The organism is Variovorax sp. VNK109 (assembly GCF_049445855.1).
In the GTDB taxonomy this organism is placed as follows: Bacteria; Pseudomonadota; Gammaproteobacteria; order Burkholderiales; family Burkholderiaceae_C; genus JAGOCV01.
This window is the reverse complement of the sequence record NZ_JBMSDV010000005.1, coordinates 167,981-222,172: the sequence shown is the minus strand read 5'-3', so window position 1 is coordinate 222,172 and position 54,192 is coordinate 167,981. Positions and strand designations below refer to the sequence as shown.

Genomic DNA, 54,192 nt, shown 5'->3' with positions numbered 1-54,192 from the left:
GATCAGCAGGCAACTTTATTCTCATCATTCTGGACGCAAGCCTTGACACAGGAGATTGAAAAACGACATTAACATCAATGTTTTAGGCTGACAAGCTAAGGCAGCTTTTAAAGATTGAAGGCGTGCGGAGCGTCCCCATTTGGCGCCCTGCCTTGTTGCCAAACGACAACGGCCTGTAACCTTAAGTTACAGGCCGTTGTTTCCAGCTGTTTGCCGTTTTCAGGCGTCCAGAACGATGCGCAACATCCGGCGCAGCGGCTCGGCAGCACCCCACAACAACTGGTCGCCGATCGTGTAGGCGCCCACATAGTCCGGGCCCATGGCGAGCTTGCGGATGCGACCGACCGGAATGCCCAGCGTGCCGGTCACGGCCACCGGCGTCAGGTCACGGATGGTGGCCTCGCGCGTATTGGGAACCACCTTCACCCAGCTGTTGTCGGCTGCAATCATGGCTTCGATGTCGGCGATGGGCACATCCTTCCTGAGCTTGAAGGTCAGCGCCTGGCTGTGGCAGCGCATGGCACCCACGCGGACACAGAAGCCGTCCACCGGCGTCTCGGCCGTGCCGAAAGCTGCGCCCTGGCCGAGGATCTTGTTGGTTTCGGCGCCGGCCTTCCATTCCTCACGGCTCACGCCGTTGCCGAGATCCTTGTCGATCCACGGGATCAGCGATCCGCCCAGCGGCACGCCGAAGTTGGCGGTTTCTTCGCTGGTGAGCGCCTGCTGACGTGCCAGCACCTTGCGGTCGATCTCGAGGATGGCGCTCTTCGGGTCGTCCAGCAGGTTCTTCACCTCGGCATTGAGCGTGCCGAACTGGGTCAGCAGTTCACGCATGTGCTGCGCGCCACCACCAGAGGCAGCCTGGTAGGTCATGGATGTCATCCACTCGACCAGCCCGGCCTTGTACAGCGCGCCCACGCCCATCAGCATGCAGCTGACGGTGCAGTTGCCACCGATCCAGTTGCGACCACCCTTGGCCAGCGCATTCTTGATCACCGGGAGGTTGACCGGATCCAGGACGATGATCGCGTCATCCTTCATGCGCAGGGTGGATGCGGCGTCGATCCAGTGGCCGTTCCAGCCCGCGGCGCGCAGCTTGGGGAAGACCTCGGTCGTGTAGTCGCCGCCTTGGGCGGTGATGATGATGTCGCACTTGGCCAGTTGCGCGATGTCGAAGGCGTCCTTGAGCTGGGTTTCGTTCTTCGCCATGGACGGTGCCTTGCCGCCCGCATTGGAGGTGGAGAAGAAAACGGGTTCGATCAGGTCGAAGTCGCCTTCTTCCTGCATGCGGTCCATCAGGACCGAGCCGACCATGCCTCGCCAGCCGACCAGGCCTACCAACTTGCTCATTTCAATGCCCTTCGTTCAATAAAAACAGTTCCCGCCATGCCATGGTGGACTGTTCGCCCGGCTCGTCTGGCCGGGGAGGGCGCACGACGAACCGGGGCGAGTCAGCCCTTGATGGTCGTGGTTTTGGTGATGATGGATGCGCACGCAGCCACGACTGCCAGGGTGGCAGGCGTGGTGTTCAGGAAGAACGGGCGGGCGGCAAACATGGCGCAAATTGTAGCGGAAGCCGGAAGATCAGCCCAGCGCCTTGACCACTGCGTCGCCCATCTCGCGCGTGCCCACCTTGGTGGTGCCTTCGCTGTAGATGTCGGGCGTGCGCAGGCCTTGCGCCAGAACACTCTTCACGGCGTTCTCGATGCGCACGGCCGCTTCCTCCTGGTTCAACGAGAAGCGCAGCATCATTGCAGCGCTCAGGATGGTGGCCAGCGGATTGGCCACGCCCTTGCCGGCGATGTCGGGCGCGCTGCCGTGGCTCGGCTCATACAGGCCCTGGCTGCTGGCGTTCAGGCTGGCCGAGGGCAGCATGCCGATGGAGCCGGTCAACATGGACGCTTCGTCGGACAGGATGTCACCGAACATGTTGCCAGTCACGATCACATCAAAGGCCTTGGGCTTCTTCACGAGTTGCATGGCCGCGTTGTCCACGTACATGTGCTCGAGCTCGACGTCCTGGTAGTCCTTGTGCACCTCGGTCACGACGTCCTTCCAGAACTGGAAGGTTTCGAGCACGTTGGCCTTGTCGACGCTCGTGACCTTCTTGTTGCGCTTGCGGGCGGCTTCGAAGGCGACGCGAGCGATGCGCTCGATCTCGGGTTTGCTGTAGCGCATGGTGTCGAAGGCTTCTTCGGCGCCGGGGAAGTGCCCGTCGATGGCCGTGCGGCGGCCGCGCGGCTGGCCGAAGTAGATGTCGCCCGTCAACTCGCGGATGATCAGGATGTCCAGGCCGGCGACCAGCTCGGGTTTCAGGCTCGACGCGTGCGTGAGTTGTTCGTAGCAGATGGCGGGTCGGAAGTTGGCGAACAGGCCCAGGTTCTTGCGCAGGCCGAGGATGGCCTGCTCAGGTCGGAACTGGCGTTCGAGCTTGTCGTACTTCCAGTCGCCCACGGCGCCGAACAGCACCGCGTCGGCCTCCCTGGCCAGCTTCAGCGTGGCTTCGGGCAGCGGATGGCCGTGCGCGTCGTACGCGGTGCCACCCACCAGGGCGGACTCCATCTCGAACTTGAGGTCCAGTGCGTCGAGCACGCGGATGGCCTCTGCCACGATTTCGGTCCCGATGCCGTCACCCGGCAAAACTGCGATCTTCATTGAATTCCTGACGATGTCTCTGTGGTGGGCGCCGTCATTGCGACAGCATGGTGTGGGCCAGCCACGGCTTCTGCGCAAGGCGTTGCGCTTCGAAGAGCTTGATCTTGTCGCTCTGGCGCAGCGTGAGGCCGATGTCGTCGAAGCCGTTGAGCAGGCAGTACTTGCGGAACGGCTGCACGTCGAAGGCGATCTCCGCGCCATCGGGTTTGACGATGACCTGGCGTTCCAGATCGACGGTCAGGCTATAGCCGGGGAACGCATTCACTTCGTCGAACAACTGGCCCACCTGCGTCTCGCCCAGCACGATCGGCAGCAGGCCGTTCTTGAAGCTGTTGTTGAAGAAGATGTCGGCGTAGCTCGGCGCGATGATGGCGCGGAAGCCGTACTGGTCGAGCGCCCACGGCGCATGCTCGCGCGACGAACCGCAGCCGAAGTTCTTGCGCGCCAGCAGCACGGACGCGCCGTCATAGCGCGGCTGGTTCAGCACGAAGTCCGGATTGGGCTTGCGGCTGGCCGGATCCTGGCCGGGAAAACCGGGGTCGAGGTAGCGCCACTCGTCGAACAGGTTGGGGCCGAAGCCCGTCTTGCGGATCGACTTGAGGAATTGCTTGGGAATGATCGCGTCGGTGTCGACGTTCTCGCGGTCCATCGGGGCAACAAGCCCCTTGTGCACGGTGAATTTCTGCATTTACTTCTTCTTGGCCGCGTCTTCGATGGCCGTGCCTGCGCGCTGCACGTCCTGCCCGACGCCCTTGACGGTGTTGCAACCTGCAGCCAGCAGGGCGAAAGTGAGGGCGAGGAAAGTGGCGATGGTTTTCATGATGCGTTTTCCTTTCAGGCAAATTTGCGGACGTCGACGAAATGACCATGGACGGCTGCCGCTGCCGCCATGGCCGGGCTGACCAGATGAGTGCGGCCGCCAGCGCCCTGGCGGCCTTCGAAATTGCGGTTGCTGGTGGAGGCGCAGCGCTCGCCCGGCTCCAGCCGGTCGGCGTTCATTGCCAGGCACATGGAGCATCCCGGCTCACGCCACTCGAAGCCGGCGGCCTTGAAGATCTTGTCCAGGCCTTCGCGCTCGGCCTGTTCCTTCACGAGGCCGGAGCCCGGCACCACCATGGCGAGCTTGATGTTCTTCGCGACCTTCTGGCCCAGCTTCTTCACCACGGCCGCAGCTTCACGCATGTCCTCGATGCGACTGTTGGTGCAGGAGCCGATGAACACCTTGTCGACATAGATGTCGTCCAGCGACTTGCCCGGTTCGAGCCCCATGTAGGTGAGCGCGCGCTCGATGGCGCCGCGCTTGGTGGCGTCCTTCTCGCGGTCCGGGTCCGGCACCGACGCGTCGATGCCCAGCACCATCTCGGGCGAGGTGCCCCAGGTCACTTGCGGAATGATCTTCGCGGCGTCGAGCTCGACCACGGTGTCGAACTTCGCGTCGGCGTCGGATTGCAGCGTCTTCCAGTAGGCGACGGCGTGGTCCCATTCGGGCCCGGTGGGCGACAGGGGACGGCCGCGCACGTAGTCGATGGTCTTGTCGTCCACGGCCACGAGGCCCGCGCGCGCGCCCGCTTCGATGGCCATGTTGCAGACCGTCATGCGGCCTTCCATGCTCAGGCTGCGGATGGCCGAGCCGCCGAACTCGATGGTGTAGCCCGTGCCGCCCGCCGTGCCGATGCGGCCAATGATGGCCAGCACGATGTCCTTCGCAGTGACGCCGGAGGCCAGCGTGCCCTCGACCTTCACCAGCATGTTCTTCGCCTTCTTGGCCAGCAGTGTCTGCGTGGCCATGACGTGCTCGACCTCGCTGGTGCCGATGCCATGCGCCAACGCGGCGAATGCGCCGTGCGTGGAGGTGTGGGAGTCACCGCAGACCACAGTCATGCCCGGCAGCGTGGCGCCGTTCTCGGGGCCGATGACGTGCACGATGCCCTGGCGCTTCGACAGGAACGGGAAGAATGCAGCCGCACCGAACTCGCCGATGTTCTTGTCCAGCGTGGTGACCTGTTCCTTGGAGATCGGGTCGGTGATGCCGTCGTAGCCCAGTTCCCAGCCGTTGGTCGGCGTGTTGTGGTCGGCCGTGGCCACGATGGAACTCACGCGCCAGACCTTGCGGCCGGCTTCTCGCAGGCCTTCGAAGGCCTGCGGGCTGGTGACCTCATGCACGAGGTGACGGTCGATGTAGAGGATGGCCGTGCCGTCTTCCTCGGTGTGGACGACGTGTTCGTCCCAGATCTTGTCGTAGAGGGTGCGTCCCATGTGTCTGTCTTCCTTCGGGGGTCGTTGATTTTATGCCGCGGTTGGCGTTGCGGTAAGGTGGTCCACCAGCAGCCGCGCGGTGACGGGCAGGGTGGAAAAATCGCGTGCCACCAGGCCCAGTTGCCGGCGCGCCCAGGCGTCCTCGAGCGTGACGCTGGCGAGGCGGCCGACGCCGCGCATCAGTTCGAACGCGCGGCGCGGCATGACGCCGACGCCCAGGCCGTTGTGGATCATCCGGCACATGGCGTCGAGGCCAGTGACGTGGATTCGCAGGCGCACGCTTCGGCCCGACTGCGCCGCAGCCTGGTGGATGGTCATGTAGATCGAGCTGTTGGCATGCAGGCCCACGTGATCGTCGTCCAGCGATTCGATGAACTCGATGGCTTTTTCCCCGGCCAGCCGGTGCCCGGCAGGCACGACGAGCACCAGTTCGTCTTCGCGGTACGTACGCATCTGCAGCCCCGAGATTCCGACGGCCACGTTGCAGATGCCGAGGTCCGCCGCGCCTTCGCGCACGGCGCGGACCACCTCGGTGCTCAGGTGTTCCTCAAGGTCGATCTTCACGTGTTCATGCCTCCGGACGAACACGCCCAGGTCTTCCGGCAGGAACTGCACGATGGCCGAGATGCTGGCGTGCACGCGCACATGGCCACGCACGCCGTCGGCATATTCACTCAGTTCGCCCTGCATCTTCTCCAGGCTGAACAGCATGCTGCGCGCGTGATGCAGCAGGCTTTCGCCGGCAGGCGTGAGGTCGACACCGCGGCTGTGGCGGTACAGCAGCGTGCTGCCCAGCGCACTTTCCAGATCGGCCAGCCGCTTGCTTACCGCCGAGGCCGCGATGAATTCCCGCTCCGCCGCCCGGCCGATGCTCCCCAGCTCGCAGACAGCGACGAAGAGCTGCAGCGAGGTGAGGTCTACACGCCGGGCGAAATTTCGTCCCGACAGGCTGGCGGTTTCTGTGGTCATCGCGGTTGAAGATGGCTTTGCGCGATTTTGCTACTGAAATCCACTGGCCGTCATCGTGAAACGCGATGCCCCTGCTTCCATGAAAAAGGCCCGCACGAGGCGGGCCTTGCAGATGGACAGGAGTCCTGGCGCTCAGCGCTTGGCGAGGGGTTGCACGTCGCGCTTGGGGGCACCGGTGAACAACTGGCGGGGACGGCCGATCTTGTACTCCGGGTCGCTGATCATTTCGTTCAGTTGGGCAATCCAGCCGACCGTGCGGGCCAGGGCGAAAATGCCGGTGAACAGGTTGACCGGGATGCCGATGGCGCGCTGGACGATGCCGGAATAGAAGTCGACGTTCGGGTAGAGCTTGCGCTGCACGAAGTAGTCGTCTTCCAGGGCGATCTTTTCCAGCTCCTTGGCCAGCTTGAACAGCGGGTCGTTTTCCAGGCCCAGTTCGGTCAGCACTTCGTTGCAGGTTTCCTGCATCAGCTTGGCGCGCGGGTCGTAATTCTTGTAGACGCGGTGACCGAAGCCCATCAGCTTGACGCCGGAGCTCTTGTCCTTGACCTTCTCCATGAACTCGCCCACCTTGGAGACGCCGCCCTGGCGCTGGATGTCTTCCAGCATGTTCAGGCAGGCCTCGTTGGCGCCGCCGTGGGCCGGGCCCCACAGGCAGGCCACGCCTGCGGCGATGGCAGCGAACGGGTTGGTGCCCGACGAACCGCACAGGCGGACCGTGGAGGTGGAGGCGTTCTGCTCGTGGTCTGCGTGCAGGATGAAGATGCGGTCGAGCGCGCGCTCGAGCACCGGGTTGACCTTGTAGTCCTCCGGCGGCACGCCGAACATCATGCGCAGGAAGTTGCCGGCGTACGAGAGTTCGTTGCGGGGGTACATGTAGGGTTGGCCGATGCCGTACTTGTAGGCCATCGCGACCAGCGTCGGCATCTTGGCGATCAGGCGGATCGCCGCGATCTCGCGGTGCTCCGGATTGTTGATGTCGGTGCTGTCGTGATAGAAGGCCGACAGGCCCCCCACCAGGCCGGTCAGCACGGCCATCGGGTGCGCGTCACGGCGGAAGCCGCGCAGGAAGAACTGCATCTGCTCGTTCACCATGGTGTGGTGCGTCACGAGCTTGGTGAAATCTTCCTTCTGCGTGGCGTTGGGCAGCTCTCCGTACAGCAGCAGGTGGCAGGTTTCCATGAAGTCGCAGTTCACCGCAAGCTGTTCGATCGGATAGCCGCGGTACAGCAGTTCACCCTTGTCGCCGTCGATGTAGGTGATGGCGGACTGGCACGAAGCCGTGGACAGGAAACCGGGGTCGTAAGTGAACATGCCGGTCTGCGCGTAAAGCTTGCGGATGTCAACGACATCCGGCCCGATGTTGCCGTGGTACACGGGCAACTCGACACTGGGACTGCCATTGGAGAACGACAGGGTGGCTTTGTTGTCGGCAAGTTTCATTTTTTCAGTTTCCTTCGTTGAATGGTGACCATTGTCGGCAGGCGCGCAGTGCCTCAGTTGCGCAGCATGCCCAGCACTTCCCTGACTTCTTCTGTGTTGATTTCGCCGTCCGGCTCCTTGCGCCTGAGCAGCAGGTCCAGCAGGTCGTTGTCCGACAGGTTCATGAGCACTGTCATCCCCTCGGCCTGCCTGGCCGTCAAGCCAGATTCATGCCGGGCGAAGAAGCGCTCGATGAACAGGTCATTCTCCAGCAGTCCGCGACGGCTGCGCCACTTGAGCATGCCGAGGTCGCGGGAATCGAGCGGTTGCTGGGACATGATGCCGGAAGAATATGTCAGACGGCCCTGCGGACCATCAGTTCCTTGATCTTGCCGATGGCCTTCGTGGGGTTCAGCCCCTTGGGGCAGACATCCACGCAGTTCATGATCGTGTGGCAGCGGAACAGGCGGTACGGGTCTTCGAGGTTGTCCAGCCGCTCGGCGGTGGACTCGTCGCGACTGTCGGCAATGAAGCGGTAGGCCTGCAGCAGGCCGGCCGGGCCGACGAACTTGTCGGGGTTCCACCAGAAGCTGGGGCAACTGGTCGAGCAGCTCGCGCACAGGATGCACTCGTACAGGCCGTTGAGTTCCTCGCGCTCCTCGGGCGATTGCAGGCGCTCGCGTTCGGGCGGAGGCGTGTCGCTGATGAGGTAGGGCTTGATCGAGTTGTACTGCTTGAAGAACTGCGTCATGTCCACGATCAGGTCGCGGATGACCGGCAGGCCGGGCAGCGGCTTCAGGACGATCGGGTCCTTCAACGTATTCATGTTGGTCAGGCAGGCCAGGCCGTTCTTGCCGTTGATGTTCATGGCGTCGGAGCCGCAGACGCCTTCGCGGCACGAGCGGCGGAAGGCGATGGAGGGGTCCTGTGCCTTGAGCTTGACAAGTGCGTCCAGCAGCATGCGCTCGTGGCCGTCGAGTTCGATCTCGACGGTCTGCATGTAGGGCTTGGCGTCCTTGTCCGGGTCGTAGCGGTAGATATGGAATGTGCGCTTCATCGTGTTGGCCTTGTTCAGAACGTACGGACCTTCGGGGGGATCGATTCCACCGTCAGCGGCTTGAGGTTGACGGGTTTGTAGGTGAGGCTGTTGCCCGCGCTGTGCCACAGCGTGTGCTTCATCCACTCCTTGTCGTTGCGGCCGAGCGGGAAGTCGGGGTGGTCGGCCGGGTGCTCGTAGTCGTACACCGTGTGCGCGCCACGGCATTCGCGACGGGCGGCAGCGGATGTCATGGTGGCCTGCGCCACTTCGATCAGGTTGTCCACTTCCAGCGCTTCCATGCGGGCGGTGTTCCAGACCTTGGACTTGTCGCCCAAGGTGACGCCGGAGACGCGCGCGCGGATGTCGTTGATCTTGGTCACGCCCTCGTCCATGCTGTCCTGCGTGCGGAACACGCCGGCGTGTTGCTGCATCGTGCTGCGGATGTCGTTGGCGATGTCCTGTGCGTAAATGCCTTCGGTCGATTCCTGCAACTGGTTCAGGCGGGAGAGCGTGCGGTCGGCTGCGTCAGCGGGTAGCGGCTTGAGTGCTGCACCGTTCTTCACGTATTCGACGATGTGCTTGCCGGCCGACTTGCCGAACACCAGCAGGTCGAGCAGCGAGTTGGTGCCCAGGCGGTTGGCGCCGTGCACCGAGACGCACGAGCATTCGCCCACGGCATAGAGGCCGTTGACGACCTGGTTGTGCACGTCACCGTTCTGCACGACAACCTGGCCGTTGATGTTGGTCGGGATGCCGCCCATCTGGTAGTGGATGGTCGGCACCACGGGGATCGGTTCCTTGGTGATGTCGACGTTGGCGAAGTTGTGGCCGATTTCTTCCACCGAGGGCAGGCGCTTGCGGATGGTGTCGGCGCCCAGATGGTCGAGCTTCATCAGGATGTAGTCCTTGTTGGGACCGCAGCCGCGACCTTCCTTGATTTCCTGGTCCATCGAACGCGAGACGAAGTCGCGCGGCGCGAGGTCCTTCAGCGTGGGCGCGTAGCGCTCCATGAAGCGTTCGCCGTTGCTGTTCAAAAGGATCGCGCCTTCGCCGCGGCAGCCTTCGGTCAGCAGCACGCCCGCGCCGGCCACCCCGGTCGGGTGGAACTGCCAGAACTCCATGTCCTGCAACGGGATGCCGGCGCGCGCCGCCATGCCCAGGCCGTCGCCGGTGTTGATGAAGGCATTGGTCGATGCTGCGAAGATGCGGCCCGCGCCGCCGGTCGCCAGCAGCACGGCCTTGGCATGCAGCACGTGCAGCTCGCCGGTTTCGAGTTCGAGTGCGGTCACGCCGACGACATCACCGCTTTGGTCGCGGATCAGGTCGAGCGCCATCCATTCGACGAAGAAGTTCGTCTTGGACTTCACGTTCTGCTGGTACAGCGTATGCAGCATGGCGTGGCCGGTGCGGTCAGCTGCGGCGCAGGCGCGCTGCACAGGCTTCTCGCCATAGTTGGCGGTATGGCCACCGAAGGGGCGCTGGTAGATCGTTCCGTCGGGGTTGCGGTCGAACGGCATGCCGAAGTGTTCGAGCTCGATCACGACGTTCGGCGCTTCACGGCACATGAATTCGATGGCGTCCTGGTCGCCCAGCCAGTCGGAGCCCTTGATGGTGTCGTAGAAGTGGTAGTGCCAGTTGTCCTCGCTCATGTTGCCCAGCGACGCCGACACGCCGCCCTGTGCGGCGACCGTGTGCGAGCGGGTGGGGAAGACCTTGGACAGGCACGCGACGTTCAGTCCGGCGCGCGCGAGTTCGAGCGAGGCGCGCATGCCGGAGCCGCCGGCGCCGACGATGACGACGTCGAACTTGCGCGTGGAGATGTCATTCTTGGTGTAGCTCATTGATGAATCCTGATGCGTGGGGTTTTCTCTTCGGGGCTCACAGGCGCCAGAGCACCTGGATGGCCCAGCCGGCGCAGCCGGTCAGCCAGACGATCGTGAAAACCTGCAGCGCCAGGCGCAGCCCGACAGGCTTGATGTAGTCCATCCAGATGTCGCGCATGCCGACCCACACGTGATAGAGCAGGGCAACGATGACGGTGAATGTCAGCACCTTCATCCATTGCGCGGAGAAGATGCCGGCCCACTGGTCATAGCCGATGGCGCCGCGCGTGAAGAGCACCTGCAGCAGCACGACGACGGTGAAGACGGCCATCAGCAAGCCGGTGACGCGCTGCGCAAGCCAGTCGCGCAGGCCGTAGTGGGCGCCGACGACGACGCGCTTGGAACCGTAATTGACGGACATGATGCGTTCCTTTCTTCTCAGTACAGGCCGAACAGCTTGGCTGCCAGCACGAGTGTCAGGAAGACGCTGACAGCCAGCGTCGCGATGGCGGAGGTCTTGCCGAATTCCTTGCTCACCGCGTCGTGGCTCAGGTCCATCCACAGGTGGCGCAGGCCGGCGATGAAGTGGTGCAGGTAGGCCCAGATGAGCGCGAGCGCCACGAGCTTGAAAAACCAGCCCGGCACGAAACCGGCGCCGACGTTGAACACCGCCTTGAAGCGGGCGTACGAGAACTCGGAAGTGACCGAGGTATCGAACATCCAGATGATGAACGGCATCAGCAGGAACATCAGTGCACCGCTGATGCGATGCAGGATGGAGACGATGCCAGCCACGGGGAGGCGGTAGGTCGTCAGATCCGTGATGGCGTTGATGTTTCGGAATTCAGGCCGCTTGGGCTTGGAGTTGGAGGCAAGCTCGGACATGGAGAAGCTTTCGTGGATGGGGACGACTTGGCGGGCTTTGTATTTATGCAGGAGCAAACAACCCAAAATTCTATTGCAACGCAGCAAGCTGACACGGATGTTGCACCAACTTGCCCCAGCGTGCCGGTCAACTGAGTGCGTTCCGGTAGTGGTGTGTGTCCGTGAGATAGAGGCCGCGGCGCAGTTCCATCGGGGCGTCGTTGTAGGTGTAGGCGATGCGTTCCACGCTGAGCAGCGGTGTCTGTGCCGGCACTTTCAGGAGCGCGGCCTGTTCTGCATCCGGCAGCACCGCGCGCAGTTTTTCCTCGGCACGGACCATGCGCACGCCGAACTCGACTTCGAACATCGCGTAGGTGGCGCCAGCATAGTTGGCCATCTGTTCGGCGCTCAGGCCCTTGAAGGCCTGGCCCGGCAGCCAGAGGTCTTCCAGGATGGTGGGCGTGCCACCGAAGGAAAGGATGCGCCGCACCTGCAGCACGGCGTCGCCGGTGCGCAGGGCGAGCGCGCGTGCCACTTCCGCGCTGGCGCGGGTGCGGCGGCACTCGACGATGTCGCGCTGCGCCGGGCCTTCGCTGTCCACGTCCCCGTGGTCGGGGATGAGTCGCAGGAATCGGTACTGGACGTGCCGCTCGGCGTGGGTGGCAACGAACGTCCCCTTTCCCTGGCGTCGCACCAGCAGGTTGTCGGCTGCGAGTTCGTCGATGGCTTTGCGCACTGTGCCCTGGCTCACGCGAAAGCGTGCGGCCAGGTCCATCTCGCTGGGGATGGCTTCACCCGGTTTCCATTCGGCGGCTTCCAGGCCCTGGAGGATCAGCGCCTTGATCTGCTGGTACAGCGGGCTGAAGGCTGGCGTCCCCACGCCTGAAGGCGTTTCCGGGTCTGACAGGGGCGTGCTGGAGGGCATGGTGGGCGTTGGGCCGGGAGGCTGTCGAAGGTCCTCATGATATCTTATATAAGACATAAGACAAATTGACGATGCGCTTCGTTCGGCAGTAAACTCGCGGGCTGATCCGGCATGGTCGGTCGACCTGTCCGGGCCCCGATTTTCCCTTCATGAATCCTCAATCCGGAGTCTCCCTATGAGCAAGAAGCCCGTCCGCGTTGCCGTCACCGGCGCCGCAGGTCAAATTGGTTACGCCCTGCTGTTCCGCATCGCCTCTGGCGAAATGCTCGGCAAGGACCAGCCCGTCATCCTGCAACTGCTCGAAATCCCCGACGAGAAGGCCCAGAAGGCGCTCAAGGGCGTGATCATGGAACTCGAAGACTGCGCGTTCCCGCTGCTGGCTGGCGTCGTGCCCACCGGTGACCCGCTGGTCGCGTTCAAGGATGCCGACTACGCACTGCTGGTCGGCGCCCGTCCCCGCGGCCCCGGCATGGAGCGCGCCGACCTGCTGGCCGCCAACGCCCAGATCTTTACCGCGCAAGGCAAGGCGCTCGACCAGGTCGCCAGCCGTGACGTCAAGGTGCTCGTGGTCGGCAACCCCGCCAACACCAACGCCTACATCGCCATGAAAAGCGCGCCCAGCCTGCCGCGCGAGAATTTCACCGCCATGCTGCGCCTGGACCACAACCGCGCTGCGTCGCAGATCGCTGCCAAGACCGGTGGCAAGGTCGGCGACATCGAGAAGCTGACCGTGTGGGGCAACCACTCGCCCACCATGTACGCCGATTACCGTTTCGCCACTATCGGCGGCAAGTCGGTCAAGGACGCGATCAACGACCAGGTCTGGAACGCAGACACCTTCCTGCCCACCGTGGGCAAGCGCGGTGCGGCCATCATCGAAGCGCGTGGCCTGTCCTCCGCTGCATCGGCGGCCAACGCTGCCATCGACCACATGCGCGACTGGGCCTTGGGCTCGCAAGGCAAGTGGGTCACCATGGGTGTTCCGTCCAATGGCGAATACGGCATCCCGAAGGACGTGATGTTCGGCTTCCCGGTCACCACCGAAGGCGGCAAGTACAAGATCGTCGAAGGCCTCGAGATCGACGCGTTCAGCCAGGAACGCATCAACAAGACGCTCAAGGAACTGACCGACGAACAGGCGGGCGTCGCCCATCTGCTGTAAGCGGCCTCACTGCCGATGGCCGACTGGAATCCTGCGCTCTACCGACGTTACGAGGACGAGCGCACCCGCCCCGCGATCGAACTGCTCGCCCGCGTGCCTCTTGCACAGGCGCGCGAGGCCGTCGATCTGGGGTGCGGCCCCGGCAACTCCACCGAACTGATCGCAGCGCGATTCCCTGACGCGCATGTCACCGGCGTCGACAATTCCGAAGCCATGCTCGACAGCGCGCGCGTGCGACTGCCGGGCGTGCCGTTCGAGCTGGCCGACATTGCGACGTGGCAACCGCCTGTTGCGCCTGACCTCATCTACGCCAATGCGGCGTTGCAGTGGGTGCCCGATCATCCCGCCCTGTTCCCGCGCCTCTTCGCACAGCTCGCCCCCGGCGGCGTGCTGGCGGTGCAGATGCCCGACAACCTGGACGAGCCCTCGCACCGCCTGATGCGCGAAGTCGCGGCAGACGGTCCGTGGCGTGACGCCATCGGTGATGCATCGAAGCTGCGTGCCCCGCGTCGGCCCATCGGTGAGTACTACGACATGCTGGCCGGCTCGGCTGCGCTGGTCGATGTGTGGCACACCGTGTACCAGCACGTCATGGGCTCGGCCGAGGCCATCGTCGAATGGGTGCGGGCCACCGGATTGCGCCCGTTCATCGACCCGCTTTCCGGGTCGCAGCGCGAAGGTTTCCTGGCCGAGTACACACGCCGCATCGATGCTGCCTATCCGGCGCGTGCCGATGGCAAGCGCCTGCTCGGATTCCCGCGTCTCTTCCTCATTGCCCGGAGGCCCGCATGAGCGCGGCCCATCCGCGCGAGGTGCTGCTGGGCGCACAGGCCGGCGCTGCGGTGCTGCCGGTGTGCGATCACTACAGTGGCGTCGAGGCGCGCATGCGCAAGAGCCTCGCGCTCCAGGCCGAGATGGCCGAAGAATTCGGCGCCTGCGTGTTCGATGTGACGCTCGACTGTGAAGATGGCGCGCCCGCCGGTGCCGAAGCGGAGCATGCGCAGCTCGTGACCGAACTTGCGCTGGGCGTTGCACCCCACCTTCGTGTCGGCGCACGCGTGCACCCCGTGGACCATGAGTCTTTCGACGCCGACATCCAGATGATTGCCGGCCGCGCGGGCCAACGCCTCGCCTACATCATGGTGCCCAAGGTCGAGTCCGTCGCCGACATCGAACGCGCAGCGAAAGCGCTGGACGCCGCAGGCGCGGCGTCACTCCCGCTGCACGTGCTCATCGAATCGCCGCTTGCCGTGCACCACGCGTTCGACATCGCCGCGCATGCGCGGGTGCAATCGCTGAGTTTCGGCCTCATGGATTTCGTGTCCGCGCACGGCGGCGCCATTCCCGGCGACGGCATGGGCGTGGCGGGGCAATTCAGCCATCCGCTCGTCGTGCGCGCCAAGCTCGACATCGCGTCTGCCGCGCATGCGTACGGCAAGGTGCCTTCCCATTGCGTGGTAACGGAGTTCTCGGACCCGTCCGCCATCAGTGCCGCAGCCAGACGCGCGGCCCGCGAGTTCGGCTACACGCGCATGTGGAGCATCCATCCCGCGCAGATCCGTCCCATCCTCGCAGCCTTCGCGCCGACCGAGGACGAGGTCGAAACATCTGCGAACATCATTGCAGGGGCTGCTCGGGCAGACTGGGCGCCGACCAGTTTTGGCGGTCAACTGCACGACCGTGCAAGCTACCGTTATTACTGGCAGGTGCTGGAGCGCGCGCAGCGCACAGGGCGCGCGCTTCCCGGCGAAGTGCGGCACTGGTTCGAGCCGGTGGCCGCGTGACCTCTCACGGAAACATCTTCATGAAATATGCATTCGCAAGCCTGCCCGCGCTGACGCTGGCCCTGGCTCTCCCGCTGTCTCTCGCATTGCCACTGACCGCCCACGCGCAGACCGCAAAGCCGGAGGCCAAGACCGCGCCAGCCGCCAAGCCGAAACCCAAGCTTGCACGCTCCGCCGCCAAGGCGGTGGAAGAAGTCACGCCTATCGACGATCATCCCGATGTGACGCTGGAAGACGCCGAGCTCGAGATCGCCAAAAAGGTCTACATCGGGCACATTCCTTGCGAACTCGGTGCATCCGTGCAGATCACACCGTCCAGGCGGGAAGGCTTCTTCATCGTGCAGACCAGGAACAACCGGTTCAACATGCACCCGGTGGCCAGCCGTACCGGCGCCATACGGCTGGAGGATCCCAAGCGTGGGGCCCTGTGGCTGCAGCTGGGGAACAAGTCCATGCTCATGAGCCAGAAACTCGGCTTGCGCCTTGCGGATGAATGCACCAGCCCGGAGCAGGTGACCTTTGCCGACCAGATGAAAAAGAACCCCCCGCGCAGCCTGCTCGAGCCCGAGACGCCTGCCGGCCCGCCGTCGACCAGAAACTGATTTGCCGCCCCATTTGACTATCCGGAGGAACCACGATGTTGCAAGCCTATGTTGACCACGTTGCCGAGCGCGCTGCGCTGGGTATCCCGCCCCTGCCGCTGTCGGCCAGACAGACGGCCGAGCTGATCGAGCTGCTCAAGAACCCGTCGCAAGGCGAAGCCGAGTTCCTGCTCAACCTCATCACGCACCGCGTGCCCGCGGGCGTGGACGATGCGGCCAAGGTCAAGGCCAGCTACCTCGCCGCCGTGGCCCACGGCGCCGAAAAGTGCGCCATCATCGATCGCGCCAAGGCGACGGAACTGCTGGGCACCATGCTCGGCGGCTACAACATCGGCCCGCTGGTCGACCTGCTGGACGACAAGGAAGTCGGCACCGTCGCGGCCGACGGCCTCAAGAAGACGCTGCTGATGTTCGACCAGTTCCACGACGTCAAGGAAAAGGCCGACAAGGGCAATGCGAACGCCAAGGCCGTGATCGAAAGCTGGGCCAACGCCGAGTGGTTCACCAGCCGTCCCGAAGTGCCGGCCAGTATCACTTTCACCGTGTTCAAGGTGCCCGGTGAAACCAACACCGACGACCTGTCGCCCGCACCCGATGCGACCACGCGCCCCGACATCCCGATGCACGCGCTGGCCATGCTGAAGAACAAGCGCGAAGGCGCCGCGTTCGTGCCGGAAGAAGACGGCAAGCGCGGCCCCATCAAGTTCCTGCAGGACCTCGTCGCACGCGGCCTGCCGGTCGCCTACGTCGGCGACGTCGTGGGTACGGGCTCCTCGCGCAAGTCGGCCACCAACAGCGTGCTGTGGTGGACGGGTGAAGACATCCCCTACATCCCGAACAAGAAGTTCGGCGGCATCTGCCTGGGCACGAAGATCGCCCCGATCTTCTACAACACCATGGAAGACGCCGGCTCCCTGCCGATCGAACTGAACGTGGACCAGATGAACATGGGCGACACCATCGAGCTGCGTCCCTACGACGGCAAGGCACTCAAGGACGGCAAGGTCATCGCAGAGTTCGAGATCAAGAGCGACGTGCTGTTCGACGAAGTACGCGCCGGTGGCCGCATTCCGCTGATCATCGGCCGTGGCCTGACGGCCAAGGCGCGCGAGGCGCTGGGCCTGCCGGCTTCCACGCTGTTCCGCCTGCCCAAGGCACCGGTCGATTCCGGCAAGGGCTTCTCGCTGGCGCAGAAGATGGTCGGCCGCGCCTGCGGCCTGCCCGAAGGCCAGGGCGTCCGCCCGGGCACGTACTGCGAACCCAAGATGACCTCGGTCGGCTCGCAGGACACGACGGGTCCGATGACGCGTGACGAGCTGAAGGACCTCGCCTGCCTCGGCTTCTCTGCCGACCTGGTGATGCAGTCGTTCTGTCACACGGCCGCCTATCCGAAGAAGGTGGACGTGAAGATGCACCATGAACTGCCCGAGTTCATCAGCACGCGCGGCGGCATCTCGCTGCGCCCGGGCGACGGCGTGATCCACAGCTGGCTCAACCGCCTGCTGACGCCCGACACCGTGGGCACGGGCGGCGACTCGCACACGCGCTTTCCCATCGGCATCAGCTTCCCCGCAGGCTCCGGCCTCGTGGCGTTTGCGGCGGCCACAGGCGTCATGCCGCTGGACATGCCCGAATCGGTGCTGGTGCGCTTCAAGGGCAAGATGCAGCCCGGCGTCACGCTGCGCGACCTGGTCAATGCGATTCCGCTTTACGCCATCAGGCAGGGCTTGCTGACGGTCGAGAAGAAGGGCAAGAAGAACATCTTCTCCGGCCGCATCCTGGAAATCGAAGGCCTGCCGGACCTGAAGGTGGAGCAAGCTTTCGAACTGTCCGACGCATCGGCCGAGCGCTCGGCTGCGGGTTGCACGGTGCACCTGAACAAGGAACCGATCATCGAGTACATCAACAGCAACATCACGCTGATGAAGTGGATGATCGCCAACGGCTATTCCGACGCGCGCACGCTGCAGCGCCGCATCGCCGCGCAGGAAGCCTGGCTGAAGGACCCGCAACTGCTCAAGGGCGACGCGGACGCCGAATACGCCGCCGTCATCGAGATCGACCTGGCCGACGTGCACGAACCCATCGTGGCCTGCCCGAACGACCCGGACGACGTGAAGACGCTGTCCGAAGTGGCCGGCGCGAAGATCGACGAAGTGTTCATCGGCTCGTGCATGACGAACATCGGCCACTTCCGAGCAGCGTCCAAGCTGCTCGAAGGCAAGCGCGACATCCCGGTGAAGCTGTGGATTGCCCCGCCGACCAAGATGGACGCGCAGCAGCTGACCGAAGAGGGGCACTACGGCGTGTTCGGCAATGCCGGTGCGCGTACCGAAATGCCCGGCTGTTCGCTGTGCATGGGCAACCAGGCGCAGGTGCGTGAAGGCGCAACCGTCATGTCCACCAGCACCCGCAACTTCCCGAACCGCTTGGGCAAGAACACCAACGTGTACCTCGGCTCCGCCGAACTCGCGTCGATCTGCTCCAAGCTCGGCAAGATCCCGACGAAGGAAGAGTACATGGCCGACATCGGCGTGATCAACCAGAACGGCGACAAGATCTACCAGTACCTGAACTTCGACAAGATCGAGGAATTCAAGGAAGTGGCGGACACGGTCACCGCCTGATCCGGGTCACGTATGAAGAACGGCTCCCTCGGGAGCCGTTTTTTTTGAGACGTACCGGGGAACGCTATTGCATGACGGCTATTGCACGACACTGTTCGGGATTACCGTGGCGCGCCCGTCCGGCGTCGTGATGCCGTTGGTCACGGTGGCGGGGTTGGGTGTGATGACCGGTGCCACATTGGTTGACGGGGTCACCACCGTCGCGCGGCCGTCGCCGGTAACGAGCGTCGGGGCAGTCGCGGGTGCCACGCGCGCCGCGTCCAGTTCTGCGCCTGCCGAGCGGACGCAGGCGGCACGTTGGGGCGCAGGCAGATTGCCCGTGTTGCATTGCGCAATGCGCGCTTCATAGCGCATTTGCGCCTGGGTGGCCGCAGTCTCTGCTGCGGGTACCTGGGCGAATGCAGCGCCGCCGGAGAAAACGCCGGCGCACAGCAAAGCGCTGGCGAGCCACGAAGTGGTGTGGAACGATCGATGCATTTGGATCTCCCGGCGACCCCGTGGCCGCAATCAGCTTCAACTATCCGGGAGGGGCCACTTCCACGCTGTCGGACAGCGGCGACGCGTGCTGTCAGGCGTTGGCTGTGGTCGCGGGCTTCCACTTGGCGCTGCCTGGACGCCAAGGCTCCTCGACAAAGCGGTGCAGCAGCATGCCGGCTCCCAGGCTCGATGCCCAGACGGCCACCAGACCCAGGCTGCTGGCCATGGCATTGCCCGGCCACTGCCAGCTCACCACTGAGCCGATGGCCAGGAAAACGGGGTAATGGATCAGGAAGACCGAATACGAGATGCGTGACAGACCGCGGACAACGCGCTGCAACAGCTTTTCGCCGCGCAACGGCGGGGCCTGCGTGAAGGCGATGAGGGCCAGCGCCGTGACGCCGGCCATCGCGATGCGGCTGCGCCATTCGAACATCAGGGCAAGCAGCACGAGGCCTGCCAGCACGGCGGCGCCCATCTCGCGATACCGGCCGTTGCTCACCCAATGTGCCGCAACGCCCAGGCCATAGGCGCCGAAGAAGCACACCGCCATGAGCGCATACAGTTGCATGTCGATGGCGACATACCAGACACCTGCGGAGAGCGCGGGCGACTCCATGAGGTCCTGCAGGAGCAGGAGGTGCCAGCCCAGTTGCGCCAGCGTCGGGGCTTGCGGGGTGTCCGGGTCGGCCACCAGCCAGCGTGCGAGCCAGGCCGCAGCCACAGCCAGCAGCAGGGCGACGATGTAGGGGCGCATCAGGCGCACATAGCGCTTCCACAGCAAGGGCGGAAGACTGCTTGCGCCGATGGGACGCCACGTGGCACCCAGGCCCGGCATGAGCGACTTGGCGGCAAGGAATCCGCCCACCACGAGGAAGCATTGCACCGCAATGCGGCCGTACTCGGAAAGCCAGTCGAGCACCGACGGCGCATACGGCTCCACCGCATTCGACAGCAGGCCGTAGAAAGCCAGATGGTGCAGCACGATGACCTGCGACGCGACGGCCTTGATGGTGTCGACGACGGTGAGGGACGTGCCGGGTGTGTCTCGGATCGTTGCTGGAGTCATGGAGCGAGGCGTCGCAGCGCCTCGGCAGTTGCATTGTCCGCAGGGAAGAAGGATTCTACGGCGAGCTCCTGCAGCGTCACGTCCACCGGGGAGCCGAAAATCGTGGTGGTGCCGATGAAGCTCAGGAGGCCCGCGTCCGTACGGAACTGGAGCGGGACGGCGACGCTGCCGAGCAATCCGGGCAGATGTGTCGCTGCGGCGTCGTCGCACGGATAGCTGCGCAGCTCTTCGAGCAAGGACGCGAGGTCGGCATCCGCCGTTGCGGCGATCTGCTGGCGCAGCCGCTCGAACAGGTGTTCGCGCCACTGCGCGAGATTGACGATCCGCGATGCGATGCCCTGCGGATGCAGCGACAGCCGGAGCACATTGACCGGCGGTGTCAGCAACGAGGCATCCGCGCCGGCCATCAGCATCGGCACCATGCGGTTGTAGCTCACCAGATTCCAGTGGCGGTCCACGGCGAGCGCGGGATACGGCTCGTGGCCCTTGAGCACCAGATCCACCGCAGCCCGAGCGGCGGACAGGTCAGGGTCGTCCAGCGTCCGCTCGCGGTACATCGGAGCGAAGCCAGCGGCCACCAGCAACGCATTGCGCTGCCGCAGTGGCACATCCAGCCGCTCGGCCAGTCGCAGCACCATCTCGCGGCTGGGGGCGGACTTGCCGGTTTCCACGAAGCTCAGGTGGCGGGTGGAGATGTCGGCGTCCTGCGCCAGGTCCAGCTGGCTCAGGCGACGATGCTGCCGCCAGTAGCGCAGGTGTTCACCGAAGGGCGACCGGAGGCCGGGCAGGGCGTGTACGGAGGCGTGTGCGGAAGCGACAGGGCTGTTCATGAAGCCGGATCGTAGGTGAAAGCCGCAGGCAGTCGATGACCTGCCAGGTCATCGACCCGATTCAGTCTTCGCACGACGATGGCGCCATGTTCAACAAGGAGCCTGTCATGTCGATCTTCCACTCCCCCGTTTTCCGTTCGCCCTCGTTCCTGCGCCGCGTGCTGCAGGTCGATGCCGCATCGTGCTTTGCGAGCGGCGCGCTTCAGGTGGCTGCCGTTTCCCTGGTGTCGTCGTGGCTGCCGGGTTTGCCCGCGTCGCTGCTTCTGGGCACGGGCATCTTCCTTCTGGTCTATGCGGCGCTCGCACTGTGGACCAGCTTGCGCGCCGAGGTCCCGCGTGCGATGGTCGGGTTGTTCATTGTCGGCAACTTCATGTGGGCGGTGGGCTGCGTGTGGCTGCTGGCGGCCGGGCCTTTCGCGATGACGTCGCTGGGCTTTGCCTGGGTGGCGATGCAGGCGGTGGTGGTGGTTGTGCTGGCGGAGCTTCAGTGGATCGGCCTGCGTGCTGCTGTGCCTTCCTCCGTCCATGCGCAAGCCGCAGGCGGCACGTGGTAACAAAGCCCCAGTCACACCTCGGTCGCCGGACGCTGCCAGAATGAAGCCTGTCCCCGGTTCATTCAAGGAGTCCGTGATGCCAAGAAAAACACCCCACGCATTTGCCTCGACCCTCAAGAGCTACAAGACGGCTTCCGGCAAGACCGGCAAGTTCTATTCGCTCCCGGCGCTCGCGAAGCAGTTCCCCGGCGTTTCCCGTCTTCCCGTCTCCATCCGTATCGTCCTCGAATCCGTGCTGCGCAATTGCGACGGCAAGAAAGTGACGGCGGAGCACGTCGAGCAGCTTGCGAAGTGGAAGCCCAAGGCCGAGCGTGTGGACGAAATTCCCTTCGTCGTCGCCCGTGTGGTGCTGCAGGACTTCACCGGCGTGCCGCTGCTGGCCGACCTGGCCGCGATGCGCAGCGTCGCGCAGAAGCTGGGCAAGGACCCGAAGCGCATCGAGCCCCTGGTGCCGGTGGATCTGGTGGTCGATCACTCGGTGATGGTCGACTACTACGGCAAGAAGAATTCGCTCGACCTCAACATGAAGCTCGAGTTCCAGCGCAACAACGAGCGCTACCAGTTCATGAAGTGGGGCATGCAGGCCTTCGACACCTTCGGTGTCGTGCCCCCGGGCTTCGGCATCGTCCACCAGGTGAACCTGGAATACCTCGCGCGCGGCATCCATCAGGGCTCTGACGGCGTGGGCTACCCCGACACGCTGGTCGGCACCGACAGCCACACCACCATGATCAACGGCATTGGCGTCGTCGCATGGGGCGTGGGCGGCATCGAGGCCGAAGCCGCCATGCTCGGCCAGCCGGTTTACTTCCTCACGCCGGACGTGGTGGGTTTCGAGCTCACCGGCCGCCTGCGCGAAGGCGTGACGGCCACTGACCTCGTGCTCACCGTCACCGAGATCCTGCGTCAACACAAGGTGGTGGGCAAGTTCGTCGAGTTCTTCGGCGAAGGCACGCGCACACTTGCGCTGCCCGACCGCGCGACCATTGGCAACATGGCGCCCGAGTACGGCGCGACCATGGGCTTCTTCCCGGTAGACGAAAAAACCATCGACTACTTCAAGGGCACCGGCCGCACCAAAGCGGAAATCGAGGCCTTCGAAGCCTACTTCCGCGCGCAGGGCCTGTTCGGCGTGCCGCAGTCCGGCGAGATCGACTACTCGCAGGTGGTGAAGCTCGACCTCGGCGACGTGACGCCGAGCCTGGCCGGCCCCAAACGGCCGCAGGACCGCATCGAGCTCGGCAACGTGGCGAGCCAGTTCAAGTCGCTCTTCAGCAAGCCGGCCGCCGAGAATGGCTTCAACATGCCCGCCGAGACACTGATGCTGCGCCATGTCGCACGTCACGGTGGCGAGACGCCCGAAGCCAGGGTGCCGGCGAACCCGCCGACGCCCGCCGCAGCGCCGCGCTTCGTGATGGAAATGGAAGGCAACAAGCCGACGCTGGCCGCTGCGCACACCGAGACGGCGGTGGCGACGGCGTCGTCCACTGACGTGACCATCGGACATGGCGACGTGCTGATCGCCGCCATCACGAGCTGCACCAACACATCCAACCCGAGCGTGCTGCTGGCCGCCGGCCTGCTGGCGAAGAAGGCGGTCGAGGCGGGCCTGAAGGTCAAGCCGCACATCAAGACTTCGCTCGCGCCCGGCTCGCGCATCGTCACCGAATACCTCACGGAGACCGGCCTGTTGCCGTACCTGGAGAAGCTCGGATTCGCCTTGGCGGGTTATGGCTGTACCACCTGCATCGGCAATGCAGGCGATCTTGCGCCCGAGCTCAATGAGGCGATCACCAAGAGCGATCTCGTGTGCGCAGCCGTGCTGAGCGGCAATCGCAACTTCGAGGCCCGCATCCATCCCAACCTCAAGGCGAACTTCCTGGCGAGCCCGCCGCTCGTCGTGGCGTATGCGATTGCCGGCACCGTGCTGAAGGACCTGATGACCGAGCCCGTCGGCAAGGGCAAGGGCGGAAAGGACGTGTATCTGGGCGACATCTGGCCGACCAGCGAAGAGATTTACGCGCTGATGAAATTCGCGATGAACGGCAAGGCCTTCCGCGAGAACTACGGCAAGGTGAAGTCGGAACCCGGCAAGCTGTGGGAACGCATCCATGGCGTCTCGGGCACGGCGTACACGTGGCCCAAGAGCACCTACATCGCCGAGCCGCCGTTCTTCAAGGACTTCGCGATCGAGAACCACCAGAGCGCTTCAGTGTCGGTGAAGGGCGCGCGCGTGATGGCGCTGTTCGGCGACTCCATCACCACCGACCACATCTCGCCGGCCGGATCCATCAAGGAAAGTTCGCCCGCCGGCCAGTGGCTGCTGAAGAACGGCGTGCTCAAGGCCGATTTCAACAGCTATGGCGCGCGTCGCGGCAACCACGACGTGATGATGCGCGGCACGTTCGCCAACGTGCGCATCAAGAACCTGATGATCCCGGCGCGTGACGACGGGTCGCGCGAGGAGGGCGGCCTCACGCTGTTCCAGCCCACCGGCGAGAAGATGTTCATCTACGACGCGGCCATGCGCTACATGGCCGAGGGCACGCCGACGGTGATCTTCGCCGGCGAGGAGTACGGCACGGGTTCGAGCCGCGACTGGGCGGCCAAGGGCACGCAGCTGCTGGGCATCAAGGCGGTCGTGGCGCGCAGTTTCGAGCGCATCCACCGCAGCAACCTCGTGGGCATGGGCGTGCTGCCGCTGCAGTTCAAGGGCAGCGATTCGTGGCAGACGCTGGGGCTCAAGGGCGACGAAGTGATCGAAGTGCATCCCGATCCATCGCTGAAGCCGCAGAGCGATGCCGAGCTCGTCATCCGGCGCGGGGACGGCTCCATCCAGCGCGTGGTCGTGACGCTGCGCATCGACACGCCGATCGAGGTGGATTACTACCTGAACGGCGGCATCCTGCCGTTCGTGCTGAGACAGTTGCTGGCCTGACGAGGACGCTCCATTGACCATGGTCAGGTACGGGTGGGACTTTTCGAGAATAATTCGTATTCTCGACTTGGCCGCCCATGACAACAGATAACAGCACGCTGCCTTCAGCCTCCGCCGACACGGCAGCTCCTACCGGTCTCGACGACTGGCCACGCGGCCGGAACGCCGTCGTGGCTGCCGTACAGGAACCCACCGATGCGCAGGAACGCGACATCATCCTGCGTCTCGTCGAAATCGGCTTCCTGCCGGGCGAGCCCGTGCGCGTTGTGGCGCGCGGCTTCCCTTCCGGCGACCCGATTGCCGTGCGCGTCGGCGGAACGACCTTCGCGCTCAGGCGCCACGAAGCTGCGCTGGTCAGGGTGCGCGCCGAAGGAGCTTCTTCATGACGGCGGCAGCTCAGGCGGCGCCGCTGCGCGTGGCGCTGCTGGGCAATCCCAACTGCGGCAAGACGGCGCTGTTCAACCTGCTGACCGGCAGCCGTCAGAAGGTGGCCAACTATGCCGGCGTGACGGTGGAACGCAAGGAAGGCGCCCTGCGCACGCCGCAGGGCCGCCACGTGCGTGTGCTTGACCTGCCGGGCGCCTACAGCCTGCATGCCATGTCCGCCGACGAGGCGATCACGCGCGATGTCGTGCTGGGCAGGCGCAGCGATGAACCCGCGCCGCACTTGCTGGTCTGCGTGACCGATGCAACGAACCTGCGCCTGAACCTGCGACTGGTGCTCGAGGCGAAGCGCCTGGGGCGGCCGATGGTGATGGTGCTCAACATGAGCGACATGGCCGGGCGGCGCGGCATCCGCATCGACCGGGCGCGCCTGTCGCAGGAACTCGGCATGCCGGTGGTGGAGACCGTGGGCGTGCGCAGCGACGGTGCGTTGCCGTTGCTCGAAGCGCTCGATCGGCTGGACTGGAGCGCGCTTGCAGCGCGCGTTGACGAGAAGGCTGCCGATGTCCGGATCGACAGGGCGGAGATCGCCGACGTGCTCGCCACGCAGGCCGAGGTGCGCCGCATCCTGTCCGTCGTGATTGCGCCGGATGCGCGCAACCCGCTCGGCTTCACCGACCAGATCGATCGCATCGTGCTGCACCCCTTGTGGGGCCTCCCGTTGCTGGCAGGGGTGTTGTTCCTCATGTTCCAGGCCGTGTTCAGTTGGGCCGAATGGCCGATGGAGCTGATCAAGTCCGGCGTCGAAGGGTTGGGTGCATGGGTGCAGGCGCACATGGCCACTGGCGTGCTGCGCAGCCTGATCGTGGACGGCGTGATCGCGGGGGCGGGGAGCGTGCTCGTGTTCCTGCCGCAGATCCTCATCCTGTTCCTGTTCATCCTCGCGCTGGAAGACTCTGGCTATCTGCCGCGCGCGGCTTTCCTGCTGGACCGCGTGATGGGCAGCGTGGGCCTGTCGGGGCGTTCGTTCATCCCGCTGCTGTCGAGTTTCGCGTGCGCGATTCCCGGCGTGATGGCGACGCGCACCATCACGCACTGGCGGGACCGGCTGGTAACGATCATGATCGCGCCGCTGATGACGTGTTCCGCACGGCTGCCTGTCTATGCACTGCTGATCGGCGCATTCATCCCGGCACGTGAAGTGGCGGGCGGCTTCAACCTGCAAGGCCTGGTGCTGTTCGCCTTGTATGTCGGCGGCGTCGTGTCGGCGATGGTCGTGGCATGGGCCTTCAAGTGGTTGCGCGGAGACCGGCAACTGTCGCCGCTGCTGATGGAATTGCCGGCGTACCGCTGGCCGGGCATCCGCAACCTGGTGATGGGACTCCACGATCGCGCGCGCATCTTCCTGCGCAGGGTCGGCACCATCATCCTGTCACTGATGGTGGTGTTGTGGTTCCTCTCCAGCTTCCCGGGCGCACCCGAAGGCGCCTCGCATCCGCCGATCTACTACAGCGTTGCGGGCCTGCTGGGCCGCGGGCTCGAGGTCCTGTTCGCACCCATCGGCTTCAACTGGCAGATCTCCATTGCGCTGGTGCCGGGTCTCGCGGCACGCGAAGTCGCCGTGGGTGCGCTGGGCACCGTGTATGCGCTGTCGGGTGGTGAAGATGCGGCGGTGCAACTGGCACCGATCATTGCAGCGCAATGGTCGATGGCGACCGCGCTGTCGCTGCTGGTCTGGTATGTGTTCGCGCCGCAATGCATCTCGACGCTGGTTACCGTGCGGCGCGAGACGGGTTCGTGGCGGCTCGCGGGCGCGATGGCGGGCTATCTCTTTGCGCTGGCCTACGCCGCGAGCTTCATCACCTACCGCGTGGCGGCATGGCTGGGGGCCTGAGCATGCAGGAATGCATCGTCGCCATCATCGTGGTCGCCGCCGTGCTGCATCTGGCCTGGCGCTGGATGCCGGCGCGCTGGCGCCAGGCGTTGCGCCTCTCGTCAATCTCGTCGGGCAAGTGCTCGGCATCTGCTTGCGGGAGTTGCGACGCCTGTGGACCGTCTGCACCTGCGGATGCCTGCAGCAGCCAGCCAGGTGACCCGGGCGTGACGCGTGTTTCCATCGAGCGCATCGCGCGGCAACCGAGGCCTTGATCTGCCGCCAGCCCCGGCAATTCCGGGGTGCAAGAATAGCGGCATGCAAGAACAGCTCCTCGTGACAGGCGCCGGCATCGGCGGGCTCGCCGCTGCATGGGCGGCTGCCCGCCATTCATGGCAGGTGCGGGTGTACGAGCAGACGCCGGTGTTCGGCGAGATCGGCGCGGGCATCCAGCTCGGCCCCAACGTCACGCGCATCCTCTCCAGCTGGGGCATGGGCGATGCGCTCGCTGCGGTGGCCGCCCGGCCTGATCGCCTGATGGCGCGTGATGCGCTGACCGGTGCGGAGTTGGCGTCCATGCCCTTGGGCAACGAAATTTCTGCGCGCCATGGATCGCCTTATTTCACCGTGCATCGGGCGGACCTGCATGCGCTGCTGCTCGATGCGGTGCGTGGCATGGATGGCATCAGTCTCCATCCCGCCGGGCGCATCGTCGAGGTTCGCGAAACCGCGGATGCGACGGGTGGTGGAGGCAGCGGTGTCGTGCATGTGCGCACGGCGTCCGACCTCGAGGTGGAGGCCGACGCGCTGGTCGGCGCAGACGGCATCTGGAGCACCGTGCGCGCGCAGTTGCTGGGTGACGGACCCGCCGAACCTTCGGGGCACGTCGCTTACCGTGCCGTGCTGCCACAGTCCGCTCTGCCCGAACGGCTGCGCAGCCAGAGCGTGACGGCGTGGCTCGGTCCGCGCCTGCATGCGGTGACGTACCCGTTGCGTGGGGGCGAACTGCTGAACCTCGTGTTCTTTGTCGAAGGTCGTGCGGGACAGGACACCGATGCGCAGACATGGGACCACGCCGCCGTGGCGGCCGATCTGCAGGCGGCGATGGGGCATGTGTGCACGCCGCTGCGTGAGCTGGCGCAGGTCGAAGCGGAGTGGCGACTGTGGGTGATCAGCGACCGCGAGCCATTGTCATCGGCGAACCAGATGGCGCGGGGCCGCATCGCATTGCTCGGGGACGCTGCGCATCCGATGCGTCCTTACGTCGCGCAGGGCGCTGGCATGGCGATCGAGGATGCGCAGGTGCTGGGGCCATCACTCGCGCTGGCCGGGGAGATCGGTGTGCCTTCGGCGCTCTCCCGCTATGCGAACCTGCGCTGGCAGCGTGCGGCGAGGGTGCAGGCGCGTTCGCGTCGCAACGGGCGCATCTTCCATCTGGACGGGCCGATGCGGCACGCGCGGGATGTTTCGCTGCGGCTCTTCGGCGCGCGGCTGATGGACATTCCCTGGTTGTACGGCGCGCGCCTCTGAATGGCGCTGGTCGCCCGCATCAGAGGTTCGTGCGCAGCCGCCAGATTTCGGGGAACAGCACCACGTCCAGCATGCGGCGCAGATAGCTCACGCCGCCGGTGCCACCGGTGCCGCGCTTGAAGCCGATCACGCGCTCGACCGTGGTGACGTGGCGGAAACGCCAGAGGCGGAATGCGTCCTCGAGATCGGTGAGTTCTTCGCCAAGCTGGTAGAGGTCGAAGTACTTCTGCGGATCGCGGTACACCGTGAGCCACGCTTCCTCGACCGCATCGCTTTCCTGGTAGGGCTGCGTCCAGTCGCGTTCGATGTGACTTTGCGGAACCGGAATGCCGCGGCGGGCCAGCAGGCGCAGGGCTTCGTCGTAGAGGGAGGGGGCTTCGTACGCCGCCTGCACAGTTGCCAGCAGGTCGGGCCGGTGCTCGTGCGGCTTGAGCATGGCGGCGTTCTTGTTGCCCAGTGCGAATTCGATGCAGCGGTACTGGAAGCTCTGGAAGCCGCTGGAGCTTGCGAGGTAAGGGCGGATCGCGCTGTACTCGGGCGGCGTCATCGTCGCCAGCACGTCCCACGCATGCACCAGCTGCTCCATGATGCGCGACACGCGCGCAAGCATCTTGAACGCATTGCCCAGATCGTCCGCCGCGACGCGGCCGATGGCGGCGTGCAGCTCGTGCAGCATCAGCTTCATCCAGAGCTCGCTGGTCTGGTGCTGCACGATGAAGAGCAGTTCGTCGTGCTTGGGTGACAGCGGCTTCTGCGCGCTCAGCAGCGTGTCGAGCTGCAGGTAGTCGCCATAGCTCATGGACTTGCTGAAGTCCAGCTTGGCTTTCTCGTCGTGGACGATGCGTTCGGTTTCGCTCATGTCAGGTCACCGCGTTCTTCTGGTTGAACTCAGGTCTACGCCACTCGCCGCTGGCCATCACTTCGCGCAGGTGCTCGACCGCGTGCCATACGTCTTCGAAGCCCACGTACAAGGGCGTGAAACCGAAGCGCAGGATGTCCAGGTGCTTCTTGCCGTCGCCCGCGCGGAAGTCGCCGATGACGCCTCGCGCGATCAGCGCCTGCACGATGGCGTAGGCGCCTTCGGTGCGTGTGAGGCACACCTGCGAGCCGCGCTTCGCATGGTCGCGCGGCGTTGCGAGGCCGAAACCTGCATCCGCGCAGCGTTCTTCGACGAGGCGGATGTACAGATCGGTGAGGGCCAGCGACTTGCGGCGCAGTGCTGCCATCCCGCCCATCGGTTCGGTGGCTTCGAAAGGCTGCAGCCCGCAGTCGAGCGCCGCCATGGCAATGGCCGACTGGGTGCCGCACAGGTAACGGCCGATGCCCGATGCGGGCCGGTAGTCGGGTGTGAATTCGAACGGTGCCGCATGACCGAACCAGCCCGAGAGCGGTTGCCAGAAGCGGTCGGTGTGTTTCGGATTGACCCACACGAAGGCCGGTGCGCCCGGGCCGCCATTGAGGTATTTGTAGGTGCAGCCGATGGAGAAATCGGCCTTTGCGCCCGTGAGGTCGACAGGCACGGCGCCGACGCTGTGGCACAGGTCCCAGACAGTGAGCGCGCTGGCCGCATGTGCCTTCGCCGTCACGGCGGCCATGTCGTGCATCGCGCCGGTGCGGTAGTTCACATGCGTGAGCATGAGGATGGCAAGCCGGTCGTCGATGGCGGCATCGACTTCTTCCGGTTCCACCAGCACGAGCTCGAAGCCGCGTTCACGGCACAGCGATTCCGCGATGTACAGGTCGGTGGGGAAGTTGTTGCGTTCGCTCACCACGCGCTTGCGACCTGGCGCGTCGGCCGCGCTGATGTGCATGGCCGCGCTCAGCACCTTGTAGAGGTTGATGGAGGCAGTATCGGTCGCCACCACTTCACCCGCACCTGCGCCGATGAGTTTCGCGATGCGGTTGCCGAGTTGCTGCGGCGCGTGGACCCAGCCGGCGCTGTTCCATGCGCGGATCAGTTCCTGCCCCCATTCGGCGGTGACCGTCTGTGCGACGCGCGCGGCCGTGGCCTTGGGCAATGCGCCCAGCGAATTGCCGTCCAGGTAGATCACCCCCTTGGGCAGGTCGAACAGATCGCGCATCGCGCGCAGCGGGTCCTGGGCATCGAGCGCCCGGCAGTCTTCCAGCGTGGTCATGTGAGTTCGCGCAGCACGGCACGCACGGGGCTGGCGTCTGCGGTGGTGAGTTTGAGGGGCAGGGCGATGAGTTCGTAGTCGCCTTCGGGGATGTCGTCAAGCACCAGGTTTTCCAGCACGCGCATGTCGTTGCGGCGGATGACCTGGTGGCTGTCCAGCGTCTTGCTGTCGGCCGGGTCGATGCTCGCGGTGTCGATGCCGATCAGGCGCACGCCCAGCGCCGCAAGCTTCTCGATGGTTTCGGGCGCGTAGGCCGAGAGCGCGTTGTCCCAGCGGTCGGCGGGCATGCGTTCGTAAGTGCGCACCAGCACACGAGCGGGAAGGCCGTCCAGCGCATGCGCGATGTGTTCCCACTGCACGAGCGGCCCGACGCCGATGGCATGGATCACCCGGCACGGGCCGATGAAGGCGTCCAGGCTCACGTCGCCGATGGTCGCGCCTTCGGGGTCATAGTGCAGCGGTGCGTCGGCATGCGCGCCCACATGCGGCGACAGCGTGATGCTGCTCACGTTGACCGGGCAGCCGGGGCCGATGGTGGCGGCCCACACCTGCTGGTACGGCGTGTCGCCCGGAAAGACGGGCGCACCGCGGTGCACGGGCGGGGATATGTCCCAAAGGCGTCGGCTCATGGACGCAAAGTTAGCACCGGGAAAAACCGCGTGGTGTCGGTTATTCCCAACAATCAGCAAAAATGCTTGAGGTTTAAAGCATCTTGCCCAGCAGCAGGAACTCCATGAGCGCCTTCTGCGCGTGCAGGCGGTTCTCGGCTTCGTCCCACACCACGGATTGCGGGCCGTCGATCACGTCGGCCTCCACTTCCTCGCCGCGGTGCGCGGGCAGGCAGTGCATGAACAGCGCATCGGGCTTTGCCACGCGCATCATGTCCGTATCGACGCACCAGTCGGCGAAGGCGGCCCGGCGGGCATCGTTCTCGGCCTCGTAACCCATGCTGGTCCACACGTCAGTGGTCACGAGATCGGCGCCGCGGCAGGCGTCCATCGGATCCTTGAAGACCTTGTAACTGTCGTTGGAGCGCAGGCCGGCTACAGCCTGGTCCACCTCGTAGCCGGACGGCGTGCTCACGTGCACGGTGAAACCCAGCAGTTCGGCAGCCTGCAGCCAGGTGTTGGCCATGTTGTTGCCGTCACCCACCCACGCCACGGTCTTGCCCTTGATGCTGCCGCGATGCTCGATGAAGGTGAAGATGTCCGCGAGGATCTGGCAGGGGTGGAACTCGTTAGTGAGGCCGTTGATGACGGGCACGCGCGAATGCTGGGCGAATTTCTCGATCTTGTCCTGTCCGAAGGTGCGGATCATCACCAGATCGACCATGCGGCTGATCACCTTGGCGCTGTCCTCGATGGGTTCGGCGCGGCCCAGCTGGCTGTCGCCCGTGGTCAGGTGCACCACGCTGCCGCCCAGCTGGTACATGCCCGCCTCGAAGCTCACGCGCGTGCGCGTGGAGGCCTTCTCGAAAATCATGGCCAGCGTGCGGTCGGCCAGCGGCTGGTGCCGCTCGTAGGCCTTGAACTTCTTCTTGATCAACGCGGCGCGCTCGAACAGGTAGGTGTATTCGTCGGCGCTGAAGTCGCTGAATTGCAGGTAGTGGCGGATCGTCATGCGCGCTGCCCTGTCATTCCGAAAGGAACTGCTTGATCAGCGGCACGAGGATGCCTGCCAGTTCGTCCGCGTCTGCCTGGCTGAAGATCAGCGAGGGCACGAGGCGGATGACACTGTCGGCCGTCACGCTCAGAAGCAGGCCGGCGTCGCAGGCGCGCTGGGTCAGCACACCGCAGGGCTTGGTGAGCTCGATGCCGATCATCAGGCCCTGGCCGCGCACTTCCTTCACGCCCGCCACGCCGGCGAGGTCCTTCTCGAGCTTCGCCTTGAGATAACCGCCGACCTTGGCAGCGTTCTCCAGCAGGCCTTCCTCTTCCATGATGCGGATGGTTTCCACGCCGGCACGCATGGCCAGCGGGTTGCCGCCGAACGTGGTGCCATGGTTGCCCGGCTGGAAGATGTCGGCGGCCTTGGGGCCCGCGACGACCGCGCCGATGGCAATGCCCGAGCCCAGCCCCTTGGCCAGCGGCATGACATCCGGCACGATGCCGGCCCACTGGTGGGCGAACCACTTGCCCGTGCGGCCCATGCCGCATTGCACTTCGTCGATCATGAGAAGCCAGTCGCGCTCGTCGCACAGCTTGCGCACCTGCTGCAGGTATTCGGCGCGCATCGGATTGACGCCGCCTTCACCCTGGATGGTCTCGAAGAAGACGGCGACCACGTCCTTGTCGCCGTCGGTGGCCTTCTTCAGGGCTTCGATGTCGTTGAGTGGAACGCGGATGAAGCCTTCCACCAGCGGGCCGAAGCCTTTTTGCACCTTCTCGTTGCCGGTGGCCGACAGGGTGGCGATGGAGCGGCCGTGGAAGGCCTTCTCGTACACCACGATCTTCGGGCGGTCGACGCCCTTGTCATGGCCGTACTTGCGCGCCAGCTTCAGCGCGGCTTCGTTGGCTTCGAGGCCGGTGCTGCAGAAGAACACATTGGTCATGCCCGAGAGCTCGACCAGCTTCTTCGCCAGCACCTCGGCGTTGGGCACGTGGTAGTAGTTGGAACTGTGGATGATCTTGCCGATCTGGTCCTGCAGCGCGGGCACCAGCTTTGGGTGGGCATGACCCAGCGTGTTGACGGCAATGCCGCCCAGCCCGTCCAGGTATTCCTTGCCGTTGGTGTCCCACACGCGCACACCTCGGCCATGCGACAGCGCGATCGGCAGCCGGCCGTAGGTGTTCATGGTGTGCGGCGAGGACGCCGGGACGTTTGCGGTCATGCTGAATCTCCAGACAATGCAGTGAAACTTGGAATTTCAGCGATGGCGAGGCCGCTTGACGGGTCTTGCCGGGCCGCTGAAACGTGATTTTAGGCTCAGAGTTTGCTAACCTTTTTTGACGATTCCGCATCACAGCGATGCATTGCAACGAATCGGGTCAAGTCTTATATAAGATAGAATACTTGTGCATCGCAGCATCCGGGAAGGCCGAGCCACAGGGATGCCGCGCAAATAGCGGATACTGCCCCATCGATGGTCTCTCCCAACCCCAATGAAGTCTTTATCCAGGGTGTCACCCAGGACGGGAAGACTTTCCGCCCGAGCGACTGGGCGGAGCGGCTGGCCGGCGTCATGTGCCAGTTCCGGCCGGGTGGCGCTCAGCCCGGCAGCCACCTGAGCTACTCACCCTGGTGCGTTCCCACCACGCTCGACGGCGTGAAGTGCGTCATCGTCAATCGCGAACTGCGCGAAGCCGAACCGATGGCCTGGGATTTCGTACTCAACTTCGCGCGCGACAACAACCTCAAGGTCGTCGAGCCGCAGAAATAAAAAACCGCCCGAAGGCGGTTTCTTGCTTTTTTTGCTGACAGCGCACCCGTTTCAAACGGCAGGCCCGAAGGCCTGGGCTGTTGCCTGAAGCGTCAGGCGGCGGCTTGCGCCAGGGCTTTCACCTTGGCGGACAGGCGGCTCTTGTCGCGAGCGGCCTTGTTCTTGTGGAAGATGCCCTTGTCGGCCACCGTGTCCACGATGCTTTGTGCCTTGGCGAACAGTTCGGAGGCCTTGGTCTTGTCGCCAGCGGCAACGGCCTTCTCGACGTTCTTGACGGCGGTGCGGTATTTGGAGCGCAGCGAGGAGTTCGCGGCGTTGAGTTTCACGTCCTGGCGGGCGCGTTTACGGCCCGACGCCAGGCGCGGGTTCTTTTTCTTGGGTTTGGCAGATGCCATGGTATTGATCCTTCGTGTCTGAGGATGATGTCAGCAAAGCCCACGATTATAGCAGCCACTCACTTTCCCGTGGGTTGTGCAGCGCCGGAACGGAAAAACGGCGTCGAGCGGGGGCTACACTGCAGGCCGTGTCGCTTTTCAAAGCCGCTTCCACTGTCTCCCTGCTGACCCTGGTGTCCCGCATCACCGGGCTGGTGCGCGAGCTGCTCATGGCTTCCACCTTCGGCGCCAGCGCGCTGACGGATGCCTTCAACGTCGCATTCCGCATTCCCAACCTGTTCCGCCGCTGGTTCGCGGAAGGGGCGTTCAGCCAGGCGTTCATCCCCGTGCTGGCCGCCACGCGGGAGCACGAGGGTGACGATGCCACCCGCGCGCTGGTCGCGCGCGTGACTACCGTGCTGGCCTGGGTGCTGGTGTTTGTCTGCGCCGTCGGTGTTGTCGCAGCGCCGCTGCTGGTCTGGGCCATGGCCAGCGGCCTGCCGCCGGAAGGCTTCGAATCTGCCGTGCTGATGACGCGATGGATGTTCCCGTACATCGGCTTCATGTCGCTGGTGGCCCTGTCATCGGGCGTGCTCAACACCTGGAAGCGCTTTGCGGTACCGGCGGCCACGCCCGTGCTGCTGAACGTGGCGATGATTGCTGCAGCCTGGCTGGGGGCTCCGTGGTTTGCATCGCATGGAGTCCAGCCGATCTACGCCATGGCCGCAGGGGTCATGGCCGGGGGCGTGCTGCAGCTGGCAGTCCAGGTTCCCGCATTGGCGCGGCTGGGCCTGCTGCCGAAAATCGGCGTGACCGTTTCCGCTGTCCGCGCTGCCTGGAATGACCCGGGCACGCGGCGCGTGGCAACCTTGATGCTCCCGGCCTTGCTGGGTGTCAGCGTCGCGCAGATATCGCTCCTCATCAATACGCAGATCGCCTCGCATCTGGAGGCGGGCAGCGTCAGCTGGCTGGGCTATGCGGACCGGCTGATGGAATTTCCCACGGCCATGCTGGGCGTGGCACTGGGTGTCGTGCTGATGCCGCAGCTTGCAAGCGCGCGCGCTTCCGGCGACGCGGACCGCTATTCCGGCATGCTCGACTGGGGGCTGAGGCTGGTGGTGCTGCTGGCCGTGCCTTCGGCTGTCGCGTTGCTGGTGTTCGCTCAGCCGCTGGTGGCGGTGCTGTATCACTACGGGGCGTTCACCGACCGCGATGTGCAGCAGACGACGGTGGCGCTCATGGGTTATGGCGTCGGTCTTGTCGGTCTGGTTGCCATCAAGGTGCTGGCACCGGGTTTTTACGCCGCGCAGGACATCCGCACGCCGGTGCGCATCGCCATCGTGGTGCTGGTGATCACGCAGCTGCTGAATTTCGCGCTGGTGCCGATGTTCCGCCACGCGGGTCTGGCGCTTTCCATCGGGATCGGCGCGCTCATCAATGCCGTCTGGCTGCTCGTCGGTCTGTTGCGGCGCGGCAGTTACAGGCCGTCGGCCGGCTGGCTGGTCTTCGGCTTGCAGGTGGTGGCGGCGTCTGCGCTGCTGGCGGTTTTCCTGATGTGGGCAACCGGCAGCCTGCAGTGGCTCGCACTGCAGGCGCAAGGCTGGAAGCGGCTGGGCATCTTTTTCCTGGTGCTGTGCGGCTCTGCACTCGTGTATTTCGGCGCGCTCTGGGCCGCAGGCCTCAAGCTGAGGCAGTTCGTCCGTCGCTGATGGCCAGGGCTTGCAGGGTCCGCCGGATGCCTGGAACTATCGTGTCGAGCACGCGGGGCCGGTCGGGCTGCGTGTGAGCATTGGCAAACGACGTTGACGCCCGTCGAACCGGTTGGTACAAAGCTCCATGCCGCTGAGCCTGCAATTGCCCACGCCGCTGGAATACTTCACCTCGCTGGTGCAGAGCGACGATCACTTCCCTTTGCTGGAAACCGTGGCCAGCCTCGCGCAGGACGAATACCCCGAACTCGACATCCAGCAGGTGCTGGGCGACGTGGACCAGCTTCTGGCCCGGCTCAAGCGTCGCCTGCCGGCCGATGCCGCGCCGCTGCAACGGCTGCGCATGCTCAACCAGTTCTTCTTCCGCGACCTGAGCTTCGGTGGCAACGTCAACGACTACTACGATCCGGACAACAGCTACCTGAACGCTGTGCTGCGTACCCGGCGGGGCATTCCCATCTCTCTGGCCGTGCTGTGGATCGAACTGGCGACGGGCCTGGGCCTGCATGCGCGAGGCGTGAGTTTTCCCGGGCATTTCATGGTCAAGGTGAACCTGCCGAAAGGCCAGGTGGTCATCGACCCGTTCACGGGGCAATCGCTCAGCCGCGAGGAGCTGTCCGAACGGCTGGAGCCCTACAAGCGTCGCAATGGGCTGGTGGACGAGTTCGACGTGCCGCTCGGCCTGTACCTGCAGGCCGCGACGCCCCGCGAAATCGTCGCACGCATGCTGCGCAACCTGAAGGAAATCCACCGCGCGCAGGAAGACTGGGGCCGGCTGGTGGCGGTGCAGGACCGCCTGATCGCGCTGCTGCCCGAAGCCTGGGGCGAGTTCCGCGACCGCGGGCTGGCCCACGCTTCGCAAGGCCACGATGCGCAGGCCGTGGTCGATCTGGAAACCTATCTCGTGCATGCCGAAGACGCGCTGGACATTGATGCCATCGCGGACCGCGTGGCGGAGCTGCGCCGCGCCCGCAACTGACCGGCGCACCGGGCCCGATAGAATTTCGCCATCCGCAACGTTCCCGCGGAACGCTTGATGTGAAGCAGATCGCCCTCGATATCGGTTTGTCCAGCGGACCCACGCTGGCCAATTTTTTCGCAGGCCCCAACGAGGCGGCCTTGCGTCACCTTCAACTATGGGCCGGCAATGCCACGCGTTCGCCGGTGCCGACCTATCTCTGGGGCATGCCTGCCAGCGGAAAGAGCCACCTGCTCAAGGCGGTGCGCGAAGTCCTGCGCGAGCAGGGCGGCCAGATCGGTTGGATGGATGCGTCGATGCCCGAGCCGCCCGCATTCTCGGAACACTGGGCCGCGGTACTGATGGACGACGTGCACCTCTACACGGCTACGCAGCAGCATGCGGCCTTCAACTGGTTCGTGAACGCGCAGACGCATCACCGCTGGGTGCTGTCGGCGGGCGTCGCGCCACCGGCAGACCTCAAGCTGCGCGAAGACCTGCGCACGCGCCTTGGCTGGGGGCACGTCTTCCAGCTTCAGGTGCTGAGCGAACCCGAGCGGCGCGCCGTGCTGCGCCAGCATGCCGACGATCGCGGTGTCTTCCTGAGCGACGACGTCATGAGCTTCATGCTGACGCGCTTCTCTCGCGATCTGGGAAGCCTGGTCGCGCTGCTCGAGCAACTCGACGGCTATGCGCTGCAGACCAAGCGCGCGATCACCGTGCCGCTGATCAAGTCCATGCTCGAAAACGAGTGAACCCTTTCGATGAACCTGACCCTGTTCGACCTCGACCACACGCTGCTTCCGATCGATTCGGACTATTCGTGGGGCGTCTTCACCACGCAGATCGGCTGGACCGACCCGGTCCTCTTCGCCCAGCGCAACGACGAGTTCTTCGCGCACTACAAGGCCGGCACGCTGGACATCCACGACTACGTCCGTTTTGCCACCGACGCGGTACGACGGCGCGGCCCGGAGGCGGCCGCGAAGGCGCACGCAGAGTTCATGCGCACCATGGTGCAACCCAGCATGGTGGAGGAGGCGGTGTCCCTCGTTCGCCGTCATCAGGACGCGGGTGACGAGGTGCTGATCGTCACCGCCACCAACGAATTCGTCACCCGGCCCATCGCCGAAGCCTTCGGCGTGCGCGAACTGCTGGCGGTGGAGCTCGAGCGCGGCGCCGATGGATGGATCACCGGTGAAATCCGTGGAATTCCGTCGGCCCGCGAGGGCAAGGTGGCGCGCATGGAACAATGGCTGTCTGCGCGCGGCCTCGGATGGGGCGACGTGAACAGCACTTTCTATACCGATTCCATCAATGACCTCATGCTTCTGGAGCGTGTGAACCATCCGGTGGCGACCAACCCTGACGACCGCCTTCGCAGCCTGGCGCGCGAACGCGGCTGGCGCATACTGGACCTGTTTGCCAAGCAATGATCAAGAAACTCATCGACAAATTACTCGGCAAGGGCGATGGCCCGGCCTCGCGCAAGCAGCGCTTCGGCAAGCGTGAGGAAGTGCCGCAGAGCGTGCACGGCATCAATGCCGCGCTGGTGGACGAGCGTGCCCTCAACGTGGTGCGCACACTGCAGCAGGCGGGCTTCGAGGCTTACATCGTCGGCGGCGCGGTGCGCGACCTGCTGCTGGGCCTGCGTCCCAAGGATTTCGATGTCGCGACCAGTGCAACGCCCGAACAGGTCAAGGGCCTGTTCCGCCGGGCCTTCATCATCGGCCGGCGCTTCCGCATCGTGCATGTGGTCTACGGACGCGGGCGAGAACACGAAGTGATCGAGGTGTCGACCTTCCGGGCGCACATGGACAGCGCGCTGGCCGGGCAGGTGACGGGGAACGAGAAGAGCAGCAAGAACGAGCTTGCGGGCATGACTCACGCCGTCGATGCCTCGGGCCGCGTGTTGCGCGACAACGTCTGGGGCCCGCAGGACGAAGATGCCGCGCGCCGTGACTTCACCATCAATGCGATGTACTACGACCCCGAGACACAGGTGGTGGTGGACTACCACGGCGGCATCAAGGACTCCAACAAACGCGTGCTGCGAATGATCGGCGACCCGGCCACGCGCTACCGCGAAGACCCGGTGCGAATCATCCGCGCCGTGCGTTTTGCAGCCAAGCTGAATGCGCTCGGCTTCAAATTCGACGCGAAAACGGCAGCGCCGCTGGTCAAGTCGCAGTCGCTGCTGGCCGATGTGCCGCAAAGCCGGCTGTTCGACGAAATGCTCAAGCTGCTGCAGACCGGCCATGCGCTGGCGACCATTGCCCAACTCAGGCACCTGGGTCTGGAGCGCGGCATCTATCCGCTGCTCGATCTCGTCGTGGAGCGCGCGGACCAGCCGTTCGTGCAGGCCGCGCTGCAGGACACGGACCGCCGCGTCGGCGAGGGCAAGCCGGTCGCGCCGAGTTTCCTGCTGGCGTGCGTGCTCTGGGGCGACGTGCGCGAAGGCTGGGCGCAGCGCCTCAAGCGCCAGCACCCGTTCCCTGCGCTGCAGGACGCGATCGACGACGTGTTCAACGCACGCATCGGTGATGTGTCCGGCCGCGGCAAGCTCGCAGCCGATATGCGCGAGATCTGGATGATGCAGCCGCGATTCGACAAGCGCTCGGGCCAGACGCCGTGGAGCCTGGTCGAACAGCCCCGTTTTCGCGCTGGCTTCGACTTCATGCGCCTGCGCGCCGATGTGGGCGAAATCGACGAAGCGCTGGCCGAGTGGTGGCAGGAGTTCAGTACGGCCGACGAGTCGCGTCGCCAGGACTTGCTGGACCAGGCCCGCGAGGAACAGAAGAGCCAGACGCCGAAGAAGCCGCGCTCGGGGCCGGTTCGCGTGCGTGCACAAGCGGTCGGTGACGCACAGGGCGGTCCTGTCGATGCTGCGCCAGTCACGGACGCCACCGAGAGCGATGCAGAGCAGCCTTCCGTCGAGGAAGGTGCAGCCGACGCGCCGCGCAAGAAGCGCCGCCGCCGCCGCTCGGGCGCGCGAAAGAGTGCCGGCGAAGGTGCCGGCGAAGGCGGCCAGGGCGGGGGCTCATCCGGCGCATCGGCGTCTTCCGAAGACTGAGGCGCGGCTTGCCGCAGGTTCCGGCTCCCTTGTCGACGCCTGTACCGGCCTGGGTGGCATTGGGCGCCAATCTGGGCGACGCCGAAGACACCGTACGGCGTGCGCTGCGGGCGCTCGACGAATTGCCGCACACGTGGCTCGCTGCCAAGTCATCGCTGTACCGCACGGCGCCTGTCGACGCGACCGGGCCGGACTTCATCAATGCGGTGGCGGAAATCCGAACACGGCTCGAGCCGATGGAATTGCTTGCCGCGTTGCAGGCCATCGAACTTGCCGAAGGCCGGGAACGACCGTGGCGCAACGCGCCGCGCACGCTCGACCTGGATCTGCTGCTGTACGCCGACCAGACCCTCGATACGCCCGTCCTGACGGTGCCTCATCCGCGCATGAACGAACGGGCTTTCGTGCTTGTGCCATTGGCGGAAGTCGCACCGCAGCGGGTCGACCCGGCGTCGCTCGCGGCCGTGGCGGGACAGCGCATCGAGAAACTCTGACCGGATAATTGCGGCCATGCAGATCCTCCAGTCCATTCCGCTGTCGGCCCAGACCATTCTCCTGCTCGTGGCGAGCAACGTGTTCATGACCTTCGCCTGGTATGGGCACCTGAAGAATCTGGCGACGGCTCCGTGGTATGCGGCGGCGCTGGTGAGCTGGGGTATCGCGCTGTTCGAATACCTGCTGCAGGTGCCGGCCAACCGGCTCGGCTTCCAGCAGGCCGGCTTCAGCCTGGGGCAACTCAAGATCATGCAGGAGGTGATCACGCTCGCCGTGTTCATGCCGTTTGCGGTGTTTTACATGAACGAGCCGCTCAAGCTCGACTATCTCTGGGCTGCGCTGTGCATGGTCGGTGCGGTGTACTTCATCTTCCGGAGCGCCTGAGCGTCCCGGCGGCCCTGACCACGACGCAAAGGGCGGGCGGTTAAACTCCCGCCTGTCATCAAATTGACACGTTACTGTCACATTCCCTGCTGAGGAGCCGCCATGTTTGGCAAGCTGCTGCCACGCGAAGGCAACTTTTTCGAGATGTTCAACCAGCACGCCGATCGCATCGTCGAAGCGGCGCGCGCCTTCTCCCAGCTGGTGAACAACTACAACGACCCGCACCTGCGCGACAAGTACAACCAGGACGTGGATAACGCCGAGCGTGCGGCAGACCGTGTGACGCATGACGTCAACCGCGCGATCCACAAGACCTTCATCACGCCCATCGATCGTGAGCAGATCCACGGGCTCATCAACACCATGGACGATGTGGCCGACCTGATCCAGGATTCGGCAGAAACCATGGCGCTGTACGACGTGCGCACCATGACGCCGGAGATCGCCCGCCTGACCGACCTGAGCCTGCGTTGCTGCGAGCGCGTGCGTGACGCGGTGAACCTGCTGCCCAAGATCGCCGATCCGGCCACGGCCGAAGCGGCCCTCAAGACCTGCGAGGAAATCGACAAGCTCGAGAGTGACGCCGACCGCGTGATGCGCGCAGCCATGAGCAAGCTGTTCCGCGAAGAACCGGACGTGCGGGAAGTCATCAAGCTCAAGGCGATCTACGAGCTGCTCGAAACCATCACCGACAAGTGCGAGGATGTGGCGAATCAGATCGAGGGCATCGTCCTCGAGAATTCCTGATCGCCATGGAGTACTTGCCGCCCGCCCTGTGGGTCGTGCTGATGCTGGTCGTGCTGGCATTGGTGTTCGACTTCATGAACGGTTTTCATGACGCAGCGAACTCCATTGCGACAGTGGTGTCCACCGGGGTGCTCAAGCCCCTGCATGCCGTCGTTTTCGCCGCGACATTCAACTTCGTCGCCCTGTTCGTCTTCCACCTGAGTGTGGCTGCCACCATCGGAAAGGGCATCGCGATGCCCGGCGTCGTGGACATGCACGTGGTGTTCGGCGCGCTGGTCGGCGCGATCACTTGGAACCTCGTCACCTGGTACTACGGCATTCCCAGCAGTTCGTCGCATGCGCTCATCGGCGGCATCGTGGGCGCGGTCATTGCCAAGGCGGGTTCGGGCGCGCTCATCACTGCGGGCATCCTCAAGACCGTGGCGTTCATCTTCGTTTCGCCGTTCCTCGGCTTCCTGCTCGGCTCGCTGATGATGGTCATCGTGGCCTGGGTCTTCCGGCGTGCGACGCCGAGCCGTGTGGACCGCTGGTTCCGCCGTCTGCAACTGGTTTCCGCCGGTGCGTACAGCCTGGGGCACGGCGGCAACGATGCGCAGAAGACGGCCGGCATCATCTGGCTGCTGCTCATCGCCGCCACCAGCTCGCAGGTACAGGGGCTGCCGACGTGGATGCAGGCAACCACGGAGCATCTGCCGGGCTGGGTCGTGATCGCCTGCTACATCACCATCGGTCTGGGCACGATGTTCGGTGGCTGGCGCATTGTCAAGACCATGGGCCAGAAAATCACCAAGCTCAAACCGGTCGGTGGCTTCTGCGCCGAGACGGGTGGTGCGATGACGCTGTTCCTTGCGACCTTTCTCGGAATCCCGGTGTCCACGACGCACACCATCACGGGTGCGATCGTCGGTGTGGGTTCCACGCAGCGCGCGAGCGCGGTGCGCTGGGGCGTGGCCGGCAACATCATCTGGGCGTGGATTCTCACCATCCCCGCGAGCGCATTCGTTGCAGCGCTCGCTTACTGGATCAGTCTGCAGATTTTCTGAGATCGACACGCGGCACATTTGTCGCGTGCGAGCCGCGTTTGACAATGCTTAACCTTTCAGGGCGGAGCATTTGACAATGTTTTGACAGTCGCTTCTTACGCTGGTTTCCAGTTCAACTGGAACAGGGGAAGAGAATGTCGAGCAACTGTCAGTTTGCGCTGAGGGCGCTGGTCCGCAGTCTGGCTGCGGCCTCATGCATGACGATCCCGCTGTCATCCATGGCAGCGGATTTCCATTGGGCACGGATCTCTCCGGGCCAGGCCTGGACAGTGCCGGGCGCATGGCTTGAAGGCGCAGTTCCCGGGATTTCCGATCGTGCAGTTTTCGGAAGCCTCGTTCCGGCCGTGCCGCTGGCAAACGGCATCATCGCGTCCGGAACAACCCACCTCCACATCGGTTCCGTGCTGGTGCTCGACGGCAGCACTGCAACAATGGTGAATACCAATCACGGACAGGCCCCGATTCATGTCCATGGTGTGGGCGGCATTGGTGCGGAGACCAACAAGAATGGAATAGTGAACTTTTTCTACCATTCTTATTGGGAGGACGATCTGGTGATGCGCGCGAACAATCCGGCCGGTGGCGGGTGGCGCATCATCCTGAGACTGGCCTCGACCGGGACCCCAAGCGGTATCGACATCGGCTCGCACACGATCACATTCGATCCTGTCAATGCAGCCAACTCCATCGAATTCATGGCGTCAACCACCGTCATCAATGGCACCGGCAACGTCGTGAAGACCGGCTTCGGGAATCTATTCCTTGCAGGGATCAATACCTATTCAGGGACCACGAATATCCTGCAGGGAACCATGCAACTCAGCGGTTCCGGCTCGATCGCGTCTTCCAGCGCGGTGAACGTGGATGGCACGCTCGATATTTCGCTCACCAACACTGGTGCGGCCGTCAATGCCCTGACGGGGGCGGGGCGTGTCGTCCTGGGTGCGCGCACGCTGCGACTGATGACGGGCGGCAACGTGTTCGCAGGAAACATCGAAGGCACTGGGGGATTGCAGGTCAACGGCGATACATGGCTGAACGGGACCAGCACCTATTCCGGCGGGACGTCCCTGCTCAATGGCCAATTGAGCCTGGGTGTAGCGAGCGCACTCGGTACCGGGGCGCTGGCGATGGCCGACGGAACGACGCTTCACGTCGAAGGGCTGAACCTTGCCAACGATCTCGTCTTCAGCGGACCGGGCAGTGCAATCGTTGACAGCGGTGCTGCGGGAACCGTCCTGTCAGGCGCGTTGAGTGGCAGCGGCGGTATGGAAAAAATCGGAGCAGGAGCGCTCACGTTGGCGGGATCGGGCAACTACACCGGCGCGACGTCCGTGACGTCGGGCTCGCTGGTAGCCGCCGCACCTTCTGTCTTCAGCGCCGGTTCCGCATATTCCATCGCCAGTGGCGCTCTGCTCGATCTCGCGGGGCACGCGCAGTCGATCGCTTCGCTCCAGAACGGCGGCGTTGTCAGCCTGCGGGGCAGTGTGCCGGGCACCGTCCTGACCGTGACAGGTCCGTATGTCGGTGTCGGCGGTGTGTTGCGGCTTTCGTCCGTGCTCGGGGACAGCAGCAGCCCGAGCGATCGGCTCCTGCTCGACGGTCCCACGGCCGTTGCCAGTGGCCAGACATCGATCGAGGTGGCCTATGCAGGCGGGCTGGGGGCGCCGACGACAGGAGACGGCATCCAGCTGGTCGGCCTGCTCAATGGTGCGAGCTATGGCAGCGGCGCATTCAGCCTCGCGGGAGGCAGCGTCCAGGCTGGCGCGTTCACGTACACGCTCAACAGCACCGGCTCCGGTGTCTACCTGAGCTCAAGCGCCTTGGTGAACGGCGTTGCGGTTCCGAACTACCGGCCCGAAATTGCGCTCCACGCATCGTTGCCGCAGCAGATGCGGCATGGCGCGATGACGATGCTCGGCAATCTGCATCAGCGAATGGGTGATTCCCGCATGGCCCCGGAGACCGCCGAGCTGGGCGTGGGGATGCGCCATGCCTGGGGGCGGTTGATATCCAATGAAACGCAGGCAAACCAGGCGGGCGACGTGTCGCCGGAAAGCAGCGCACGCCTCAACGGCTTTCAGGCGGGTACGGACTTGTTTGCCGGCAAGGGTTGGCGCGCGGGCGTCTACGTCGGGCAGCTCGAAGGCAAGGCTGACGTCAGCGGATTCGTGAACGGGTCGCCGGGCGCCGCTGGAACGAGCAGGCATCGGTCGAGGTATCTGGGCGCCTATGGCACCTACCTTGCGGGGCAGGGGACATACGCCGATGTCGTGGTCCAGACCGGTGAACACGACATCGATGCTCAGGCGGCCGGTGGCTCGCTGATCCGCATGCGTGGCAACAGCCTCCTGGCTTCACTGGAGGCTGGTCATCCCATCGTGCTCCCTGCGGGGTGGACGCTCGAGCCCCAGATCCAGTTGATCTACCGGCGCCAACACCTTGACGATGCTGACATCGCAGCCGCAACCATCCGGTACGACAACAGCCACGGCTGGACGACGCGTACTGGGCTGCGTATGAAAGGGCGCATGACGACCGGCGCCGGTGTCCTGCAGCCCTATGGCCGGATCAACCTCTACCGCACCACGGGTGGGGCGGATGCGTTGCACGTCGACACACCGGCGGCGAGCACCCGGATTTCATCCGCAGCGAGTGGCAGTTGGGGCGAGGCCGCCCTGGGCTTTGCGCTCGATATCAACCCCATCTGGAGTGCGTACGGCGAGATCGGCCGGCTGTTCGACACGGGTGGCGGCATGCGCGTGGACAGCAGGCCCAATGCGGCGGTCGGCTTTCGAGCCCGGTGGTAGTACTGGCGGGACTACTGGGAAGATTACCGACTACTGGCTGATCTTGCGTGCCTCGTCGATCTGGTATTCGAAGTACCGCTGGAAGCTGAAGGCCAGGCTGGCCATCAGCACGCCGGTACCCAGCAGCACCGACAGGACCAGTGCACAGATGGTGAACCAGTTGGTCTGTCCGGGGCGGGCTCCGGCTTCGACCTGGGGGTTGAATCTGGCGTTCCATTTCTCCGGGGTCATCAGGCCATAGACGATGGCCGTGAGCGCGCAGGCGGCGATGTTGAAGCCCAGAAGCGGGATCAGCAACCAGCTCAGCTTGTCGTCCAGGCCGAACTGCTGCACGCGTTCCATGCCATACAGACCCAGAGCGGTGGGAATCGGCATCAGCCAGCCCAGCCAGTCGCCGGTGCCGCGCAGATAGAAACGGTGCAGTCCGAGCGGACCACCGAAAAGTGCCAGCCAGGCGGTCAGGGTCTTGTTCTTGGGCATGTCAGGTATCGGCTCCCGTCGGGGCCGCCTGGTCGCCGACGCCCAGTGCCTTGTCCATCAGGACCACATCCAGCCAGCGGTCGAACTTCCATCCGCAGGACTTGAGCACGCCCACCGGCGCGAAACCCAGCGCTCGATGCACCCCGATGGAGCCGGCATTGCCGGAATCGCCGATGACGGCAATCAGCCTGCGCACGCCGGCGCGCTCGGCGCTGGCGCAAAGTTCGGTCAGCAGGGCGCGTCCGAGGCCCTTGCCGCGGATGTCGTTGGCCATGTAGATCGAGTCTTCCGCGGAAAACCGGTAAGCCGGACGCGGCTTGAACCAGTTGCAGTAGGCATACCCCAGCACCGTACCGCCATCCTCGGCCACAAGCCAGGGCAGACCCTTGGACAGCACATCGGCGCGACGCGCGGCCATGTCGGTTTCGCCGGGCGGGTCGATCTCGAAGGTTCCAGTCCCGTTCAGGACATGGTGGGCATAGATGGCCGTGATTGCGGGCAGGTCGGCGTCCTGGCTGGGGCGGATGATGGGCATGAATGGACCGGTGTCGGGCAAAAAGCTATAATTCGCGGTTCTCCAGCGTGTCGCTGGCCGGGTGGCCAAGTCGCGTGTCTCAAACGCCGGGGAAAATCACCACCACCCGAAGGATAAATCATGGTCGTCATTCGACTCTCCCGCGGCGGCGCCAAGGCCCGTCCGTTCTTCAACATCGTCGTGTCCGACAAGCGTGAGCGCCGTGACGGCCGCTTCATCGAGCGCCTGGGTTTCTACAACCCGATCGCCAAGGACACCGAGGAAGGCCTGCGCATCGCCCAGGACCGTCTCACGTACTGGAAGAGCGTCGGCGCGCAGGCTTCGCCCACCGTCGAGCGCCTGCTCAAGCAAGCCACCAGGAAGGCCGCCTGATTCCAGGCCGCCCGAAAGCCTGATGACGCCCGGCCTCGAAGCCGCCGAACTTCCGGCGGACGCCATCGAAGTCGGGCGCATCGGAGATGCCTGGGGCATCAAGGGGTGGTTCCGTATCATCCCTTACAGCGCCGCACCAGAGGCGCTTTTTTCTTCCAAGCGCTGGTTCCTCCAGCCCGCCGAACGGGGCGCCAAGGCGTTCACCGGCACGGTGAAACTGCCCATCCGCGAAGCGAAGGAACATTCGGACAGCGTGGTTGCCAGCGCCCACGGCGTGGACGATCGCAATGCCGCCGAATTGCTCAAGGGCGCGCGCATTTTCATTCCCCGCTCCAGTTTTCCGACTGCGGCTGACGATGAGTACTACTGGGTCGATCTCATCGGCCTGCGCGTGGTCAACCGGGAATCGGTCGAGCTCGGCGTCGTGCGAGACCTGCTCTCCACCGGCCCGCAGACGGTGCTGGTGGCGGCTTACGAGCACGAAGGCAAGACGCTCGAACGGATGATTCCCTTCGTTTCGGCATTCATCGACAAGGTCGATCTGCCTGGCCGCTGCATCACCGTGGACTGGCAGCCCGACTACTGACGCCGCGTCATGCGATTTGACGTCATTACGCTGCTTCCCGAACTTTTCGAACCGTTCCTCAGAACGGGCGTTACGCGCCGTGCCTACGAAACCGCGCTGGTGGACGTACGGACTTGGAATCCACGGGACTTCGCCGATGGCAACTACCGCCGTGTCGACGACCGGCCCTTCGGCGGCGGTCCGGGCATGGTGATGCTGGCGCAGCCGCTGGCCCTTTGCATCGCCGCCATCCGTGCCGAGCGGAAGGACGCCGCCCCGGTCGTGCTGTTTTCGCCGATCGGGCGACCGCTGGATCACGGACAGGTGAGTGAATGGTCGGCCAGCAGCGGGGCCATCCTCATCTGCGGCCGTTATGAAGGCATCGACCAGCGCTTCATCGACAGCTACGTGGACCGGCAGGTCAGCTTGGGCGATTTCGTGCTCTCGGGTGGCGAGATCGCTGCCATGGCGCTGCTGGATGCCGTGGCGCGCCTGCAACCCGGTGTCCTGAACGACCAGGGCAGTCATGCCCAGGACAGCTTCAATCCCGAGCTGGACGGCCTGCTGGATTGTCCGCACTACACCCGGCCGGAAACCTGGGAGGGCCGGGGTGTGCCGCCTGAACTCCTCTCCGGTCACCATGTCCAGATCGACCGTTGGCGCCGCGACCAGCGTCTGGCCGTCACCGCCCGCCACCGGCCGGATTTGATCGCCGCAGCGCGCGCTGCCGGCCGCCTGAGCGCCCAGGACGAGTCAGTCTTGGCCCGGCTCGCGTAACTTGTTATAATCAAAGGCTTTTCGATCCTCTGCCCGGCCGCGGCACGGATGCATTTCACCTGAATGCGATCCAGCCCAAGCCGCCTTTTGTGTAGCGCGGGCATGATCATTTGAGGAAAACATGAACCTGATCCAGACCCTCGAACAGGAAGAAATCGCCCGTCTGGGCAAGAAGATTCCTGAGTTCTCCCCCGGCGACACGGTCATCGTGAGCGTGAACGTGGTGGAAGGCACCCGCAAGCGTGTGCAGGCCTATGAAGGCGTGGTGATTGCCAAGCGCAATCGCGGCCTGAACAGCGGCTTCACCGTCCGCAAGATTTCCAGCGGCGAAGGCGTGGAGCGTACGTTCCAGACCTACAGCCCGCTGATCGCCGGCATCGAAGTCAAGCGCCGTGGCGACGTGCGTCGCGCCAAGCTGTACTACCTGCGTGAACGCAGCGGCAAGTCGGCACGTATCAAGGAAAAGCTCACCCTCAAGGCTGCGCCTGCGGCCGCTGCAGAGTAAGCAGACCCTCGCGCTTCGCTGCGCAGCAGGCCGCCACAGCTCATGCTCTGGCGGCCTTTCTCATTCTGGCTGTCCTGATGACGAAGAAGATCGTCCCGTTTTCGCAGATTCCCGGTTTTGACCCGTACGAGGCACCCGTGCTCCGGGTCGACGCGCACCTGCCGCCCGTGCCGGCGTTGCGCCTGACCACGGACGGTCTGCGGGAGCGGTTTGCCGCCCACGAACGGGTCTGGACGCCAGAGGTTTCCAATGAACCGCTGTTCACCGACCGCAAGCCGGCGGCCGCGGCCGTTCTCATCCCCCTGGTGATGCGCGAGCGGCTCACCGTGCTGTTGACCCAGCGCACTGCACATCTTTCCAATCACTCCGGCCAGATCGCCTTCCCGGGTGGTCGCACCGACGACACGGACGTCGATGCCGCAGCGACTGCGCTGCGCGAAGCGGATGAAGAGGTGGGACTGCCTCCCTCGTTCGCTGAAGTCATCGGCACGCTGCCGACCTACACCACCGGCACGGCGTTCGTCATCACGCCCGTGGTTGCGCTCGTTCAGCCTGGGTTCGAGCTCAAGCCCAATGCGCACGAGGTGGCCGACGCTTTCGAAGTGCCGCTGGACTTCCTGATGAACCCGGCCAACCACCGCAGACATGCCATCGACTGGGACGGCATTCACCGGGAGTGGTTGTCGATGCCCTACATGGACGTCGAAGCCCGCAAGGAGCGCTTCATCTGGGGCGCAACGGCCGGAATGCTGCGCAACTTCTACCGCTTCCTTTCGGCCTGAAGCCGCCGCTATGATGCCCGCATGAGTTTTTTCGCGATCCTGTTCGCCCTGTTGCTGGAGCAAGTGCGTCCCCTCGCGCGGGACAATCCGGTTCATGCCGGCTTGCGGGTCTGGACGCGCTGGGCCAGCCGCAATTTCGACGCAGGCAAATCGCACCACGGCTGGGTCGCCTGGTCGCTGGCGGTGGCCCTGCCCGCGCTGGTGGCGCTGGGCGTGCATTGGCTGCTGGCACTCACCATCGGTTGGCCGTTTGCGGTGCTCTGGAGCGTGGCCATCCTGTATGTCACGCTCGGCTTCAGGCAATTCAGCCATCACTTCACGGGCATCCGTGATGCGCTCGAAGAGGGTGACGAAGACAAGGCGCGTGAACTGCTCGCGCAATGGCAACAGGTGGACGCGAGCGAGTTGCCGCGCAGCGAAATCGTCCGCCATGTCATCGAGTACTCCGTGCTCGCTGCACATCGCCATGTATTTGGCGTGCTCTGTTGGTTCTCCATCCTTGCCGCACTGGGTCTGGGGCCTGCCGGCGCCGTGCTCTACCGCATGGCCGAATTCGTGGCGCGCTACTGGCGTCGTCGAAGCACGGCACAGGCGCAACCCGTCAGTCCCGCGCTGGAGCGGGCGGCGGCTGCAGCCTGGACGGTGGTGGACTGGTTTCCCGCACGCGTGACGGCGCTTGGTTTTGCCGTGGTGGGCAGTTTCGAGGATGCGATCGACGGCTGGCGCAACCACGCGCAACGCTTTCCCAATGACAACGACGGCGTGATCCTGGCGGCTACCGCTGGCGCCATCAACGTGCGGCTTGGGGGCCGGGGCCTGCAACCCGCTTTCCTGCCCCATAGTTCGCAGGGGTTCCAGGCTGCTGCGGGCGTTGCTGCCGAGCCTGCACCGGGGGGCAGCAGCACGCCCGGGCGGGAGCCTGAGACGGCGCACCTGGCGCAGATCGTCGGCCTGGTGTGGCGGACGGTGGTGATGTGGATGGTGCTGCTCGCGCTGCTCACGCTGGCGCGGTTGCTTGGCTGAGCTGCCCGGAACGTTCAGTAATTCGGCGGCTGCGAAAGCTCCGTGAACAACTCGCGATAGATCCGGTACCGGTTGCCGGTGATCGTTCCCTTGGGGCTGACCGCTTCGATCACGCCACATCCCGGCTCGTGCATGTGCGTGCAGTTGTAGAAGCGGCAATCGCTCGCATGCGCCCGGATGTCGGGCATGCAGGCCGGCAATTGGGTGGGCTGCACGTGATTCAGGCCGAATTCCTGGAATCCCGGGGAATCGATCAGCGCGGTGCGAGCGGCGCGATCCACCCAGTACCACGTGGTCGACGTCGTCGTGTGCTTGCCCGAATTCAGGGCCTGCGAAATCTCGCCTGTCTGCGCCGAGGCACCCGGAACAAGAAGATTGATCAGCGTGCTTTTCCCCGCTCCGGAAGGGCCGAGGACCAAAGTCGTCTTTCCTTGCAGCAGTCCGCGCAGCGTTGCTGCATCCTCCGCGCCTGCAGCACGCAATGAGAGCGGCAACATCCGATAGCCCATGTCGCGATATGCCGACAAGCGTCCCCAGGCGCGCGCAAACGGCTCCGGCAAGTCACGCTTGTTGAGGCCGATGACAGGCGTGATGCCTTCAGCTTCCGCGGCGATCAATGCCCGTGCAAGCTGGCTTTCCGAGAACTCGGGCTCGGCCGCGATCAGGATCAGCACGAAGTCCAGATTGGCCGCGAACGATTTGGTGCGGATTTCGTCCTGGCGGTAGAACAGGTTGCGCCGTGGCTGCACGCGTTCGATGGTCCCTTCGTCCTGCGAGGCCTGCCAGAGCACGCGATCCCCCACGACGGACTGGCTTTTCTTTCCGCGTGGATGGCAGATGCGCCGGGTTCCATCATCAGACTCGACAACGCAGTGCCGGCCGTGGCTGGCGACCACCAGGCCGTCCTGCGGTCCGGAAGTTGTTGCGGCAGCGGTCTTGCTCAACGCGCCAGTCTCAGGCCACGAGCGCGTCGGCCTGCGTCGCGCATTCGAAGTCGGTTTCGGAAATGCCGTTCACGTCGTGCGTGTTGAAACGCACCACGCAGCGGTTGTAGTGGACCGACAGGTCGGGGTGATGGTCCTGCGCGTTGGCGACAAAGGCAAGCGCGTTCACGAACGAGATGGTCTCGTAGTAGTTCGCGAACGAGTATGTCTTCTCGATGGCGACGTTTTCGCCGTCGCCGTCGAGCTTCCAGCCCTCCAGGCGCGCCAGGCGCGACACGATCTCGGTGGGGGTGAGGGCGCGGCGCGGCGTGGTCGACCAGTCGCGCTTCTTGAGCATGGACGTCATGCGGGAACTCCTGAAGCCATCCGTGCGAGGCGTTCGGAGGCGGGTGGGTGGGAATAGTAGAACTTCACGAACACCGGGTCGGGCGTCAGTGTGGAAGCATTGTCTTCGTAGAGCTTGAGCAATGCGGAGGACAGGTCTGCGCCGCTCGTCTGCGAGATGGCATACGCGTCGGCCTCGAACTCGTGCTTGCGCGAGAGTTGCGCGAACAACGGGGAAATGAACACGGTGAACACCGGCACGGCCAGCAGGAAAAGCAGCAGGGCCAGCGCATCGTTCGGCGCACCGTCCTGCAGGTTCGGTGTGACGCCCAGGCCTGTGTAGAACCAGCTTTGCGTGGACAGCCAGCCCAGCAGCGCAAAGCCAGCCAGACTCATCGCGAAGAGGCCCGCCAGCATCTTGCGGATGTGGTTGTGGCGGAAATGGCCGAGCTCATGGGCGAGCACGGCGTCCACTTCACCGGGCGACAGGCGTGCGAGCAGCGTGTCGTAGAACACGACGCGCTTGGACGCTCCGAAGCCGGTGAAGTAGGCATTGGAATGCGCGCTGCGCCGGCTGCCGTCCATCACGAAAAGTCCGCGCGCCTTGAAGCCGCAGCGCTGCATGAGACTGGTGACGCGTTCACGCGTTGCATCGTCTTCGAGTGGCTGGAACTTGTTGAACAGCGGCGCAATGAATGTCGGGTAGATCAGCTGGGCCAGCAGGTTGAAGCCCATCCACACGCCCCACGCCCACAACCACCAGAGCGAGCCGGCCGCGCCCATGAGCCAGAGGATCAGCGCCGCGAGCGGCAAGCCGATGGCCGCGCCCAGCACGACGGACTTCACCAGATCGCTGAACCACAGCTTCGGCGTGATCTTGTTGAAGCCGAAGCGTTCTTCGATCACGAAGGTCTGGTAGAGCGAGAAGGGCAGCTCAAGCAGGCTCCCGATCAGCACGAAGCCTGCGAGCAGCGCGAGTTGTTGAGCCATGCCACCACCGATCCATTGCATCAGGGCCTGGTTGAGCCAGTCGAGCCCGCCGAGCAATGTCCAGCCGAGCAGCACTGCAGCACCGAACGCCATCTCGAGCAGGCCGAAGCGTGCTTTTGTGACGGTGTAGTCGGCGGCTTTGCGATGCGCCTGCGTCGTGATGGTTTGTGCGAACGCGGCAGGCACCGTATCGCGATGGCGCGCCACGTGACGGATCTGGCGTGAGGCGAGCCAGAACCTGAGCGCAAGGCCCAGCACGAGGGCCAGGGCGAACGCACCGGTGAGGCTCAGTGAAGCGAGGGAGGCGGACATGCGCGAGAGTTTAGGTCATGGGACGTATCCGCATGCGCGACAATGCCGCATGCCTGAAACCTCCGCTCCCGCAGCCGCGCCGGCTGCTGCTCCCGTACTTGCCAAGTCCGACCAGAACCTGGTCTGGCTGGATTGCGAAATGACCGGGCTCGATCCCGAAAAGGAACGTCTCATCGAGATTGCCGTCATCGTCACGGGGCCCGATCTCACGCCGCGCATCGAAGGGCCGGTGCTCGTCATCCATCAAAGCGACGCGCAGCTCGACGCCATGGACGCCTGGAACAAGGGCACGCACGGTCGCAGCGGGCTGATCGACAAGGTGAAGGCGTCGACGATCACCGAAGCCGATGCGGAAGTGCAGATTCTCGATTTCCTGTCGAAGTACGTTCCGCGCAACGGTTCCCCCATGTGCGGCAACACCATCAGCCAGGACCGGCGCTTCCTCGTGAAGTACATGCCGAAGCTCGAGGCTTTTTTCCACTACCGTAACCTGGACGTGAGCACCCTGAAGGAGCTGGCCAAGCGCTGGCGGCCCGAGGTCTACAACGCATTCAAGAAGCAGCAGGCGCATACGGCGCTGGCGGATGTGCACGAATCCATCGACGAACTCGCCTACTACCGCGAGCATTTCCTTCGCATGCCGGACCCGCAAACACAGGGCTAGGTAAAAACCCGGATCCGTGCAATAATCGCAGGCTCGCGTCCGGAAAAAGGCGCGTTTACGCGCATCCACCTCACACATTGGGTCTGCTTTTCGCCACCGTGCGGCTTGCCAGACCACCCGCGCCGGCCTGTGCTTCTTTGCCGTCGTTGACTTCGTCTGATGGTTGATGTCTTCAGCAACCATGCAGACAAGGCCGCAACCCCTCAAGGGTGCGGACGTTCAATGACTGACTCTTTCGATCTGGACGCAGGTCCGGCCAACGGCGTGTTCGCCGACGAAACCAATTCCATCTCCGCCAATGCCATCTCCGGCGTTTCTGCGGAAGCCAACACAACCGCGGCAGTGCCCAACGGCTTTGTGCAGCTCGGCCTCGCACCCGAACTCGTCCAGGCTGTGGCCGACCTCGGCTTCGAACAGCCCACCACCGTGCAGGCGCGCACCATTCCGCTCGCCATGCAAGGCGCTGCCATCGAAGGCGAAGACCAGGCTGACTACGGTGGCGCGCAATTCAACGACTTGATGGTCTCCAGCCAGACCGGCAGCGGCAAGACTGCGGCCTTCCTGCTGCCGGTGCTCCACACCCTGCTGCTGCAACAACAGCAACAGATGCGCGACGAAGCAGCAGCCTGGCAGAAGCAGGTGGATGAAGCCGCCGCGCGTGGCGAACCCGTCCCCAAGCGCGCCAAGCGCAAGGACCCGACCAACCCCCGCAACTTCAAGCCCGCCGCGCCCGGCGCGCTGGTGCTGTGCCCCACGCGTGAACTCGCGCAGCAGGTGGCGCACGATGCCATCGACCTGGTGCGTCATTGCAAGGGCCTGCGCGTCGCCAACGTCGTGGGCGGCATGCCCTACGCGATGCAGGTGGCCAAGCTGCAGAACGCCAACCTCGTGGTGGCGACGCCCGGCCGTCTGCTGGACCTGCAGCGCGGTGGTCAACTCAAGCTCGAGCAGGTGCAGTTCCTGGTGGTCGACGAAGCCGACCGCATGCTGGATCTGGGCTTCTCCGACGACCTCGCCGAAGTCAACCAG

General features: G+C 64.6%; 57 protein-coding genes (1 of these 57 running past the window's edge). 30 read left to right on the top strand and 27 right to left on the bottom strand.

Going from position 1 to position 54,192, the window contains the following annotated elements; all coding sequences use genetic code 11:
- Positions 1–219 precede the first annotated feature (219 nt).
- From asd to ACO2Q9_RS17425, 13 genes are all read right to left on the bottom strand, one after another.
- A complete protein-coding gene (gene asd / locus ACO2Q9_RS17485; protein WP_423313104.1) occupies positions 220–1,350 on the bottom strand; it encodes an aspartate-semialdehyde dehydrogenase in 1,131 nt (376 codons plus the stop codon).
- A 234-nt stretch (positions 1,351–1,584) separates the two neighbouring features.
- Entirely contained in the window at positions 1,585–2,655 is a 1,071-nt protein-coding gene (gene leuB / locus ACO2Q9_RS17480) for a 3-isopropylmalate dehydrogenase (RefSeq protein ID WP_423313102.1), read from the bottom strand.
- Positions 2,656–2,689: 34 nt separating this feature from the next.
- Entirely contained in the window at positions 2,690–3,343 is a 654-nt protein-coding gene (leuD, locus tag ACO2Q9_RS17475; protein ID WP_423313100.1) for a 3-isopropylmalate dehydratase small subunit, read from the bottom strand.
- Positions 3,344–3,475 (bottom strand): entericidin A/B family lipoprotein, encoded by a 132-nt coding sequence (locus ACO2Q9_RS17470; RefSeq protein ID WP_423313098.1) that lies wholly within the window; start codon positions 3,473–3,475, stop codon positions 3,344–3,346. It lies immediately after the preceding gene.
- Between the two features lie 14 nt (positions 3,476–3,489).
- Positions 3,490–4,911: a 3-isopropylmalate dehydratase large subunit gene (gene leuC / locus ACO2Q9_RS17465; protein WP_423313096.1), complete on the bottom strand. Its 1,422-nt coding sequence runs from the start codon at positions 4,909–4,911 to the stop codon at positions 3,490–3,492.
- A gap of 30 nt (positions 4,912–4,941) precedes the next feature.
- Positions 4,942–5,880, bottom strand: coding sequence for a LysR family transcriptional regulator (locus ACO2Q9_RS17460; RefSeq protein WP_423313094.1), 939 nt, complete (start codon positions 5,878–5,880; stop codon positions 4,942–4,944).
- Positions 5,881–6,012: 132 nt separating this feature from the next.
- On the bottom strand, positions 6,013–7,323 hold the full coding sequence (locus ACO2Q9_RS17455) for a citrate synthase (RefSeq protein ID WP_423313092.1): 1,311 nt from the start codon (positions 7,321–7,323) through the stop codon (positions 6,013–6,015).
- A 53-nt stretch (positions 7,324–7,376) separates the two neighbouring features.
- A complete protein-coding gene (locus ACO2Q9_RS17450; protein WP_423313090.1) occupies positions 7,377–7,640 on the bottom strand; it encodes a succinate dehydrogenase assembly factor 2 in 264 nt (87 codons plus the stop codon).
- A gap of 17 nt (positions 7,641–7,657) precedes the next feature.
- Entirely contained in the window at positions 7,658–8,359 is a 702-nt protein-coding gene (locus tag ACO2Q9_RS17445; RefSeq protein ID WP_423313088.1) for a succinate dehydrogenase iron-sulfur subunit, read from the bottom strand.
- 14 nt (positions 8,360–8,373) lie between these two features.
- On the bottom strand, positions 8,374–10,182 hold the full coding sequence (gene sdhA, locus ACO2Q9_RS17440) for a succinate dehydrogenase flavoprotein subunit (protein WP_423313086.1): 1,809 nt from the start codon (positions 10,180–10,182) through the stop codon (positions 8,374–8,376).
- 37 nt (positions 10,183–10,219) lie between these two features.
- Entirely contained in the window at positions 10,220–10,585 is a 366-nt protein-coding gene (gene sdhD, locus ACO2Q9_RS17435) for a succinate dehydrogenase, hydrophobic membrane anchor protein (protein ID WP_423313084.1), read from the bottom strand.
- A gap of 17 nt (positions 10,586–10,602) precedes the next feature.
- On the bottom strand, positions 10,603–11,049 hold the full coding sequence (sdhC, locus tag ACO2Q9_RS17430; RefSeq protein WP_423313082.1) for a succinate dehydrogenase, cytochrome b556 subunit: 447 nt from the start codon (positions 11,047–11,049) through the stop codon (positions 10,603–10,605).
- Positions 11,050–11,176: 127 nt separating this feature from the next.
- Positions 11,177–11,953: a GntR family transcriptional regulator gene (locus tag ACO2Q9_RS17425; RefSeq protein ID WP_423313081.1), complete on the bottom strand. Its 777-nt coding sequence runs from the start codon at positions 11,951–11,953 to the stop codon at positions 11,177–11,179.
- A gap of 175 nt (positions 11,954–12,128) precedes the next feature.
- Between ACO2Q9_RS17425 and ACO2Q9_RS17420 the strand changes: the two genes are divergently transcribed.
- The 5 genes from ACO2Q9_RS17420 to ACO2Q9_RS17400 are packed head-to-tail and all read left to right on the top strand — an operon-like array spanning position 12,129 to position 18,128.
- A complete protein-coding gene (locus ACO2Q9_RS17420; protein ID WP_423313079.1) occupies positions 12,129–13,115 on the top strand; it encodes a malate dehydrogenase in 987 nt (328 codons plus the stop codon).
- 15 nt (positions 13,116–13,130) lie between these two features.
- The gene (gene tam / locus ACO2Q9_RS17415; RefSeq protein ID WP_423313077.1) at positions 13,131–13,907 is read left to right on the top strand and encodes a trans-aconitate 2-methyltransferase; all 777 of its coding nucleotides are present in this window, start codon (positions 13,131–13,133) and stop codon (positions 13,905–13,907) included.
- Entirely contained in the window at positions 13,904–14,899 is a 996-nt protein-coding gene (locus ACO2Q9_RS17410) for an HpcH/HpaI aldolase/citrate lyase family protein (RefSeq protein WP_423313075.1), read from the top strand. Before tam ends, ACO2Q9_RS17410 begins: the two co-directional genes overlap by 4 nt.
- 20 nt (positions 14,900–14,919) lie before the next feature.
- Positions 14,920–15,501, top strand: coding sequence for a hypothetical protein (locus tag ACO2Q9_RS17405; protein ID WP_423313074.1), 582 nt, complete (start codon positions 14,920–14,922; stop codon positions 15,499–15,501).
- A 35-nt stretch (positions 15,502–15,536) separates the two neighbouring features.
- A complete protein-coding gene (locus tag ACO2Q9_RS17400) occupies positions 15,537–18,128 on the top strand; it encodes a bifunctional aconitate hydratase 2/2-methylisocitrate dehydratase (RefSeq protein WP_423313072.1) in 2,592 nt (863 codons plus the stop codon).
- Positions 18,129–18,206: 78 nt separating this feature from the next.
- On the opposite strand, the gene ACO2Q9_RS17395 is transcribed toward ACO2Q9_RS17400, so the two are convergent.
- The 3 genes from ACO2Q9_RS17395 to ACO2Q9_RS17385 form a co-directional block, all read right to left on the bottom strand.
- Positions 18,207–18,605 carry a hypothetical protein gene (locus ACO2Q9_RS17395; RefSeq protein ID WP_423313071.1) on the bottom strand — a complete coding sequence of 133 codons (399 nt, stop codon included), beginning with the start codon at positions 18,603–18,605 and terminating at the stop codon, positions 18,207–18,209.
- A 91-nt stretch (positions 18,606–18,696) separates the two neighbouring features.
- Positions 18,697–19,674, bottom strand: a complete 978-nt coding sequence (locus ACO2Q9_RS17390) for an acyltransferase family protein (protein WP_423313069.1) — start codon at positions 19,672–19,674, stop codon at positions 18,697–18,699.
- Positions 19,671–20,504, bottom strand: a complete 834-nt coding sequence (locus ACO2Q9_RS17385; protein ID WP_423313068.1) for a helix-turn-helix domain-containing protein — start codon at positions 20,502–20,504, stop codon at positions 19,671–19,673. The genes ACO2Q9_RS17390 and ACO2Q9_RS17385 overlap by 4 nt, the downstream gene beginning before the upstream one ends.
- A 107-nt stretch (positions 20,505–20,611) precedes the next feature.
- On the opposite strand from ACO2Q9_RS17385, the gene ACO2Q9_RS17380 reads away from it, so the two are divergent.
- From ACO2Q9_RS17380 to ACO2Q9_RS17355, 6 genes are all read left to right on the top strand, one after another.
- Entirely contained in the window at positions 20,612–21,058 is a 447-nt protein-coding gene (locus tag ACO2Q9_RS17380) for a hypothetical protein (RefSeq protein ID WP_423313066.1), read from the top strand.
- A 76-nt stretch (positions 21,059–21,134) separates the two neighbouring features.
- Entirely contained in the window at positions 21,135–23,996 is a 2,862-nt protein-coding gene (locus tag ACO2Q9_RS17375) for an aconitate hydratase (RefSeq protein ID WP_423313064.1), read from the top strand.
- 77 nt (positions 23,997–24,073) lie between these two features.
- Complete coding sequence (locus ACO2Q9_RS17370) at positions 24,074–24,382, top strand: FeoA family protein (RefSeq protein ID WP_423313062.1); 309 nt, start codon at positions 24,074–24,076, stop codon at positions 24,380–24,382.
- Positions 24,379–26,274, top strand: a complete 1,896-nt coding sequence (gene feoB / locus ACO2Q9_RS17365) for a ferrous iron transporter B (RefSeq protein WP_423313060.1) — start codon at positions 24,379–24,381, stop codon at positions 26,272–26,274. Before ACO2Q9_RS17370 ends, feoB begins: the two co-directional genes overlap by 4 nt.
- A complete protein-coding gene (locus tag ACO2Q9_RS17360) occupies positions 26,259–26,528 on the top strand; it encodes a hypothetical protein (protein WP_423313058.1) in 270 nt (89 codons plus the stop codon). The genes feoB and ACO2Q9_RS17360 overlap by 16 nt, the downstream gene beginning before the upstream one ends.
- A 43-nt stretch (positions 26,529–26,571) precedes the next feature.
- Positions 26,572–27,783 carry an FAD-dependent monooxygenase gene (locus tag ACO2Q9_RS17355; RefSeq protein ID WP_423313056.1) on the top strand — a complete coding sequence of 404 codons (1,212 nt, stop codon included), beginning with the start codon at positions 26,572–26,574 and terminating at the stop codon, positions 27,781–27,783.
- Between the two features lie 19 nt (positions 27,784–27,802).
- On the opposite strand, the gene kynA is transcribed toward ACO2Q9_RS17355, so the two are convergent.
- The 5 genes from kynA to ACO2Q9_RS17330 form a co-directional block, all read right to left on the bottom strand.
- Complete coding sequence (gene kynA / locus ACO2Q9_RS17350; protein ID WP_423313054.1) at positions 27,803–28,642, bottom strand: tryptophan 2,3-dioxygenase; 840 nt, start codon at positions 28,640–28,642, stop codon at positions 27,803–27,805.
- A 1-nt stretch (position 28,643) separates the two neighbouring features.
- Positions 28,644–29,918: a kynureninase gene (gene kynU / locus ACO2Q9_RS17345; protein WP_423313052.1), complete on the bottom strand. Its 1,275-nt coding sequence runs from the start codon at positions 29,916–29,918 to the stop codon at positions 28,644–28,646.
- Positions 29,915–30,547: an arylformamidase gene (kynB, locus tag ACO2Q9_RS17340; RefSeq protein ID WP_423313051.1), complete on the bottom strand. Its 633-nt coding sequence runs from the start codon at positions 30,545–30,547 to the stop codon at positions 29,915–29,917. The genes kynU and kynB overlap by 4 nt, the downstream gene beginning before the upstream one ends.
- A 73-nt stretch (positions 30,548–30,620) precedes the next feature.
- Complete coding sequence (gene argF, locus ACO2Q9_RS17335) at positions 30,621–31,538, bottom strand: ornithine carbamoyltransferase (RefSeq protein ID WP_423313049.1); 918 nt, start codon at positions 31,536–31,538, stop codon at positions 30,621–30,623.
- Between the two features lie 13 nt (positions 31,539–31,551).
- The gene (locus tag ACO2Q9_RS17330; RefSeq protein WP_423313047.1) at positions 31,552–32,748 is read right to left on the bottom strand and encodes an aspartate aminotransferase family protein; all 1,197 of its coding nucleotides are present in this window, start codon (positions 32,746–32,748) and stop codon (positions 31,552–31,554) included.
- Between the two features lie 252 nt (positions 32,749–33,000).
- On the opposite strand from ACO2Q9_RS17330, the gene ACO2Q9_RS17325 reads away from it, so the two are divergent.
- Positions 33,001–33,297: a DUF3579 domain-containing protein gene (locus ACO2Q9_RS17325; protein ID WP_423313045.1), complete on the top strand. Its 297-nt coding sequence runs from the start codon at positions 33,001–33,003 to the stop codon at positions 33,295–33,297.
- A gap of 92 nt (positions 33,298–33,389) precedes the next feature.
- On the opposite strand, the gene rpsT is transcribed toward ACO2Q9_RS17325, so the two are convergent.
- Positions 33,390–33,692, bottom strand: coding sequence for a 30S ribosomal protein S20 (rpsT, locus tag ACO2Q9_RS17320; protein ID WP_423313043.1), 303 nt, complete (start codon positions 33,690–33,692; stop codon positions 33,390–33,392).
- A gap of 128 nt (positions 33,693–33,820) precedes the next feature.
- Here rpsT and murJ point away from each other — a divergent pair, with 128 nt between their 5' ends.
- From murJ to ACO2Q9_RS17270, 10 genes are all read left to right on the top strand, one after another.
- Entirely contained in the window at positions 33,821–35,380 is a 1,560-nt protein-coding gene (murJ, locus tag ACO2Q9_RS17315) for a murein biosynthesis integral membrane protein MurJ (protein WP_423313041.1), read from the top strand.
- 127 nt (positions 35,381–35,507) lie between these two features.
- The gene (locus ACO2Q9_RS17310; RefSeq protein WP_423313039.1) at positions 35,508–36,359 is read left to right on the top strand and encodes a SirB1 family protein; all 852 of its coding nucleotides are present in this window, start codon (positions 35,508–35,510) and stop codon (positions 36,357–36,359) included.
- Between the two features lie 59 nt (positions 36,360–36,418).
- The gene (hda, locus tag ACO2Q9_RS17305; protein ID WP_423313037.1) at positions 36,419–37,093 is read left to right on the top strand and encodes a DnaA regulatory inactivator Hda; all 675 of its coding nucleotides are present in this window, start codon (positions 36,419–36,421) and stop codon (positions 37,091–37,093) included.
- 9 nt (positions 37,094–37,102) lie between these two features.
- On the top strand, positions 37,103–37,774 hold the full coding sequence (locus ACO2Q9_RS17300; RefSeq protein ID WP_423313035.1) for an HAD family hydrolase: 672 nt from the start codon (positions 37,103–37,105) through the stop codon (positions 37,772–37,774).
- Positions 37,771–39,411, top strand: coding sequence for a polynucleotide adenylyltransferase PcnB (gene pcnB, locus ACO2Q9_RS17295; RefSeq protein WP_423313033.1), 1,641 nt, complete (start codon positions 37,771–37,773; stop codon positions 39,409–39,411). Before ACO2Q9_RS17300 ends, pcnB begins: the two co-directional genes overlap by 4 nt.
- A gap of 29 nt (positions 39,412–39,440) precedes the next feature.
- Positions 39,441–39,905 (top strand): 2-amino-4-hydroxy-6-hydroxymethyldihydropteridine diphosphokinase, encoded by a 465-nt coding sequence (gene folK, locus ACO2Q9_RS17290; RefSeq protein WP_423313031.1) that lies wholly within the window; start codon positions 39,441–39,443, stop codon positions 39,903–39,905.
- A gap of 16 nt (positions 39,906–39,921) precedes the next feature.
- A complete protein-coding gene (locus ACO2Q9_RS17285; RefSeq protein WP_423313029.1) occupies positions 39,922–40,290 on the top strand; it encodes a DMT family protein in 369 nt (122 codons plus the stop codon).
- 102 nt (positions 40,291–40,392) lie between these two features.
- Positions 40,393–41,037, top strand: coding sequence for a DUF47 domain-containing protein (locus ACO2Q9_RS17280; protein ID WP_423313027.1), 645 nt, complete (start codon positions 40,393–40,395; stop codon positions 41,035–41,037).
- A 5-nt stretch (positions 41,038–41,042) separates the two neighbouring features.
- Positions 41,043–42,080, top strand: coding sequence for an inorganic phosphate transporter (locus ACO2Q9_RS17275; protein ID WP_423313025.1), 1,038 nt, complete (start codon positions 41,043–41,045; stop codon positions 42,078–42,080).
- A 197-nt stretch (positions 42,081–42,277) separates the two neighbouring features.
- Positions 42,278–44,890 carry an autotransporter domain-containing protein gene (locus ACO2Q9_RS17270; RefSeq protein ID WP_423313023.1) on the top strand — a complete coding sequence of 871 codons (2,613 nt, stop codon included), beginning with the start codon at positions 42,278–42,280 and terminating at the stop codon, positions 44,888–44,890.
- Between the two features lie 30 nt (positions 44,891–44,920).
- Here ACO2Q9_RS17270 and ACO2Q9_RS17265 read toward each other — a convergent pair whose 3' ends face one another.
- Together ACO2Q9_RS17265 and ACO2Q9_RS17260 are read right to left on the bottom strand one after the other, a co-directional pair.
- The gene (locus ACO2Q9_RS17265; protein ID WP_423313021.1) at positions 44,921–45,370 is read right to left on the bottom strand and encodes an NINE protein; all 450 of its coding nucleotides are present in this window, start codon (positions 45,368–45,370) and stop codon (positions 44,921–44,923) included.
- A 1-nt stretch (position 45,371) separates the two neighbouring features.
- Positions 45,372–45,905: a GNAT family N-acetyltransferase gene (locus tag ACO2Q9_RS17260; protein ID WP_423313019.1), complete on the bottom strand. Its 534-nt coding sequence runs from the start codon at positions 45,903–45,905 to the stop codon at positions 45,372–45,374.
- Positions 45,906–46,025: 120 nt separating this feature from the next.
- Here ACO2Q9_RS17260 and rpsP point away from each other — a divergent pair, with 120 nt between their 5' ends.
- The 6 genes from rpsP (at position 46,026) to ACO2Q9_RS17230 (ending at position 49,929) form a co-directional block, all read left to right on the top strand.
- Positions 46,026–46,277 carry a 30S ribosomal protein S16 gene (rpsP, locus tag ACO2Q9_RS17255; protein ID WP_423313017.1) on the top strand — a complete coding sequence of 84 codons (252 nt, stop codon included), beginning with the start codon at positions 46,026–46,028 and terminating at the stop codon, positions 46,275–46,277.
- Between the two features lie 22 nt (positions 46,278–46,299).
- A complete protein-coding gene (gene rimM, locus ACO2Q9_RS17250) occupies positions 46,300–46,863 on the top strand; it encodes a ribosome maturation factor RimM (protein ID WP_423313015.1) in 564 nt (187 codons plus the stop codon).
- Between the two features lie 9 nt (positions 46,864–46,872).
- A complete protein-coding gene (trmD, locus tag ACO2Q9_RS17245) occupies positions 46,873–47,619 on the top strand; it encodes a tRNA (guanosine(37)-N1)-methyltransferase TrmD (RefSeq protein WP_423313014.1) in 747 nt (248 codons plus the stop codon).
- 121 nt (positions 47,620–47,740) lie between these two features.
- Positions 47,741–48,124, top strand: coding sequence for a 50S ribosomal protein L19 (rplS, locus tag ACO2Q9_RS17240; RefSeq protein ID WP_423313013.1), 384 nt, complete (start codon positions 47,741–47,743; stop codon positions 48,122–48,124).
- Positions 48,125–48,201: 77 nt separating this feature from the next.
- Positions 48,202–48,906, top strand: coding sequence for a CoA pyrophosphatase (locus ACO2Q9_RS17235; protein WP_423313012.1), 705 nt, complete (start codon positions 48,202–48,204; stop codon positions 48,904–48,906).
- Between the two features lie 21 nt (positions 48,907–48,927).
- Complete coding sequence (locus ACO2Q9_RS17230) at positions 48,928–49,929, top strand: CobD/CbiB family protein (protein WP_423313011.1); 1,002 nt, start codon at positions 48,928–48,930, stop codon at positions 49,927–49,929.
- A gap of 14 nt (positions 49,930–49,943) precedes the next feature.
- On the opposite strand, the gene rsgA is transcribed toward ACO2Q9_RS17230, so the two are convergent.
- From rsgA to ACO2Q9_RS17215, 3 genes are read right to left on the bottom strand one after another with little or no spacing between them, the layout of a single operon-like run.
- The gene (gene rsgA / locus ACO2Q9_RS17225; protein ID WP_423313010.1) at positions 49,944–50,873 is read right to left on the bottom strand and encodes a ribosome small subunit-dependent GTPase A; all 930 of its coding nucleotides are present in this window, start codon (positions 50,871–50,873) and stop codon (positions 49,944–49,946) included.
- A gap of 10 nt (positions 50,874–50,883) precedes the next feature.
- A complete protein-coding gene (locus ACO2Q9_RS17220) occupies positions 50,884–51,219 on the bottom strand; it encodes a 4a-hydroxytetrahydrobiopterin dehydratase (protein ID WP_423313009.1) in 336 nt (111 codons plus the stop codon).
- Entirely contained in the window at positions 51,216–52,499 is a 1,284-nt protein-coding gene (locus ACO2Q9_RS17215; protein ID WP_423313008.1) for a M48 family metallopeptidase, read from the bottom strand. Before ACO2Q9_RS17215 ends, ACO2Q9_RS17220 begins: the two co-directional genes overlap by 4 nt.
- 49 nt (positions 52,500–52,548) lie before the next feature.
- On the opposite strand from ACO2Q9_RS17215, the gene orn reads away from it, so the two are divergent.
- Together orn and ACO2Q9_RS17205 are read left to right on the top strand one after the other, a co-directional pair.
- The gene (gene orn, locus ACO2Q9_RS17210) at positions 52,549–53,163 is read left to right on the top strand and encodes an oligoribonuclease (protein WP_423313007.1); all 615 of its coding nucleotides are present in this window, start codon (positions 52,549–52,551) and stop codon (positions 53,161–53,163) included.
- A 222-nt stretch (positions 53,164–53,385) separates the two neighbouring features.
- A protein-coding gene (locus ACO2Q9_RS17205) for a DEAD/DEAH box helicase (RefSeq protein WP_423313006.1) crosses the window boundary here: on the top strand, positions 53,386–54,192 show its 5' end (the start). The gene runs 1,050 nt beyond the window's last position; only the first 807 of its 1,857 coding nucleotides appear in the window; it begins with the start codon at positions 53,386–53,388; the stop codon falls past the right edge of the window.

What these genes read in the sequence shown, in the direction of transcription:
- ACO2Q9_RS17425 (WP_423313081.1), bottom strand. Translation starts at nt 11,953, where the DNA reads ATGCCCTCCAGCACGCCCCTGTCAGACCCGGAAACGCCTTCAGGCGTG.
- rplS (WP_423313013.1), top strand. Translation starts at nt 47,741, where the DNA reads ATGAACCTGATCCAGACCCTCGAACAGGAAGAAATCGCCCGTCTGGGC.
- kynB (WP_423313051.1), bottom strand. Translation starts at nt 30,547, where the DNA reads ATGAGCCGACGCCTTTGGGACATATCCCCGCCCGTGCACCGCGGTGCG.
- leuC (WP_423313096.1), bottom strand. Translation starts at nt 4,911, where the DNA reads ATGGGACGCACCCTCTACGACAAGATCTGGGACGAACACGTCGTCCAC.
- sdhC (WP_423313082.1), bottom strand. Translation starts at nt 11,049, where the DNA reads ATGTCCGAGCTTGCCTCCAACTCCAAGCCCAAGCGGCCTGAATTCCGA.
- rpsT (WP_423313043.1), bottom strand. Translation starts at nt 33,692, where the DNA reads ATGGCATCTGCCAAACCCAAGAAAAAGAACCCGCGCCTGGCGTCGGGC.
- kynU (WP_423313052.1), bottom strand. Translation starts at nt 29,918, where the DNA reads ATGACCACGCTGGAAGACTGCCGGGCGCTCGATGCCCAGGACCCGCTG.
- ACO2Q9_RS17455 (WP_423313092.1), bottom strand. Translation starts at nt 7,323, where the DNA reads ATGAAACTTGCCGACAACAAAGCCACCCTGTCGTTCTCCAATGGCAGT.
- ACO2Q9_RS17270 (WP_423313023.1), top strand. Translation starts at nt 42,278, where the DNA reads ATGACGATCCCGCTGTCATCCATGGCAGCGGATTTCCATTGGGCACGG.
- ACO2Q9_RS17300 (WP_423313035.1), top strand. Translation starts at nt 37,103, where the DNA reads ATGAACCTGACCCTGTTCGACCTCGACCACACGCTGCTTCCGATCGAT.
- ACO2Q9_RS17235 (WP_423313012.1), top strand. Translation starts at nt 48,202, where the DNA reads ATGACGAAGAAGATCGTCCCGTTTTCGCAGATTCCCGGTTTTGACCCG.
- ACO2Q9_RS17410 (WP_423313075.1), top strand. Translation starts at nt 13,904, where the DNA reads ATGAGCGCGGCCCATCCGCGCGAGGTGCTGCTGGGCGCACAGGCCGGC.
- pcnB (WP_423313033.1), top strand. Translation starts at nt 37,771, where the DNA reads ATGATCAAGAAACTCATCGACAAATTACTCGGCAAGGGCGATGGCCCG.
- ACO2Q9_RS17450 (WP_423313090.1), bottom strand. Translation starts at nt 7,640, where the DNA reads ATGTCCCAGCAACCGCTCGATTCCCGCGACCTCGGCATGCTCAAGTGG.
- ACO2Q9_RS17470 (WP_423313098.1), bottom strand. Translation starts at nt 3,475, where the DNA reads ATGAAAACCATCGCCACTTTCCTCGCCCTCACTTTCGCCCTGCTGGCT.
- ACO2Q9_RS17385 (WP_423313068.1), bottom strand. Translation starts at nt 20,504, where the DNA reads ATGAACAGCCCTGTCGCTTCCGCACACGCCTCCGTACACGCCCTGCCC.
- ACO2Q9_RS17285 (WP_423313029.1), top strand. Translation starts at nt 39,922, where the DNA reads ATGCAGATCCTCCAGTCCATTCCGCTGTCGGCCCAGACCATTCTCCTG.
- ACO2Q9_RS17420 (WP_423313079.1), top strand. Translation starts at nt 12,129, where the DNA reads ATGAGCAAGAAGCCCGTCCGCGTTGCCGTCACCGGCGCCGCAGGTCAA.
- sdhD (WP_423313084.1), bottom strand. Translation starts at nt 10,585, where the DNA reads ATGTCCGTCAATTACGGTTCCAAGCGCGTCGTCGTCGGCGCCCACTAC.
- ACO2Q9_RS17405 (WP_423313074.1), top strand. Translation starts at nt 14,920, where the DNA reads ATGAAATATGCATTCGCAAGCCTGCCCGCGCTGACGCTGGCCCTGGCT.
- ACO2Q9_RS17375 (WP_423313064.1), top strand. Translation starts at nt 21,135, where the DNA reads ATGCCAAGAAAAACACCCCACGCATTTGCCTCGACCCTCAAGAGCTAC.
- ACO2Q9_RS17260 (WP_423313019.1), bottom strand. Translation starts at nt 45,905, where the DNA reads ATGCCCATCATCCGCCCCAGCCAGGACGCCGACCTGCCCGCAATCACG.
- ACO2Q9_RS17220 (WP_423313009.1), bottom strand. Translation starts at nt 51,219, where the DNA reads ATGACGTCCATGCTCAAGAAGCGCGACTGGTCGACCACGCCGCGCCGC.
- kynA (WP_423313054.1), bottom strand. Translation starts at nt 28,642, where the DNA reads ATGAGCGAAACCGAACGCATCGTCCACGACGAGAAAGCCAAGCTGGAC.
- tam (WP_423313077.1), top strand. Translation starts at nt 13,131, where the DNA reads ATGGCCGACTGGAATCCTGCGCTCTACCGACGTTACGAGGACGAGCGC.
- ACO2Q9_RS17370 (WP_423313062.1), top strand. Translation starts at nt 24,074, where the DNA reads ATGACAACAGATAACAGCACGCTGCCTTCAGCCTCCGCCGACACGGCA.
- ACO2Q9_RS17355 (WP_423313056.1), top strand. Translation starts at nt 26,572, where the DNA reads ATGCAAGAACAGCTCCTCGTGACAGGCGCCGGCATCGGCGGGCTCGCC.
- asd (WP_423313104.1), bottom strand. Translation starts at nt 1,350, where the DNA reads ATGAGCAAGTTGGTAGGCCTGGTCGGCTGGCGAGGCATGGTCGGCTCG.
- ACO2Q9_RS17400 (WP_423313072.1), top strand. Translation starts at nt 15,537, where the DNA reads ATGTTGCAAGCCTATGTTGACCACGTTGCCGAGCGCGCTGCGCTGGGT.
- rpsP (WP_423313017.1), top strand. Translation starts at nt 46,026, where the DNA reads ATGGTCGTCATTCGACTCTCCCGCGGCGGCGCCAAGGCCCGTCCGTTC.
- ACO2Q9_RS17280 (WP_423313027.1), top strand. Translation starts at nt 40,393, where the DNA reads ATGTTTGGCAAGCTGCTGCCACGCGAAGGCAACTTTTTCGAGATGTTC.
- ACO2Q9_RS17390 (WP_423313069.1), bottom strand. Translation starts at nt 19,674, where the DNA reads ATGACTCCAGCAACGATCCGAGACACACCCGGCACGTCCCTCACCGTC.
- ACO2Q9_RS17275 (WP_423313025.1), top strand. Translation starts at nt 41,043, where the DNA reads ATGGAGTACTTGCCGCCCGCCCTGTGGGTCGTGCTGATGCTGGTCGTG.
- ACO2Q9_RS17330 (WP_423313047.1), bottom strand. Translation starts at nt 32,748, where the DNA reads ATGACCGCAAACGTCCCGGCGTCCTCGCCGCACACCATGAACACCTAC.
- ACO2Q9_RS17445 (WP_423313088.1), bottom strand. Translation starts at nt 8,359, where the DNA reads ATGAAGCGCACATTCCATATCTACCGCTACGACCCGGACAAGGACGCC.
- feoB (WP_423313060.1), top strand. Translation starts at nt 24,379, where the DNA reads ATGACGGCGGCAGCTCAGGCGGCGCCGCTGCGCGTGGCGCTGCTGGGC.
- leuD (WP_423313100.1), bottom strand. Translation starts at nt 3,343, where the DNA reads ATGCAGAAATTCACCGTGCACAAGGGGCTTGTTGCCCCGATGGACCGC.
- ACO2Q9_RS17230 (WP_423313011.1), top strand. Translation starts at nt 48,928, where the DNA reads ATGAGTTTTTTCGCGATCCTGTTCGCCCTGTTGCTGGAGCAAGTGCGT.
- sdhA (WP_423313086.1), bottom strand. Translation starts at nt 10,182, where the DNA reads ATGAGCTACACCAAGAATGACATCTCCACGCGCAAGTTCGACGTCGTC.
- ACO2Q9_RS17325 (WP_423313045.1), top strand. Translation starts at nt 33,001, where the DNA reads ATGGTCTCTCCCAACCCCAATGAAGTCTTTATCCAGGGTGTCACCCAG.
- ACO2Q9_RS17395 (WP_423313071.1), bottom strand. Translation starts at nt 18,605, where the DNA reads ATGCATCGATCGTTCCACACCACTTCGTGGCTCGCCAGCGCTTTGCTG.
- leuB (WP_423313102.1), bottom strand. Translation starts at nt 2,655, where the DNA reads ATGAAGATCGCAGTTTTGCCGGGTGACGGCATCGGGACCGAAATCGTG.
- ACO2Q9_RS17215 (WP_423313008.1), bottom strand. Translation starts at nt 52,499, where the DNA reads ATGTCCGCCTCCCTCGCTTCACTGAGCCTCACCGGTGCGTTCGCCCTG.
- ACO2Q9_RS17265 (WP_423313021.1), bottom strand. Translation starts at nt 45,370, where the DNA reads ATGCCCAAGAACAAGACCCTGACCGCCTGGCTGGCACTTTTCGGTGGT.
- ACO2Q9_RS17360 (WP_423313058.1), top strand. Translation starts at nt 26,259, where the DNA reads ATGGCTGGGGGCCTGAGCATGCAGGAATGCATCGTCGCCATCATCGTG.
- rimM (WP_423313015.1), top strand. Translation starts at nt 46,300, where the DNA reads ATGACGCCCGGCCTCGAAGCCGCCGAACTTCCGGCGGACGCCATCGAA.
- ACO2Q9_RS17460 (WP_423313094.1), bottom strand. Translation starts at nt 5,880, where the DNA reads ATGACCACAGAAACCGCCAGCCTGTCGGGACGAAATTTCGCCCGGCGT.
- ACO2Q9_RS17310 (WP_423313039.1), top strand. Translation starts at nt 35,508, where the DNA reads ATGCCGCTGAGCCTGCAATTGCCCACGCCGCTGGAATACTTCACCTCG.
- argF (WP_423313049.1), bottom strand. Translation starts at nt 31,538, where the DNA reads ATGACGATCCGCCACTACCTGCAATTCAGCGACTTCAGCGCCGACGAA.
- ACO2Q9_RS17380 (WP_423313066.1), top strand. Translation starts at nt 20,612, where the DNA reads ATGTCGATCTTCCACTCCCCCGTTTTCCGTTCGCCCTCGTTCCTGCGC.
- trmD (WP_423313014.1), top strand. Translation starts at nt 46,873, where the DNA reads ATGCGATTTGACGTCATTACGCTGCTTCCCGAACTTTTCGAACCGTTC.
- orn (WP_423313007.1), top strand. Translation starts at nt 52,549, where the DNA reads ATGCCTGAAACCTCCGCTCCCGCAGCCGCGCCGGCTGCTGCTCCCGTA.